The sequence below is a fragment of the Streptomyces sp. WG7 genome, from assembly GCF_049975785.1.
Lineage (GTDB): Bacteria > Actinomycetota > Actinomycetes > Streptomycetales > Streptomycetaceae > Streptomyces.
Map to the genome: position 1 here is coordinate 1 of NZ_JBNGGE010000058.1, position 42,131 is coordinate 42,131.

The following is a 42,131-nucleotide window of genomic DNA, read 5'->3' on the forward strand; positions in this document are numbered from 1 at the left end:
GCCATGGTCATTCCTCGCCCATACCGGCCTGACCATCCACCCACCACACCCACCGAACTTACGAAAAGATCAGTAGTACCACTTCTTCGTGCACGCCCAACTGCCGCCAACACCGTCGTAGTGCTCCACGCAGGGGCGGGTGGCGAGGCTGGCGTTCACCATCGTGGTGTAGGCCGCGTAGTTCGGAGACGCGTTGAACACGTACGGGTTGCCGTTCCTGACTTCCAGCTTGCCCCTCCAGTTGGAGTTCGCAGCGGATTCGAAGCGCGCCCACACGGCGTTGCACTTCTTCGAGTACCGCATCTGAACGGCTGGCCCGCCGCCAGCGGACCGGGCTACCGCACCTGCGGGGGTGACGGCGTCCTTGGCGCAGCCCGTCGCGTTGGGGTTCTTGCCGTTGCAGGACGCCCCCTTGCAGGCGGGCGCTGCCGCGGCCTGTACGGAAGCCTCGGCGGGAACGGCCACGCCCAGCGCCAGGACAGCGAGGGTGCCTGCCAGGAAACGCGGAATCCGGTGGGTAGCCAAGGAGACCCCTTTCGTGCGCTGTGGTGAAGCACAGCGCGTTGCGTTCAAGTTCACGCGGTAGGTGATAGCCAGGGCATCTGCCGTGTAGACCAAGGCGGGGTGGTGATCACCACAAAGAGTGGCCTGTGGCGTGGGGTTGACTTGGCCAAGGGGTGACAGCCGGGGGTGTCGGGTTGTCGGCGGGCCTGCAAGCTGGTCGTGATCTTCATGCCGAGCCATACGGCTGGTCGGGGGGATCCCCGACCAGCCTTGAGCGTGGAAAGTCGGCCCGTCGCCCACCCGTGAGGCAAGGCAGAGTTCTTGCCCATGTCGGGCGGATGTTTCGGGGCACGAGTCCTGCAGCGAGGAGTGGCCGGCGGAGCAGAGGAGCGAAGGACAGGTCGGTGCTGCGCGGCATCGCGCTGGGCCTCCCGCTCACCGGTCGGCCTGACTCTCCCCTCTGTTCGCATCGGCTGCTGAGCGAGTAAATGTGGGTTACCCGTCGGCCATCCGACGCTGCAGTTCCGCGTGGCGGAACTGGTAGACCGCCCCGACCCGGCGCAGAACTCCTCGGTGTTCATGAGCGTCGGCCAGGAAGTGCATGAGCCGCCACGGCAGCCGTCCACGCAGAGCCAGCCAGTAATGCGCGAGGCGGAACGTCCCGCCGGCTGCCTGGGTGAAGGCGATGGCGAGTCCCGAGATGACGCCCATGGCGGCACCGGGAGCAAGGCCGGCAGTGAGCAGCACGGTCGGATCGGTGGCGAGCTGCAGTTCGGTGGTGACGGCCAGGCCCGTCACCAGATCGACGACCGTCCCGATGGCGAGCGCCATGGCAAGGAAAATCAATGCGAAGGTGCGGACGTCTCGACGCAAGACCGCCTTGGGGTCTCCCGCCGCGGTCAGGTCCGTAGGAACTCCAGTGAGCCCGGCGATGACAGTACCGACGGCTCCGGTGACGAGGCCGACCATGACCCCGGCGGCGAGCCCCGCGACGAGTCCGGCCGCCAGAGCGAGCGCGCACCCCACCGCGAGACCGCCAGCCGCGCCGACAGGCGACCAGTGCAACCTCTGTGCCGGCTCGCTCCGTCCCGCGAGCCAGGCCGTGAGCCCGGCCGCCAGGCCGATGCCCACGCCGTTGATAATCCCGGACGGAAGTCCAGAGCCGATACCGGACATGAGGCCAGCTGTGGCGCCGCCGACGGTTCCACCGACCAGGCCGCCTCTCGGGCCGCTGGCGGGCCCGACAGCCAGCCCCACGCCCAGTCCGGCCGCGATGCCTCCTGCCGGTCCAACGGCGAACCCGATGTCCAGCAAGCTCGCCAGCCCTGACAAGAAGCCGCCTATGAGACCTCCAGCCAGGCCACCGGCGAGTCCACTCATGGCGCCCTGGCCAGACCCGCTGACCCGTCGGACCGGCAGCGCGACCGCGAATCCCAGGAGAATGCCACTTCCCAGACCAGCACCGAAGCCGATGCCGATGTCCGCCCCGAAGCCGGCGACAAGCCCACCGACCAGGCCACTCGTGACCCCCATCAGAAGACCGACGAGGGGCCTCGGGGCGGAGTGCCGGAGGTGCCACCACGCGAAGTCGGTGGTTCCCTGCAGCCGCGATTCCAGATGGGTGCTGAGGAAGGCCAGCCAGCGTTGAGCGTCCGCGGCCTGCCAGCGGGGACGCTTCCGGCTATCCGGGTGGGGCCGGTAGGCCGCCGGGACAAAGGCGTCGAAAAGATACTGCTGGATGCTGCTCACCGTGGGGAAGCACGTCGCGTCGCACAGTTCGGTAGGGTTCGGGAGGGAGCCGGTCTGTTCACCGGGCCGGGGGTTGTAGAGGGTGCGGGCCATGAAGAGCATCAGCGGCGTGCTGAGAGCCTGGGCAAGGGCGGTGTCGCCACTGCTGAGGTGGCTTATCACGGGTGCCCAGCGCGCGGCCGCAGCCGTTCCCGCACCGCCTGAATCACGCAACAGGTACTCGGCCGTCACCTCGTGGTGTACCGGCTGAAGTGCCACCCCCGCTGCCCCGGACAACTTCGATGGGACGGACGTGGTGGGGGCCAGCGCCTCCCGGAACTCGTGTTCCCTACTGGACAGGACGATTTTCCCACCCGGTGACAGAGCGGCGTTGATCTGGCTGAGCGCAGCCGGGCGTACGGCTGCTGGGATCTCGTCGAGCCCGTCCAGGACGGGAAGCAGCAGACGGTGCATGATCAGTGCCTGTCCCCAGTTCATACGTTCCAGGGAGCCGTGGACCGGCGCTCGCAGTGCTGTGTAGTCCTGGAGGAGTTGCTCACACATCCAGCTCTCCAAGTCCTGCTCGGACGGATTCCATGTGGAGAGGGAAAAGAGGACCGGTACAGCACCTCCGAGCGGTCTCTGCTCCAGCAACGACAGAACGAGGCGAACTAGCAGGACGGTCTTGCCGGAGCCTGGGGCGCCGAGCACGACCAACCGGCCGGTAGGGACGCTTTCCAGTACGTTGTCGATGGCGCCGTCGGTGCCCGCAAGTGCACTGGGGTCCGATGCCCAGGCGCCTGGGTCGCCGTGCAGCCCGCTGCGCCATGCAGCGGCGGCCGACGTGATGTGCCGCCACTCCTCCACCAATTCCCCGGGCGCCGGCTCCCAGGACACCGGCAACGGGTAGGGATCGTTGAGCCGCCGCACGCGTGTCTCGGTTTCCCACTGACGGCGGACGGCGACAGCCAGCTCGTCGGCGATCTGTTCCAGTCCTCTACTTGTGGCGGCTTCGACGCGGTCGGCCCGGAATGCCGCCCAGGCCAGATAGGTACCGGCAAGCGTCGGAAGAAGACCCGCGGCTGCCGACGCCACTCCCGACCCGGTCACGAAGGCCATCGCCAGCGCCCCACAGACTCCTGCCAGGAACAGCCCAAGAACGATCACACCCGTACGTGATGTCGGCACCTCGAGGCTCCCCTCACCATGGCCGCTAAGGGCCACCGCCAAGTTTGTGATCAGCTACGAGTTTGGGCCCGACGTACGCGAGTCGGAAGGTGTTGCTCGGGAATCAGCCGGAAGTGAACCTTCCCTGGGAGAAGCGTGCCTGCGAGCAGGGTCAGGTCTTCCTGCCAGTACTGCGCGCGGGGCGCAGAAGCAAGCCACGAATGCGCGTGGGCCTGCCGGGTAACAACCGTCAACCGCTGGGTAGGACCGCTGAGACATCCCCGCCCGGGTCATTGGGGGAATCCGTCTCCTCACCTTTCGGGTCGTCGGCAGTCGGGCCTCCTCTTTGTGCGCTACATATTGGCCGCCATCACGGCGATGGCCATCGTCTCCAAGGACAGATTCCCGAGTGCTCGGAAGAGCCACGGAGCGAGGCCATGACACGACTCAGCTCGTGGGGGTCGTCCGTGGCCGAGCTGACCCCCGATGAGCCCTCTGCATGACGCGGCAGGTCAACCCTTCGGGGCAGGCCTGCGGCCGGGCAGGTCGTGCCGCCGGCCCAGGTAGCTGATCATTCCGAGTGAGAGGCCGGTCTCCTCTGCGAGTTCGCGGCAGGTGCGTCCAGCGGCGCGTTGGTCGCGGAGCCAGTCGAGATCGATCTGGCGCCAGCGGGTCGCTTTGCCGTCGCGCTTCATGCCGTATTCGCAGACCAGGACCTTGACGGCGTCGACGTTCACGCCGGCGTGCTCCGCGATCCACTTCAGCGAGCGGTATTCATCGAGGTAGAGGCGTGCGAATTTGTCCCTGGGGAGCGCGGCGCGAGCCCGTCGAACCGTGGCTCCCCTCTCCCACTTCGCGCTCTTCGCCTCTGCGGGAGGGGCTGGCTGTTCCTGCAGGACGAAGCGGACGGCGTCATGGCTGACGCCGAGGTGGCGGGCGGCCTGTGCTGTTGTCAGGCATTCGTCCCTGATGAGCCGGTGCAGCATGCCGGGGTCGATGTCCTCCAGGTCGCAGCCGGACAACGCGAGATCACGGACGATGTCTGTCGGGGGCTGCCAGGACAGAGGTTCGTCGCGGATTCCCTGCCGGGCGAGGAACTCGGTTGCGTGCCTTCGAGTTGGCTCATCAACGCCGGGGTGAGATCTGTTTCGAAGGTCCGCAGCATGGTCCGCAGTTCCGTGGTGCTGGGCGCGTAGGCGGCCGGGGCGAGGGTTGCGGGGAGTCCGCTGAGCCGTTCGAACAGCAGCGCTCGGGCGAACTGGTGGCGCCGTACTCCGCCGGCTTCGAAGTCGATGTCCCGGCAGAGCTGCGTCCAGGTGTCCAGCGGCAGCAGGTTGCGGTAGTCGACCATGCGGCGGCGGGTGTAGTCGATCGGTGATCCTTCCTGGTCAAGGTAGTCCGCCAGCGCGAGCAGGCCGAGGCTGATGCCGTGGAAGTGGCCCCGCTTCGTGAGCCGGAACGTCATGTGAGACCCCAGCCGGTCCTCCACCGGCGCATGCAGGAGGCGGGCCGTCGTGGTGAAGTCTCCTGTGCCTCCGACCAGCAGGAGGTAGCACGACAGGGCCGGGCGGATGGTGCGTGAGAGGGCCCCGTCGAGAGGGCTGAGCCGGGCTGACCAGGCAGGCCAGAGCTGCGTCGGAATCTTGCGGGCCCGCTCGGCGATTCGCGCTGCCGCCGAGCGGCCGGGCTTGCGTGGCAGTCGGCCCGCGGTGCGGTATCGCAGCTGATCAGGGCCTCCCAGACGCGGTGCGAGCGTGGCGAGATGGATCGCGTCGAAGACCGGGCTGGTGTGGGCCCATTGAAGCCCGACCTTGAGCGGAACGCTGCCGTCGGCGTCGCTGATCAGGCAGCGAAGGGCGGCTCCGGCCGCGTGGACGTCGCGCTGCTGGAGGATGTGCAGGGCCGCGGTGACGGCGAGGGCGGCGGTCGCGGCCCGCCGCGGGGCAAGACGTCCCGGACGGGACTCCTCGACAGGGTCGAAGGACCGCCGCTTCTCGGGCAGAGGCTGCTGGTGCAGTGCCAGGATCTCCGGTGGGACAAAGTCCGCCAGCCGGTCGGGGACACGGCGAAGCAGGATGCAGGCCAGCGCCCGGAGGTCTCCGAACAACGCGATGCTGCGCTGGGGATGGTCCTGGTAGACGCCGAAGTCGGCCTGCCCCGAGGAGATCGCCTTCTCGATGAGTTTCTGGGCCGCAATCACGGGCCCCTGCGCGGTGAGCGTGAGGGCGGAAACCTCCTCGAACGGCTGGCCGCATCGCGCCGGCGGGGCGTCGTGCTCTGACGGGTTGTGGCAGCGGCCCAAAGGGAGTGGGTGCCGGGTGGTCGTCGGGAAGTGGCGGGGCATGCGGCTGCAGCGCGGGCAGGCATCCACCAGCAGCAGGCGGTGATCGAGGCAGGCGAAGGACCAGCCGAGTCTCCAGTTCAGCCGCCATCTGCCGCCGCTTGCGGCCAGGCAGGCCGGGCAGTAGGGAGACCCGCGGGCCCGCCCCCAGAGATGCCTCGCCTCCACCCGGCGCCGCTGTGCGTCGATGACGTGGGCCCGTTGGTCGTAGCGGGCCAGGGTCATGGCGTGCGCTTGCGCCGGGGTGGGGCCGGCTGACCATGAGATGGCTGCCGCCTGGTCCGCGTCGAGGAGGGTGACCAGGCGTCTCAGGATCCCCGAGTCCACCGGCCGGGAGGATCCGCGGGGCAGCAGGCCCATCGAGGCCAGGACGTCGCCAGTGGTGGTCCCCAGCCGGTGGGCGATCGCCTCCCACCAGGAATCGAGTGCCTCGCCCGGCCGCGGGGCGAGGCGGATCGGCAGGGTCCGCGCGTGCGTCACCGGAGAGCCGCCTTCTGGCGGGTCCGTCGGGAGCGTTGTCCCTTCAGGAGATTGCGTACGTCGTCCTGGGCCAGGTGGGCCGCCTGGTCGATCTTGACGCGGCTCAGCAGTTCCTCGTCGAGGCGCTCGGTGCCGGTGCGGATGGCTCGCTGGCAGCCGCGGTTGATGAGGGTCATCAGCGAGTCGATGTGGCCGCTGGAGCGGATGAACAGGTACTCGGACAGGTCGTCGGCGAGCATGCCCCGGTAGGTGCCGTGCAGGACCAGGCGCTTTTCCAGGGCCAGCAGCAGCCGGCGCCACTGGCTGCGGCCCTGGTCGGTGGCCAGTTCGAAGGAGCCCATGTCCAGGCGAGTCGTGCGCCGGCCCGTCTGGGCCAGGACGGCGTTGTCGTAGGACTCGCCCTCGGAGAACAGTCCGCCCTTGGCCAGGCCGACCCCGACGAACAGCAAGGTGACCGGGAACTCGTTCGCGATGTACTTGAAGTGGTTGCTCACTTCGACGCCGTCGGCCGCCCGCCAGCGCAGGAAGTGCAGGTCGTCCACGATCAGCAGCTTCACATCGCAGGAGAGCACGCAGTCCAGGGCTCGCTGGGCGAACTGCGCGGTGGTGCCGGTGGTGCGGCCGGGGTGGCCGAAGAACTCCAGCATCGCCCGGTTGAAGTCCTTCATTCCGGTGTTGCCGGTCAGGCCCACCCGGCAGACGGGGAGCCGTTCGTGCCCGCCGGCGGTGAACGCGCCGCCCTCGGCGATCTCCCGACGGTGGAAGTCCCGGGCGAAGGCCAGGACCGCGGTCGTCTTGCCTAGTCCGGGGAAGGCGTCCACCGCGACGGCGCCCTTGGCCTGGTCGCCGTCCTGGACGTTGCTGTCGAGGATGTCCCACAAGTCCTCGTGCAACTCGGCCAGCTGCGGGGTCCGCAGCGGTCCGAGGTTCGCGTGCCAGATCCGCCGGGTGCGGTCGTACTCCATCTTCGCGCGCTCGCCCAGCGCCGTGTACTCGCTGTGCGGCAGCAGTTCGGGCTGGACGCGCGGTGCGGCTTCCGCGAACGCCGCCCAGCCCTCCTTGCGCGAGAGCGTCAGCGCGTCAAGGCGGTGGGAGTCTCCCGGCGTCCAGGTGGCCTCGCTGTTCACGCGTCCTCCAGGGCGTCGGTGTAGAAGTCGCTGTCGTCTTCGAGCTCGACGAATTCGGCCTCGTCAGCCGCGTCGTCGTCGCCCATCTCCTGTGCGGCCTCGGACGCGAGTTGCGGTTCTGCCTCATCCGGCAAGTCCATGAGGCGTCTCACGCTTGGCAGCGTGGCGACGCTGTCCTCGGGCTCGGGAAGGTCCAGGGCCGCCTGTTCCCGGGCGAGCCGCAGTGCCATGCGGCGCTCGACCAGCGTGGTGCCCAGACCGAGGTTCCAGCGTTCGAACAGGTCACGGACCGCGGCCCTGTCGTCCGGGAACCGGTCGCGGGACGCGGCCAGGCGGCGGGCGAACTGCAGAGCCTCCTCGCTCACCGGCATGTCCCGGCCCGGTGCGTGTTCCCAGGCCAGCGCATGCCACCGGCGGTCGGCGGGATCGCGGAAGTAGACCATGTTGATGTCATCCGGGTTCACCGCGACGGGCCACTTGCCGTCCCGCTCGTCGCTGAGCAGACCGCGGTAGGGGTCCAGGGCGGCGCCGTTGTAGCGACGGGCGTCCAGGTCGATGCCGTAGTGCTGGATCTTGCGCCGCTGAACCCGCAGGAACTCAAACGCCAGGTCCGGATCGCGCGGGACCTCGATGTAGCCCGCCCTGTTCAGCCCGTGCTCGAACATCGCCGCTGGCGACATCCGCAGCCCCGGCACCCCCGGATCGACCAGGCTGGTGTGCGGCCGGTGGTGATAGACGCAGGCCACCCACTCACGGATGATCGCCTCCAGCTCGTGGAGGAAGAAGAACGCCTCTCCCTCCGGACGCTCGCCGCGCGAGTGCAGATCGGGGCCCTTGTAGCCGGGCAGGGCCTGCAGCAGATCCTCGCGCAGGGTCCGGAAGAACCTTTCCAGCGGGCCCTTGTCCCGGCCCGTCCGCAGCCGGGCCGGCTGCACCGAGATCCCCAACCGGCAGCAGACGCTGGTCAGATGCTCCGAGACGAACACCTTGCCGTGATCGACCAGCACCGTCTCCGGCACCAGCGCCGGCGACGCCGCCGAACGCATCGGTCCCTCCAACGCCGTGACATCGATCAGTACCGAGCGCGGAATGCCGTGCTCAGGCCAGACGGCGTGCGCCGGCCAGCCCTCCCCCGCGGGGCGGGGGCGGAATGCCTGGTAGAGGGCGACGCTGGCGTCGACGGCCTTCGTCGACACCGGCGTGATCCTGATCCCCAAGACGCAGCGCGTGTACCAGTCCATCGCGACGGTCAGCTCCGCCTGCAGCCACTGCAGAGTGACCGGGTCCAGGGCGAAGACGTCCAGCCGGTTGGTGTCCATCAGCAGGTACTCGCCCGGCCGGGTCGACCGCAGCTTCCCGTAGACCCCGCCGGGCCGGGCGGCGATGTCCCGGTTCCGCTTCGTGCTCAGCCGGAACGTCGGATGACGCCGCTCCAGATCCTCCAGGAGGCGGTAGGACGTCGCCCGGCTGGGCAGGTCCTCCTCGTCGAATCCCCTGGCCAGCAGCCGGGTCCGGGTCCGCTCGATCACCATCTTGCGCGACGGCTTGGACTGGCCCGTGTGCTCGACCATCACCTCCAGCGCCGCCTCCGACCACGGCTCAGCGTTCCGGTGCCCCGAACGTGGCCCGCTGCGGGCCGGCACCAGTCCTGCCTCGCCGTCCTGGCGGAAGGCTGCGACCCACCGCTTGACCGTGCGCGTCGCGACCTCGAGCTCGGCCGCCTTCGCCGCGTACCGACTCTCCATCGGCTCCCCCGCCGCGTAGGCAGCACGACGCTCCCCTTCCATCGGCAACTCCTTGCTGCCGCTGCGGAACCCGGTGAGCACCTCCCTGACATGCGCGGCTCGCTCCAGCACTCGCTCACGCTTGTCGGCGTCCAGCCGGTCCAGCACCACCGCCGCCGTCTCCTGCGGATCGTCGGAGCCCGGCCCCGGTCCGTCCGGGATGATGCGAGCGCGCTCCGACAGCAGCAATTCCTTGACGGCCAGCCGCAGCAGCCGGCCCCGGCCGTCCTTGAGGACCACCTCGCCGCCCGCCTGCGTGCCGGCGAACTCCACCACCTCGACGACCTCGCCGTCGTAGGAGAAGCGACCCGCACCGCGGCCCGACTCACGACGCCGTCCTCAGCACGCTGCCGGCGCTCAGCGGCACGCTCAGGTCGACCGACCACTGCTGCTTCCAGAGCAGGCGCAGGACCCCGGCCCGCACCAGCGGAGCCGGACGACCGGGCAGGCAGTCGAACGCCTCTCCCAGCGAATCCCCGTCCGCAACCCAGTCGCGTACTTCGTCGAGGATGACCGGGTCGAACAGCCGCTCAGGCGGTGCCTCTTCCCCACCGCCAGGTCGGATATCTCCTCGGTCAGGTCCGGCTCGAACAGCCAGTCGCGGCGGTAACCCGCGAGGAACCGGACGTTGGCCAACTCGGCGTCCGGCGGTTCACTCCACACCTCGTAGCGCCAGCCGCGGGACTCGACCGCCTCGCGGGTCCAGGCGAAGGTGAACGCGTGCTCCGGCTTGGCCGCCCGGTGGCGCGGCTTGACGTCAACGACCAGCGGGCCAGCCGTGGTCGCCATCAGGTAGTCCGGGATGTGCCGGCGCAGCACGCCGTCCACCTCGGCCCGCAGCAGAAAGGGCTGGGCCACGATCGCGGTCACATCCCGGTCGAAGTCCGCGTAGAGCAGCCGTGCCAGCTCCAGTCGCGACTCGTAGATCACGTGATCCGACTGGGTACTCGACCAGTACGAACCCGAGTAGTGCTTCTGCCCCATGTACCAGCGGAACGTCCGCCACGGCTCAGCCGCGTACAGCATCTCCAACGGCACCGACTCCCAGGCGAGGCCCTCGGACGCCTCATCCCCGGCAAGCCGGACACACACCTCTACATCCACCGTCCACCCCAGCGCTCGTGTAACCGTCCTTGATCGCAGGACAGTTGCACGGGCACTGGGGTACGAACGATCACACGCACTTTCGATCACCCGAAACGGTGATCATTCCGGGCTGGGAATCTCAAGTCCGCGTCACAAGTGCTATTCACGTCGTGACCAGTTCCCCGTGGGCCTGCCGAACCCTGCGGCGCGCTCGCACCGACACCGACGACCCCGGCACGTCTCGGCCGCGCCTTCAGGCATCAACAGCAGTACCAGCGCGGCGAGTTGTCTTTCCCAAGGTGGCGGTGGATCGTGGGTGCGTTGTGCGGGGCGAAAGGAAGCAGGGACATGGCCGCGGAGTGGCGGAGCGACGTTCTGGGGACCTCGCAGGTGCGGATACGCTCGGTCGACGGAGACGTGGCCGGTGCCGGATTCCTGGTCGCCGCGGACCTGGTGTGCACCTGCGCACACGTCGTCGAAGAGGCCTTCGACCTCCCGGCGCCCGTGAACGAGGCGCCCGGCGGGTCAGTGAACCTCGACTTCCCGCTCCTTTCCGCCCGTCCCTCCGCGCGGGCGAGCGTGGTCTCCTGGCGCCACGGGGGAGCCGATGTCGCCCTGCTGCGGCTCGACCGGCCCGTCGAGGGCGCGAGGCCGGCGGGGCTCGTCGACGGCACCGCGGTCTGGAAGCATCCATTCCGGGTGTTTGGATACCCGAATGGTGCGGATCACGGAGTCTGGGTGCTGGGTACCTTGCGCGCCGGCATGGCCGCAGGGCTCCTGCAGATGGAGGCGCACCTGCCCGGGCCCCGCGTCACGGAAGGGTTCAGCGGGTCCCCGGTGTGGGACGACGCCCGGGGCGGGGTCGTCGGAATGACCATCGCCGCGCACCGAGGGGAGAGCACCGCCTATCTGCTGCCGTCGGCCGATCTGATCGACGAGCACACCATGCCGGCGCGTTGCCCGTTTCAGGGACTGGAGCCCTTCACCGAGGAACAGTCCGAGTTCTTCCACGGCCGTGACGCCGACACCACCCGGGTGATGGCGGCCCTTCAGCAGAGGCCGGTGGTGCTGGTGGTGGGGCCCTCCGGATGCGGGAAGTCCTCCCTGATACGGGCCGGGGTGCTGTCCCGGTTGAGGGACGAAAGTGTCAGCGCCTCCGAATTGCGTCCCGTCCCAGGCACTCGGGCGACCTCCGTCCTCGCCCGCGCCCTGACCGATGTCCTGGAACCGGGGCTCGGCGAAATCGGGTCGCCGGCCCCAAGGGCGGCGCCCCCGGCTCCGAGCTGGTCCACAAGACCCGCGACCACGAGCGCGGGGTGACCTTCTACCGGGCGAAGATGAGCGACTCCACCGAGTCGCCGCGCATCGACCTGCCCAAGGTCTGCCGTGCGCTGGACCTGCCCGAGGACGACTCCTGCGTGTTCGTCCTCATCGACGGCTCGGAGTTCCTGATCAGCGCGTTCGACACCCCGCCACTGTCCGCGATCTTCCCCGCCACCCGCGAGCTGCTCACCCCCGACGCCAAGGGCATGTACGTGTGCGGGTTCACCATCACCGGCCAGCCGGTGAAGACGATGGTGTACCAGCACGACAAGAACGCCGCAGCCCACGGCCTCATCCTGGGCGTCTCCCGCAGCGGCAAGACACAGTTCTTCGCGATCAACATGGCCGCCCAGTCCCTGGACGGCCAGGTGGTGTGGTTGTCCACCGTCCGCAAGGACGAAAAGACCACCGTCCTCGGCAAGTACATCGACCGGCAGGGCTCGAACGCCCTGTGGATGGCCCGCTCGCTGCGGGCGGCGAAGGCACTGTGCGAGATCCGGGCGGAGATGCCCTGGCCGCACGACGGCCAGCCGCACGACTACAAGCCGGGCGACTCGCGCTGCCCCTACCGGCAGCTCAACGTGTACGGCGACGAGTTCATGACCGCCGCCCAGGACGCGGACTTCGGCGAGTTCATCCAGAAGGACGGCGAGGACCTCACCGTCACCGGGCTGAAGTACGGCGTGGGGTTCTACCCGGCGGGCCAGTCGCCGTTCGCGCACAACGGGTTCTCCACCGAGATGAAGGACAACCTGCGGCAGAACAGCCGCCCGATCATCTTCAACATGGGTTCGCCCGGCGCCACTCGCAAGGCGGCGGAGGGCACCATGGAGAACCCGTACGACGTGCCGACCATCCCGGCCCGCTACTCCCGCAGCGAAGGCTCCGCGATCGAGCGGGCCATCAAGGGCGAGGCCGACCCGGAGAACGGCGTCTCCACCGGCGGTGTCGCGGTCATCGTCCTCGACAACGGCCGCGCCGTGCTCATGCGGTCGCTGTACGCCGACTTCGACACCGACCTTGCCGAGCTGTTCCCCGACGAGGTCAACCGGCTCACCGACTACGAGATCAGCGAGCTGGACAAGCGCGGCCTGTGGTTCGACTGGAACGAGCCCGTGAGGCCCGGCGAGTTCTGGCCCGAGCCCGACGAGGACGACGAGGGCGAAGGCCGCTCCCGCCGGCGCGGCGGCGGAGGCGGCGGCAAGGGCGGAAGCGGTCGCGGCTCCAAGAGCGGCGGCCGCCGCTCCGAGCAGGTCGCCTCTCCCCGCCAGGCGCTGGAGGCCATCAAGAGCCTCACCGACGCCTGATAACACCCCATCCATCCCTCAGGGGCCGGCCCGCCCGAGCGCGGCCGGCCCCACCGATTCCCGAAGGAGGACCCACCCGCCGTGGCCCTTTCCATCTCCGCCGCCGTGCTGCTGGGCATCATCGTCGCCGTCCTGGTCAAGGGCGGATACGTCCGCGTCGGCTCCGCCGTGGCCTGCACCCTGTTCGGCTTCACCCTCGCCGCCACCGGCCTCGCCCCGGCCATCAACAGCGGCATCGCCTCGATCGCCGGGCTGCTCGCCAGCCTCTGATCACCAGTTTCGCCAACGCAGCAGTAGAACGCCGGTATCTGACGCATGCTCTTGTCGGGCCCCTCACAGACCCGGGGAAGGACAAGGGCATGGCACACCTGCACTACACCTGCTGGCGCTGCGGCGAAGACTGCGTGGTGCACGGCGTGGGGTGCGACTGCTGCGACCTGGTCGAAGTCCCCGACGAATGGGACTGCTGGAACTGCGGCGCGCTGAACTACACCCCCGACGACTAGCGCCCGCTCCCCTCCCCCGCTGCACGACGCCGAAGGGCGCCGCCGGAGAACGACCCCCGGCGGCGCCCTTCGGCGTCCCCTGCCTGGAGCCCCGATGTCCCAGACCGCGCTCTCCCCCGCCATAGACCACCCCGCCCCGACCACCCAGTCCGTCCCGGCCGCCGCGCAGCCGGTGGAGCTGACCCTCGAGGAGCGCCTCACCCTCGTGAAAGCGGAGATGACCGCGCGCCTGGACGAAGCGGCCGTCGCCTACGAGGTCAACACCGCACACATCCCCACCGACCCTGTGGACCTGGCCGACGTCGTCACCGTCCCGCTGACCCCGACACTCCAGCCGCCGCCGGCCTCCTACCCGACCCCGGTCGCCGCCCTCCTGCAGCGCGCCCACCACCGGCTGCTCACCGGCGGCTGGTGCTCCGGCGCCCTGGTCGACGAGGACGGCGCCCGCTGCATGCTCGGAGCCATCCGAGCCGAGGCCCGCGGCGACAGAGGCCTGGAAGCCGACGCCGCCTCCGTGCTCCTGGACGCGATCCGCAGAAAGTTCGGCGACGACGTCGACTCCGTGCCGTCCTTCAACGACGCCCACGGATCGGCCCGTACCCCGCTCCGCATGGTCGACCAGGCCGCCGGCCTCGCCGACGCCCGCGGCCTCTGAACCGCTCCGGACCACCTGCCTCGTACCCGAACCCTTCGCGGTCGGGTGCGGGCCAGGCCGTCCGGCCTGCGCACCACCGCCCACCACACCCGCCCGAGCGAGGGAGACGCCCCGCCATGCAGTCCGACGACAAGCCCGTCAACGGCCAGCACAACCCAAATTTCCTCGACCTGTTCAACCAGACGCCCCCGCCGCCCGACGCGAAGGACTGGCCCCGCCCGAAGCGCTTCGCCGGGCTGCGCGGCGCGTGGCGGGAGTCCTGGCAGGAGGGCGGCTTCCTCTACCAGCGGTGGGAGGAGCTGTTCCAGGCCCGGAACGCCGGATGGCACGAGATCGCCGTGTGGATCAAAACGGCGGCGCTGTTCGGCGGCCTCAGCCTCATCGTGATGATGGTCGACGCCGCCGGCGATATCGCCTCCGCCGCACTCAAGGGCCTCTCCGGCGTCCAGGCCACCGACGCCGGTGACGGCAGCGGGCTGTGGGGCACGGTCGACTACCCGGTCCGGGCGTTCCTCGCCGACCAGGCCGCGCACCTGTCCGTCGCGCCCGCCGCCCTGTACGCGTTCTGGCAACTGGCCGGACTGCTCGGGCTCATCGGCGGGTTCTTCGGCAACGCCGGCGCCCGCATTGCCTGGACGCTGTGGGGCCTGGCAAGCCTGGCCATGATCTGGTCCGCCGCCCCGGCCGGAGGACGCGCCGCCGCGACCGGGCTCGCCGCCCTGATGTGGGCGCTCGCCAGCGCCTTCGCGCTGCGCGGCCTGACCCTGCGGCCCATCGTCCACAACCACCCGCCGCAGTTCATGCCGCAGTTCAACCCCGAGCTCCACCTCCACGCCACCCTCCCCGCCCCGGCCCCCGCGGGCGACGACTTCGACGACGACAACGTCCACCCGCTCCAGCGCTGACCGCAACGCCACATCCACCCACCAGCTGCGAGCGCCGCGACCAACCAGAGCGCGGCGCCCCGAACACGAACGGAACCCCATGGAGCTGCACACGACCGAGTTCTGGGTCGGCACCTACCACGGCCGCCACGACGGCCGCCCGGCCACGGTCAGTGCCTGTTTCTGAACCCCGTATCAGCAGGTCAGAGCCTGTCAGTCCGAAATAGGACCTTTGGGAAAGCGTTCGGGCAACGGTCGCGGTGACCGTTGCCCGAACGGGAATTCTGCGACTGGGGTGGCGCTGACGGTCGTCAGTACCACCGGGTGGCCGTGGCCTTGATCGATCTCAAGTTGGTCGCGACTAACTTGGTCCAGGCGCCGCTGCTACCAGGCTATCGAACCTGCGTCTTCTGGGGGTCCAGAAACAGGCACTCAGCAAAGCGTCACCCCAGCGGAGTTACCTTGGTAGCCTGCGGCCCTTTGGCACCCTGCTCGATGTCAAAGGACACCCTCTGCCCGGCGTCCAGGGACTTGTAGCCGTACGTCTGTATCGCGCTGTAGTGGACGAAGACCTCCTGCACGGCCTCCGGAATGGGGGCGGGTTTGCCTCGCAGCCTGCTCCACCAGCTCTGATACGGCGGGGGGTTCCAGCCGTCGGGCATGATCCACCCGTACCCCTCCTCAGAATTGAACGACGTGACCGTTCCCTCTGCCATGCCCTGGCTCCTCGTCCGATCGGTTCGTCCGGGCAGTGAGCTGGGCTGCGCGGCCGCCAGGTCCACTCTGATTCCCGCTATGGACAGTGTCAACGCAACGCTGACGTTCGAGGACAGGTCCTGACGACCGTCAGCGCCACCCCAGTCGCAGAGATTTCCGTTCGGGCAACGGTCACCGCGACCGTCGCCCGAACGCTCTCCCAAAGGTCCTATTTCGGACTGACGGGCTCTGACCTGCTGATACGGGGTTCAGAAACAGGCACTCACCGCCACCCGCGACGACACCCGCCCCGAGCCCTACGTCTGGACGTGCACCTGCGGAGCCTCCTGCAGCTTCCCGACGCAGGACGGCGTGGACCGCACCGCCTGGCGGCACACCCACCCGACCCTCTTCGACCAGCTGAAGCAGAAGGCCGCCCGACTGCTCCGCACCCGCTGAAGACCTGACGCCCTGCCCGGTCCTCGCCCGCCCCGCACCCCAGGAGCCGGGCGAGGACGGGACAGGCCGCCTGGCCGAACGCACCACCCGCCGCGCCCCGCCGACACCAGCACCACGTCGACGGGGCGCAGCGCTGCCCACCGACGACTGGAGGAGATCACTCGTGCTCATCCCCCGCCCGCGCCGCCGGATCGGTCGGCCCCGCCCGCAGCGTCCCGGCCCCCGCTACCCGCAGCGCCCCGACCGGCTGCCCGGCGCCTGGGGCCGCTGATGCCACGCCCCAGGAAGAAGCGCCGCCGCGAGAAGAAGGAGCGGATTCCGCGCGGAGCCCAGGGTCTTCCCGAGTACGACCGCGGCGCTGTCCCCGAAGGGTTGGTCACCAAGCGACAGCTCAGCGCCATGGGTCTCAGCCCGGGCGGCAACACCCCGAAAGGCCCGGCCGCGATCTTGCGCTGCAAGGGGTGCGCCTACCGGCCGCAGTGGTCGTGCACCCACCCCACCCGTGGCTTCCTGCTCCGGGTCGACCTGGCCGTGCCCAAGCGCGTCCCGACGCTCGCTCAGGAATGGGCTCTGGACCGGGCCATGGCAGCTCGCCAGACCTGCGGGGACTGCGGGAGGCGGTTCTTTTTCTGCCTCTCGAAGAAGCTCGGCTGTTGCATCGAGTGCTTCGACGGCACGCCCGTGGATCCCAGCAGCTACCTCGAGCCGGCGATGCCCGCCGCTCATCGGCTGGCCGCGTAACGCGGGTCCCGTCCCGGCCGCACAGGCCGGGACGGGACCGCACCGGGTGGCCGCAGCACCGGCAAAAGGCCGGCCGCCCGCTCCCTCACCTTTCGAGATCAGGAGAACCCCGAGCATGCATGCTCACCGTCCCGCCGTCTTCGCCGCCCTGCTCGGACTGACCCGCGCCGCCAGCGCCGCCGGTGACTTCTGGGTGCAGAACGACTTCTGTGCCCGGGTGAAGGGCGCCTCCGACGACCACCCGGTCACCTACGAGGACCCGGCCACGAAGGAGAAGACGACCCACGGCACGGCCGACGGCCGTATGGCCTGCCTGCACCACTGCCTGACCTACACGGCCACGCAGGCGATCGTCGCCGGGGCCGGCGCCCGCGCGCTCGGCATCCGGGTCCACCCGGCCGCCGCCGCGGCCGCGCTCGCCATCTCCTTCACGACCCACTACGCCGCGGACCGACGCGTCCCGGGCAAGGGCCTGCTGGAGCGGATCGCCACCAAGACCGGCAAGGGCAACTTCTACAAGCTCGCCGACTTCGGCATGAACGGCGCCTTCCACCTCGACTCCGCCTGGCACCACGGCTGGGAGACCGTCGCCGCCGTGGTCGCCACCACCAAGGCGACCACCCGATGACCAGCCGCACGCGGCTGGACCGGGTGCGCGCCTCGCTCGGCATCGCCCAGCTCGCCCTCCAGCAGATCGAGGACGACCTGAACGCCGACGACGTCGACGCCCGCGAGCTCGCCGCGATCCTGCGCGAGCTCCAGGAGGACATCGACGTCCCCGGCGGCCTCCTCCCCGCCCTCGCGCAGCTGGTCAGCACCGCCGCACGGCGGGCGGAGCAGCTCGAGCCCGACCGCGACGGCGACGCCTCCTGCCCCCTGCACGAGGCCGCCGCCCTGATCACCGACAACGCCGGGCAGCGCCTGAACTGGGCTGCCCGCTCCCTCGACCCGCAAGGAGACGACGCATGACCTCGGTGCTGTACACGGACCTGCCCGAGAACGGGCTGATCGTCCTGATCGGTGCCTCCGGCTCGGGCAAGTCGACGCTGGCCCGCACCTGGCCGGCCTCCCAAGTCCTCTCCCTCGACGACCTGCGCGGCACGGTCAGCGACGACCCCAGCCGACAGGACGCCACGGCCGATGCCGCCGACGTCCTCAAGCTGATCCTGGAACGCCGGATGGCCCGCAAGCTCAACACGGTCATCGACGCGACCAACGTCGAACAGAGCGTGCGGGTGGAACTGGTGATGGCCGCCAAGCGGCACGGCATGCCGACCGTCGCGGTCATCGTCGCCACGCCGCTGCCGGTCTGCCTGGAGCGCCAGGGCCCGCGCCCGGCCAACCGGCGTGTGCCCGAGGACGTCGTCCGTGCCCAGCACCAGGCCATGGTCGCGTCCCATCAGCGGCTCGCGGCCGAAGGCTTCAACACGGTGGTCTTCGCCGACGCCCTGTACCGGCTGGAGCCGTTCCTGGAGCGGCTCTCGCAGGTGAGGGAGGCCGACCTCGGGCGTGACGGCAGCGAGGGCCTGGGCGACCTGTGGCTGGCCCGCCGCTTCTTCGGCCCGGAGATCCTGCCGCTGTGGCGGTGGCGGCCGGGCTCGGACCTGGTGACCGGCCGGGACCGTATCGCGGAGATCCGCCTCGGACAGCAGTACCTCACCCTCGCGCTGCGCGAGGACGTCGACGGCGAGGGCGACTTCGGCTTCGACATCCTGCTGCCGTGCCCCTTCGACCCGGAGTGCGACGGGCAGGCATGGGCGCCGGCCTACAGCGTCAGCTGCCTGTTCCGGGCGCTGACCGGCGACATGGACAACGACCCGGACCTCGTCTGCACCGTCCACGGCGACGGCGTGGACCAGGAGGCCGACGACCACGACCTCCAGGACGACGACCCCGAGGGCCGCGCCGACCTCGAAGCGCAGTACGCGGACGCGGTCCGCGCGTGAGGCGTACCGCCGTCACGCCGAACAACCACACCCCACAGGGCGCCGGGCACACCCGGCGCCCGCCGCTTTCCCAGGAAGGGCACCCCGTCATGGGCATCACGATCACGAACACGTACGGCACCGCGCACCACGTCAGCGAGGACCACCCGGCCCACGTCACGAGGTGTGACTACTACCGGCTGCCCTTGGTCGCCACCATCGTCCCCGGCAATCCCGGCTACGAGGACATGGTCGAAATGCTGAAGGACAACGGCCACGACACCCGCCCCGAGGGATACGGGCTGATCTTCCTGGAGTCCGAAGAGTTCTCCGCCACCTACTTCGGGTCGATCGAACAGATCGAGCAGTACAAGCGCGAGAACACCGACGGCAAGGCGACCTTCGACGCCTCGCAGGGCGTCCTGTACGCCCAGTGGCCCCACGGCAAGGGCTGGGACGACTTCCTCCCCCGCACCTTCTGGAACGTCAAGGCCCGCGGCGGCATCGCGGACGGCGTCGGCCTCGTCACCGCCTTCGCGCACACCGAGACCCGGCGCGGAGGTCATCGTCTTCGAGTTCGAAGGCAAGTGGCTTCCCGACAGCGAGCCGCAGCAGCTGATCACCTACCACTGCACCGCCTGCCACCTCGACTCCTTCCACGACTGCGGGCACGTCCACGAGAACACCGGCCCCAGCAGCCGCCGCTGGGCTGCCCGGCAGGCCCGCCAGCACATCATCAGCGTCGCTCGGCACGGCGTCGGCGACAAGCACAGCGCCTGCCGTCCCAACAACGGCGAGATGCTGCGCGCTGTGAACGCGGTCGCCCGCGACATGTGGGGCACCACGGGCAACGCCCTCCCGGATACCGACGACGCGTTCTGCGCCACCAAGGGCCCCTGCTCGATCATCCGCGAACTCCGTGCTGGAGTCCGCCCGCCCGTCTACCGCGCCTGACGGACGCTCCGTGCCGCCCCGGCCCCCGTTCGACGGGGGCCGGGGCGGTAGCGGTGGTCCCTCAAGCAGCACAGACCCCGGGACCGGGACCAGAGAGGGGATGGACGTCATGCCGAACCAGGAGGCCCACTGTGAAACCAGCGCGCAGCCGGACCGGAAGGACTGGCAGCTCGCCCAGGAGTACCTGCACCGCGCCCGGTACGCCGACAGCGCCCGCCTCGCCGAACTGTTCACCGACGAGGAAGTCACCCGGGCCACCGCGTACCTGGCCGCCCAGCACCCCGACACGGACCGGCTGACCGCCATCGAGGCCCGGCTGAAGGCCGTTCCCGGCGGCTGGCGACACAGGGGCGGCGACACCGGCGTCATCGAGGACGGCGACGGCCGGCCCGTCGCCGTCCTCGGCACCAGCGGCGACGAACACCTCCCGCTGGGGGAGTTCGTCGCCGCTGCCCCTGGCGACACCGAGTGGCTCACGCAGCAGCTGCGGCGGGCGTGGGCGCAGCTGGACAGGCTGCGGGACCGGATCGACGACGCCGGAAGCCTCATGCACATCCACCACGTCGCCACGGCCATCGACTACGTCCCCGGCTCGAGGGAGACGGAATGAGAGCCCAGCCGCCGCACCCGCACCCGCTCACCCCGGCCGACCTCCCGGCCGGAGACGACTGGTGGCACGGCTGCCCGGACTGCCCGCTGCCCATCCAGGGCGGGGCCGCCGGCCTCGCCGCGCACCGCCGCACCGTCCACACCAGCGCCGGAGACCCCCGGCGCCCCATCACGATCCAGCTCGACTTCTGACAAGGAGGCCCACGATGGCCGTCCAGACCCGGACCGACACCTTCGCCGCGCTCCGTGACTGCTTCGCCGCCGACCTCGCCGCCCTCATCGGCGACCAGGCGCCGCGCGGCACCACCCCGAACGCCTTCATCGACCTGGTCGAAGAGGTCCGCGACGTCCTCGCCGCGTCCAGCATCGGCACCTGGCGGGAGGCCAGCGAGGAACTGGACCGCGCCGTCGGTCACCTCACCGACGCACTGACCAGCACGGACGGCGACCAGGCGTCGCTGCTGGCCTGGGCACGCACCCACCTGCGCGACGGCATCGCGACGGCCAGCTGATCCCCGCCTCTGAGTTGAGCGCACTCTGTGCCGCCCCGGACCCCCGCACCCGCCGGGGGCCGGGGCGGTCGCAGTGGCCCCTCAACCACGAGAGCGAGAGGAGATGGGTCGTCATGCCGCACCGCGAGGTCTATGAGGTCGACGTCCCGATACACCACACCAGCAACCCGGCCCTGCGCGGTCTGCACGTCTTCGCCGGCGAGGCGGACTCCCGCAGTACAGCCCTGCGACGCGCCCACGAGGTGTACGACGCCGCGCTCGCCGCGCAGCAGGCCGGACTCGAGACCGCTGGCCAGCAGCCGGACAGCTGGACCGCGCACGGGCTGCGCCCCGGCTGGGAGCTCGACTGGCTCGCCGCGAAGGCCGGCCCCTGGAAGAGCCCCTACAGCTGGACCACCCGCAGCGACTTCGAGCTGTAGCTACGCCCCGGGACGGACGACACGGCGTCCAAACCAACCGCCCGTCCCGGGCCCACCCAACCCGTACGAGACGAGAGGGAGACCCCCAGTATGGACTCCGTCCTGCGCGTTCAGGGCCGGATCGGCCCGCGCACCCTCCTGATCACCACCGCCGCGCTGCCGCTGACCGGCTGGACCGTGCACGCCGTCGCGCTGCACCGCCGACTCGCGGCGACCCGCAAGGATCCGCTGACCGGCCTGATGCGCCGCGACGCCTACACCGCCCGCGCCCGCCGGCTCCTGGCACGCCACGGCGATAACGTGGCCGTGGTCCTCATCGACCAGGACCACTTCAAGGCCGTGAACGACACCATGGGTCACGCCGCCGGCGACGCCGTCCTGGCCGCGACCGCCGCCCGGCTCACCGCGTGGGCGGGCCCGCGCGCAGCCGTGGGCAGGCTCGGAGGCGATGAGTTCGCCGTCGTCCTGGAGCTGCCCACCGCCCGCCTGGAGCAGCGCCTCGCGCAGCTGATCCGGATGCTGCACACGCCGGTCGTCCTCGAGGACGGGCGCATCGTCGACGTCGCCGCCTCGGTCGGTGCCACGACCCCGTGCGCGGTCGGCTCCCGCGACCTGAGCCTGTTGCAGCGGACCGCCGACGCCGCCCTGTACGACGGTAAGCACTCCGGGCACGCGGTCGTCGCCGACGCCGCGCACGTCGCGGTGCCGTCCGTCAACGGACGCCGGGCCGGCCGTCCGGGCACGGCCGTGTGGGGGCGAGCCGCATGAGCCTCGCGACCCTGCCCGAGGGCGACTGGATCCGCGGCATCAGCATCCGGCAGCCCTACGCGGCCTGCATCCTCGCCGGTGCCAAAACCATCGAGAACCGTCCCGGCCGGTGGCGGACCGGCTGGGTGCTGCTGCACACCAGCAAGACCATCGACCAGCCCGCCCTGCGCACCCCGCTGATCGGCCGCACCATCCGCGGCCGCCAGCTGGTCACGGGAGCGGTCGTCGGCGTCGCCCGGATCACCGACTGCCACCAGGACCCCGAGGGAACGCCGCTTTGCTCGCAGTGGGCCCACCCGGCCGCCTGGCACCTGGTCCTTGACGACGTCCAGGAGCTGCCGCTGCCGGTCCCCGCCCGTGGGCAGGTCGTGCCCTGGAAGCCGTCGCCGGACCTGCTGGAGCGCGTGTTCCAGCAGCTGCCCAACTTCCGGCCGTGACCCGCTAGGGACGCAAGAAGGAGAAGAAGCCGTCGTTCGAGCCGGGACTGATCCCGGCCCCCGGCCACCTTCTCGTCTGGCGCGACAGCCAGCACTTCGACCGCTGGCAGGACCTCCCCTGCACGCTGTGCGGCCAGCCCACGCCCATGCGCTCCCACGCCGGCGAGCACGTGCACAAGGCATGCGCGGAGGACTGGATCACCGCCAACCCCGTTGAGGCCCGCCTCGGCCGGTTCGCCTCCGACCTCACGCCGAAGCCCACCTCAAAGTCGAAGTCCAAGGGCCAAGGCGACCACTCCTGACCTCCACCTGGAGGACCCCATGAGCAGCACCGACCGCGACGTCGACCACGCCCTCGCCTACCCCGAGCCGCCCGCCTCCCCGCTCTGGCACCGCCACGGCGGCGCGACGGCCCGCCCGCTCACCGACGCCCAGAAGCGGCGCAACCGCGAGCTGCTGGACATCGCCCAGCGCACCACCCGACCCCGCTCCCCTCGCCCCACCGAGACCCTGGCGGAGGCCCACTCATGACCACCAAGCACTGCACCGTCGACGGCTGGGTCGACGTGCCGCCCGCCCCCGGCCCGCGCGGCACCGCCACCTTCGACCTGGTCGTCCGACCCGACGACCCGGACACCGTCGCCAAGGACGCCCCCGACACGATCGTGTCCTGCACCAGCGAGGACGCCCGGATCACCCACGAGCTGCTGACCGGCATACAGCCCAGCGACCTGGTCCGTGTCACCGGCACCCTGGTCCAGCCGCCGTCGCCCGGCGAGCCCGCCCGGCTCACCGTCGACGCCCTGGAGGTCCTGGACACCGCGCTGGTCCCGATCCTGCGGGACATGGTGATGGACCGGTACGGCGACTACTGCGTCATCTTCAACGCCGACACCGACGCCGTGCCCGTCTTCACCGCGCACGGGCAGTGGGTCGGCCTGGCGGACAACCCCGACGCCATCGCCACCCTCATCGACATCCACAAGCGCGTGAACGGCGGCGACGCCTGATGACCACCTCCGACACCAGCACCCCGTCCCGGACCGTCCTCGAGCGATTCCCCGCCGGAAGCCCCCGCGGCTCCTGGCCGGCCGAAGAGTACGCCGCCGCCCAGCGCGCCCAGGGCAGGCCGGACGCCCGGGTCGTGATGGACCTGTCCAGCGACCAGTTCCTCGTGGTCACCGACACCACCACCCAGTAGCACCACCCCGAGCGCCGCGCCCCGCCCTTCCCGGCCGGGCGCGGCGCTCCGCACATCCCCGCCCTTCACCCCTCGAGCAGGAGGCACCCTTGCATCCGATCCGCCTGATCTCCTTCGGCTACCTGCACCTGCCCACCGGCCCCGACGGAACCCCCGTCCCGCCCCCCGCCGACCGGATCGAGGACGTCCGCGACCGGCTCCGCGACCCGGCCGCCGCCCGCGACATCCTCGACCTCGACGGCCTCAACCCCCGCGTCCAGGACGTCGTCCTCAACACCCCCGGCGCCCGCGAGCTGCTCGCCAACCTCGCCGACTACGCCGACCTCCCCGCCGGCCCCCGCCGCATCGCCATCGGATGCGCGCGCGGTCTCTAGCCACAAGGGACTGTTGCTGGGATTTCAGTGACTGTGGGTGGCTGTATGTTCACTCGTTGATGATCGATGAACTTGAGGCGGAAGCCGGTCCGTTGGCGCGGTGGCAGGTGCATTGGTGCGACCCGCGGCGGGAGGTGTCGTGGTACGCGGCCGATCCGGTGCTGGCCGGTCTGCCGACGCTGGCGGAGTGGGCGCACGCGCACGGTACGCAGGTGGGACAGCCGGTGCTGCTGCGGGCCGATGGCTGGTCGGTGCCGGAGGTCAACGGGTTCTTCGCCTCGGCGCGGATGCGCAACGCGAGCAAGGGCACGCGGAGGAAGTACGCCTTCGCGGTAGCCGTCTGGCTGGGATTCCTTGATGCGGCGGGGCGGACCTGGCACGACGCCGACGAGGAGGACGTCGCCGGGTTCAAGTTCTGGCGGATGACCGACGAGACCAACGTCCGGCGCGTGGCCGGCGGGACGGTGCTGGACGACCTGATCGCGATCAGCGCGTTCTACCGCTGGGCCGGGGTCCGGTTCGGAGTGAGCGATCCGGTGGCCCGGCGGCAGGTTCCCGGCCCTGACCCGGGCATGGTGACGGAGTCGTTCGAGGCCGGCCCGCACCTCGTACGCGGCAAGGACGTGAAGTGGCTGGACCCGGCCGGCTATGCCCGATGGGTCGACGTGGGGCTGCGCGGACTGGACCTGCACGGTCGGGAGATCGACGGGTGGCGCGGGCGCAACAGCCAGCGTGACTGCGCGTTCGTCGACGGGCTCTACGGCACCGGGCTGCGGCTGAGTGAGTGGGCCAGCGTCCTGCGCCTGGAGCTGCCCGCCGACGACGAGGCCCGCACCTACTACACCTGCCGACTGGCGGAGGCATGCGCCAAGGGTGGGCGTGGGCGCCGGTTCTGGATGCCGCGCAGCGTGCTGGTCGACGTCCTGGCCTACGAGGAAGGCGAACGCGCCGCAGCGGTCCGCCGCGCTCAGCGCGTCGGCCGCTACGAGCGGCTGCCGCAGCTGCTGCTGGTCGAACGCAGGACCCGCAACCGGCGGCTGGAGATGTGCGACTCAGGCGGCCGGCGGATGACCGCGTCGCTGGATTCGCTGGACCCCGGCGCCCGCAAGAGGCTGTTCCGCCGGACCGCGACCGGACTGGAGCCGCTGGTGGTCTGGCTGAACGAGGACGGCATGCCGCGCGAGGCGCATGGCTGGCAGCACACCTTCGACACCGGCAACGAGCGGGTCGCCCGCGCCGGGCTCACCTCGTTCGAGGCGAACGCGCACATGATGCGGCACTCGTTCGCGCTGCGCTGGTACTCGGTCGGCCGACTGCTTTACGAGCGGCAGGTCGCGCACCTGAACGCCGAGGAGGTACGCGACTTCCGCGCCCAGTTCGGCGACACCTGGTATCTGGTCAAGACGCTGCTCGGGCACGCCGACGTGACCACCACCATGGACACCTACCTGGAGCCCTTCCGCGACCTCGACGTCTCGCTGCTGATCGAGCACGCTCACGGTTTCGCGCTGTCGGCGCTGATGGCGTCCATGTTCGCCACGCACCCGCAGGTGCTGTCCGACCCGGTCGCCGGAGAGCCGTCATGACCCGCGCTGCGGGCCGCCCGGCTGCGCTGCCAACACCCGGATACCAGGCGCCGCGACGGTTGTTCCTCGACGACGGCCAGTGCATGGTCCGCTTCTTCCCGGAGCGCGGCGGCCCGGCCGTCGACTACGACTTCGCCGCGTTCCCGGTCGCCCGCGAGCTGGTGGTGTGGATGGCGACCGCGTTCGCAGGGGCGACCGGCCCGGCCGGGCGGCGCCGGACAACCTCCTCGGCCGCGAGCGCCTTCGGCCTGCTGCGCCGATTCGCACACCATCTGGCCTCGCTCAACCGCCCGCCGGCCCATCCGGCGCAGCTTCGAGCCGCGCACCTGGAGAGCTTTCAGATGGCCAGGCTGGGCACGCCGAATCTGAACCGGGAGCTGCCGACGCTGCGGTCGGTGCTGCGGTTCGCCCCCGAAGGCGCCGACGAGGACTTCCTGGCGCGGCTGGCCCGCAAGGGCCTGAAGCGCAACTCCACGCCCGCCGCCAGCTACACCACGGACGAGTTCGACCGCATCACCACCACCGCGCGCACCCAGCTCCGACGGGCCGCCGACCGGATCTTCGCCGGGCGGGAACTGCTGGCCCGCTGGCGAGCCGGCCAGATCGACGCCGAAGCGGACCCGCGAACCTGGCAGCACGGCGAGCTGCTGGACCACGTGGAGCGGCACGGCGACGTCCCGCGCAGGGATAACCGTTGGGGCCGGCAGCCCGACCACCGCGTCGTTCATTTCGGGGCGGGGCGGCTGATGGCGGACCTGCACCTGATCTTCTCCGACATCGGCGCGGCCGGCGTGCTGCTGCTCTGTCTGACCGGGCAGAACTACAGCACGATCTCCACGGCCACTGCGACGCACCACCGCGCCGACGGGCACACCGGGACCACCGCGACTGCGGTGGTGGACCTGGTCAAGCCGCGCCGCGGCCGGGACCGCGCGCACATGCCGACCGCGTTCTCCGGCAGCGCGCCCGGCGGGCCGGGCAGCAGCCCCCACCGGCAGTTCGACCTGCACACACCGTTCGGGGTCTACGCCCTGCTGGTCGACCTGGCCGGCCCGGCACGGGCGCACATCGGAACCGATCTGCTCCTGGCCTTCTTCTGCTCCAAGGGCGTGGAGAGGGCCCGCGGATTCCGCGCCGGCCTACCCAATGCGATCCTGGCGAGCTGGAGCCGCAGCGCGAACCTGCACGCCGACGCCCCGGGCGAGGACGGTCTTCCGATTCCGCTGGTGGTCGACAGCCGACGGTTGCGGATGAGCTGGCTGGAGCGCCACCAGCAGCCGGTCGCGCACACCGAACGGACGCTGGCGAACGAGTATCTGGCGCGCAACCGCGGCAACCTCGCCGAGTACCAGAAGGTCGTCGCGGACGTGCTGGAGGAGCAGCTGGCGGGCGCGAGGGCCGCGCAGGTCATGCAGGTGCTGACGGCCGCCGATGTCGCTGAGGCCCGGCAGAGGCCCGAGGCCGTCGCCCGGCGCCACGGCCTGGACCCGGCCACCCTGAAGAAGCTGTTGGCCGGGGAACTGGACACCGTGCTGGGAGGCTGCACCGACCACCTGGCCAGCCCGCACAGCCCGGCGGGCGAGCCCTGCCGGGCCTCGTTCCTGCTCTGCCTGTCCTGCCCCTGCGCCCGCGCGACCCCGGCACACCTGCCGGTCCTGATCGCCGTCCAGGAAGGACTTCAGGCCCGCAAGCAGGAGATGACGCCTCTGCGCTGGGCCGAACGGTTCTCCGGGCCCGTCGCGCAACTGGCCGACCTGCTCGCCAGCTTCCCCACCGCGACGATCGCCACGACCCGCACCGAGATCACCGCCGAGCAGCGCGCCCTGGTCGAGCGGTTCCTGACCCGAGGACTCGACCTGACATGATCCTCCCGGACACCGCCCCGGCCCCATCCGCGCCCCTGCTGCCCGAGCCCGGCACACTCGTGCTGCTCAACCGGCCGTTGCGCCCCGGAACCGACCCCAGCACCCTGTCCGTCTTCGCCGACCAGCGCTGGCGCCTTTCGCCCGCCGTATTCGAGGGCCACACCACCGCGTTCTCGATCGACTTCAGCCCAATCACCGCGCCGTTCCTGCATACGGTCAAGACGCTCACCTGGTTGCTGCTCAACCACACCAGCGCCGGTGTCTCGACCTTCTACTTCCGTCCGCGCACGTTGGCGATCACCACCATCACCTGCATGTTCCGCAGCCTCCGGCTGTTCACCGACTGGCTCCACGGACGCGGCCGGACATGCTTCGGCGAGGTGTCCCTGGCCGACCTCGACGACTACGCGACGCACGTCAAAGCAGCCGAGACCAGCCATGGTCAGCGCGAAGACCGGCTCTCGATCGTGAACCGGGTGTGGTCCTACCGGGACCTGCTGCCCGAGGCTGACCGGCTGCCGCAGACACCACCCTGGCGCGGCGAGCGCATCCAGGACATCCTCCAGCAGCGGCGAGCCATCCGCGAAGAGAACCGCACGCCGCGCATCCACCCCGAGACGATGTCGGCGCTGCTGGCCTGGGCCCTGCGGTTCGTGGAGACCTTCGCCGAAGACATCACCGCGGCATTCGGCGAGCACCTGGTCCTCAGCGAGCGCGGCGGCCGCGGCCGCGGGGGGGCGGGACATTCCCCCACCGCGGCGCCCGAAGGGTGCGCTGACCGATGACCTACGCGTCCTGCTGAGCGACTACCGGGAGCAGGGACGTCCGCTTCCCGGCCTCCGGGACAGCGACGGCACGCTCCGGGTCAACCTCTCGCATCTGGGAAAGGTGCTCGACACGGCCCGCGGCGCGCTGGACAACCCCAGCAACCGCGCCGTTTTCGCCGAGATGGGACTGCCCGTCATCGAAGGCGCGCCGCTGGACACGCCGGTCACCGGGCGGTTGGACGGCCGGCCCTGGCACGACGGGGCCATCGACTACACCGAGGCCGGCTTTCTGGCCCGGCACCTGAGCACGGCCTGCTTCCTCGTGATCAGCTACCTGTCGGGGATGCGGTCAGGCGAGGTCCTCAGTCTGGAACGTGGCTGCGTCGAACGAGACCATGCCCACGACCTGGTCCTCCTGCGCGGCAGGCACTGGAAAGGGGTCCGCGACGCCGCCGGCGACAAAATGCCCGAGGGCGAGATCCGGGCCGATCCGTGGGTCGTCACCGAGGCCGTCGCCACCGCCGTCGCGGTCCTGGAGCGGCTGCACAACAGCACCTGGCTCTTCCCGGCGACGTTGTTCACCGACGGCCGCGACGGCGCGACCATCCTGCGCAGCCGCGTCGGCGGCTCCCGGTCGGAGACCCGGATCAACCACGACATCGCCGAATTCCTGGCCTGGGTCGAGACCTACTGCAACGAACACGACCGCAGCGATCACATCCCGCCCGACCCGGTCCACCCGGTCATCTATTCCGCTCGCCTGCGCCGCACCCTGGCCTGGTTCATCGTCCGCCGGCCACGGGGCCTGGTTGCCGCCGCCATCCAATACGGACACCTCCGCGTCCAGATGACCCTCGGCTACGCCGGAAACTACGCCTCGGGCTTCCCCGACGACCTCGCCTTCGAGGACTGGCTGGCCCGGCTGGACACCCTCGCCGACGCACACCAGCGCCTGAGTGAAGGCGAACAGGTCAGCGGCCCGGCAGCCGAGACCTACCGGCACCGCGTCCAGGCTGCCACTCGCTTCGCCGGCCGCGTCCTGCGCACCAAGCGGCACGCCACCACCATGCTCGCCAACCCCGACCTCCAGATCTTCCCCGGCAAGGGCATGACCTGCGTCCTCGACCCCAAACGAGCAGCCTGCCGCCTGCGCAGCGAGGAGGACGGCACCCGCCGCACCCCCGACCTCGACGACTGCCGCCCGAACTGCGTCAACATCGCGCGGACCGATCGCGACATCGAACACGTCCTCGTCCAGATCGAGCGGCTCCGACCGCTCGTCGACGACCCGCTGGCTCCGACCTTCCGCCATGCCCGCGAACAGCACGAACTCGACCGCCTGCAACGCATCGTCACCACCCACGACCAAACCGGAGAACCCCACGATGGCCACTGACCACGACGCCGAACGCACGCCATCACCGCAGCAATCCAACGGCTCCTCGACGGTCGTCCAACCCGGTCCACGGGGGCGCTCACCACGCTGCAACTCGCCGCCGAGGCGGGCGTCAAGCGCTGGGTCCTCACGCACAAGCACGTGGACCTCAAGGAAGAATTCGTCCGCCGAAAGTCCGAAGCGAACGGCATCCCACCCGCGTTCCAGCATCTGCACGCTCGCGCAGTGGAAGCCGAAGCCGCCGCCCGGGCCCAGCGGGAGGAGAACGACCGGCTTCGCGAGCGCGTCGCCGTCTATGCCCAGGTCATCCACGAACTCCGCACCGAGCTGGACCGGCGCACCGACAACAACACCCAGCGCAGTTCCGTCCGGAGCCTTCCTACCAGCGTCATCTGACGTGCGTCGACCGGGGCCGGTGCCGGTCTCCCGACCCTGTTGTCACGCGGGAACGGTCACGCAAGGTCTGTGCGTAATTCCCCGCCCCACCGGACCCCGGCGACCGCTCAGACGGCGACACGAATCGGGATAGCGTCCGCGCGTCCATAGGCGAGTACTTGGGCGAGGACTTCGCGGAACAGGACGACGTCCTCGGCCGGTGCTTCGATGACAGCCTCGATCTCGCCATCGTTCAACCGCAGGTCCTCCAGTGCTTCAGGATCGAGCGATACGCGGAGGACGTTGCCCGTTAGAACGGCTTCGCGCACACAGCCGTACGCGGTCCCCTGTCCGGCTGTGACCAGGCAGTGTGTGTCCATGCCCAAGGCGACCTCCTGATCGTCTGGGTCATCCTCGCCCGCCATGAACATCAAGATGAATCCGCTTCCGTCCTCCCCTTCGGCAAGAGCAGCCTCGGTGAAGTAGCCGTCAGGGTCGATCTCTGTTGTGGCGACACGAGCAGTGAACCGGTATGTCATGACGGGGTTCTATCAGGGCGTTCAGCTGAGGGAGGGCTCAGGGGGCGAGGCCAGGTGAACCGCGACTGGTTGACATCGGAAGCAACAGCTCGCAATAGGCGAGAGAACGGGAGGCCGGCACCGTGCCAGCGGTCTCACCGAACTCCTGGCCCAAGCACTTCGGGACCGCGGCCGCCAGGTCGACGTCGAACACCTCCACGTCCATCTGCCGCGCGTCCTCAAGGCGACCGACACCAGCACCGGAGCGAGCGCATGACCACCACCGGCCTGTACGACCTCGTGACCAGCGAGGGCGACGACGGCACCATGCACCCCGCCGAACAGCTCTGGACGCCCGGCGAGGACGCGGCGGAGAACGGCTTCATCGTCCATCGCGGCCTGTACGTCACCGGCATCGACGACCCGACCGAGGACCGCCTCTATCCGATCGGCTTCGTCGTCCTCGGACACCAGCGGTGGGCCGACATCATCGAGGCCGCCGCCGCGTACATGGCCCGCGTCCACGGGTGGCGGAACCTGCACCTCTACCCCGGCGACGACCCGTCGGAGCTCATCCCCCGCATCCCGCGCGCCGTCCTCACGCACGGCGTCTTCTTACGGCACCCCCACGCCGATCACGGGTGTGGCTGCGAGTGGGATGAGACCTGGCGGATGTTCTGGTCGCCCAGCACTGAGCGCGGCGCCATCCCGATCACCGCCCTTCGGTACCCGGCCGCACCCGTGGCCGCCGCCGACATCCCCAACCCCGACGAAGGTGCGCCCGCGACCTGGGCGGCCTGATATCCGCCACCGGCATGACAAAGGGCCGTGCCCACCGCAGATCTGCGATGGGCACGGCCCTTTTTGTGTTTAACGGGCTCTGCGGCGAGCCGCGTACTCCGGCGGGGATCCGTGCCGATGGTGCCGCAGCGAGGTCAGAAATTTCTGACCCCCGTACCGACTCTCAACCGGAAGCGGCTTCGGCCTGCTCCGGCAAGGCGGCGGCAACGGCACGGTTCGCGGCGGTCAGCCGCTTCACCACACGCTGCACCTCGTACTCCAGGCGCTCCAGGTGCTCGCGAGCCGCAGCCGGGTCGGCTTCCAGGGCGGCCTGTACCGCAGCCGGTGCCAGAGGCGCGTAGACACGATCTTTGAGTGAGTCAGCCGCCCGCTCCAAAGCCGTGATCGCGGCCGGTACGGGTGGCGGCGCCGGGAGGTCAGAAATTTCTGACCTCGTCTCCTGTGCAGGGATCGCAGGCGTGGTCAGGTCCTTCGCGATTGAGGCGAGCAGTGAGGCAGTCGGCCGTTTTTTGCCCTGCTCCGCTGCCTGCGTCAACCCTTCCGTCATCACTACCTGAGCCGTCTCCAGGCCCTGGCTGGCGATCACCTCGGCCATCACCTTGCGGGCCGACGCCCGTGTGAGGTGCTGCGCGAGGTCGGGCCCCAGCTCGCTGATGGCCCGAATGCGCGCCGCGTCCTGCAGAAGCTCGAACACGTACTTCGGCTCGACATCGAGCACATCCGCCGCCCACACCGAGAAATTGGTGTGACCGGCCACCAGGTGCAGCTCGCGCTCCTGGGCGACCTCCAGCAGCACCGCCTTGTTCAGGACGGTGAAGTCCTCGGCACGCTTACCGGCGAGGTCGATCTCATGCAGGCGCTCGGTGATGTAGGCGAGCTGTTCCTCAGGGGTGCCGGTGATGTCGTCGGCGCTGAGAACCCGGCCGCGAGCGAAGACGCTAGGCCCGTCGACCGAACCTTGCTTCGCGGCTGACGTCGCCGCGCGCTTCTGTAGCTCAGCCGGAACCGCGGGGTCGACAGACGAGTCCGCAGCCTTCTTCAGGCGGCTGTTGCCCGCCGCGATCAGCTTGTTGCCACTCACGCTTCCACTCCTGATGCGGTGAGAATCCGGTCGTATACGTTAGTGAGCGCCTGTGCCTCCCGGCCCGACGCATCGGTGATCGGCACGCACGCAAATCGGGTCTGTTGGCGCACCGAGTGGCGAGGGATCACCAGGTCGTCCCGATAGAGGGATCCGTAGGTGTCCGCCAGGAACTCCCCTATGGCGTCCTTCAGCGTGCTGCGGCCACCCGGCACTATCGACGGGATGATCCCCACCACCCTCAAGTCCGGGTTCATGCCCAGATCCTTAACGAGCTTGATCGTGCTCAGAGCTTCCGCCGCACCGATGCGGCCGTCCTCGTCCAGCGTCGCCGGGATGAGGACGTCGGTAGCCGCCACGAGAGCAGACGTCACCAGCTTCCCGCCGGCCCGAGGCGGCAGGTCCAGGACGCCGACCATGTCGGGCCCGACTACGCCCTTGAGCCCCAGCCGCAGCCGGAACTCGAGGCCGACGGCCACGTTGTCGGTCTCCCGATTGGCGAGAGCCCGCTCCGCAGCGATGACCTGCACGCCGGACCAGGCCTTCCCTGCTTCAGCGAACGCGTCCACGGCCAGGCCGGTCTCCCCCTGCGGATCCAGCGCCAGCAGGTCGTTCATGGAGAACGCTGGCGCCTCATCGGCAGAAATGCCCAGCTCTGCCGTGAAGGTTCCTCGCGGATCGAGGTCGCCCGCGATGACACCGAGCTTTCGCTTCCGCGCGGCCGCGACTAGTCCTGCGGAGAGGGCACTCTTGCCCACGCCGCCCTTCTCGCTGTACACCGCCAGCACTCTGCTCATGTCAGAACCTTCGGTCGATACGCCCAACTCACGGAGGGAAGAGTATCGGCAGGAAGCCCGGTACCTAGGGGCGGCTGGCATGGAACAGCGCGGGCGAGGGCGGATCGAAAACCGTGGGGGAGACTCTTCCTCGGCCGTCGGTAGCGTTGGCGAAGCCAAGTGGTGAGAAGCACGAGGTACTTGGTGTGTTGTCCGGAGCACTGTCGGCACCCTCCGGAGCACTGTCGGCACCGCAGCATTCGCACGATCCCTGACGGAGCGGCACGCCCACGTAAGGGTGAACGCCACGGCGGGCGGCACGGGAGCCACTACGGTGCGACTCGGCATGACACGAACGCCGCCTCGCCGCTGTCGCAGCGCCCACGCCGCCCGCGACCCAGTCCGGCCAAGGCTCCCCCGGCTTCAGCCGGCACGGGCCCGTGTAGACGTCCCGTCGCCAGACTCGTTCTGCTGCCCCGGGAGGAGCGTGGGTCCCTTGGAGAAGCGCATGACGAAGAATGGTTTCAACAGCCGCAAATCCCGTATCCGCGCCCAGGCCAAGAGCGTGGGCACTACCTACCGCCGGGCTGCCAGAGCCTTGGACGGGCAGCGCGACGAGAGTGAGCTCCTGGCCCAGCGTGCCGCGCGCATGAACCTGGACGAACTCGCGGAGATTCGAGAGGTCTTCGTAAACGCCATGTGGGAAGCCGACCTGCCCGAGATGGTACAAGCCATCCTCTATGTTCTTTCTGGCCGCCTTAGTACTCCAGCAGCGGTTCGTGTCCTGAGCTGCTGCTTGTCGTTGTCCTGGTATGGAGGGCATGACTGAAGTCGGTTGCTGGGCTGATGAGTTGGAGTCGGTGTTCGCCCGGGTGGCGGGCCGGTTCGCTCGGGCGGATCTGCGGTGGCGGATGCGGGACTACGTCCGCGGTCTGCTGGGCCAAGCGGCACGGAAGAACGGTTGGCAGCTCGCGGAATGGGCAGGCCACCGCACGCCGGACGGCTTCCAGCGGCTGTTGAACAGCAGCGTCTGGGACGCGGACGCCCTGCGTGACGACGTCCGTGCCTACATCGGTGAGTCCCTTGGTCTCAATGGAGTGTTGATCATTGACGACACCGGGTTCATCAAGAAGGGCACCACCTCGGCCGGGGTGGGCCGGCAGTACACCGGCACCTCGGGAAAGATCGACAACTGCCAGATCGGGGTGTTCGCCGCCTATGCCACCCGCTCGGGCCGGGCCCTGGTGGACCGGGAGCTCTACCTGCCCAAGGCCTGGACGTCCGACCGCGACCGCTGCCGGGCGGCGAAGATCCCCGACGAACGCGGCTTCGCGACCAAGGGAGAACTGGCCCGGGACATCGTCCGCCGCTGCCTGGCCACCGGCCTGCCCGCCACGTGGGTCACCGCGGACGAGGCCTACGGGCAGGACTGGCACTTCCGCCGCCTGCTCGAACAACTCGACATCGGCTATGTGGTGGCGGTGCCCAAGTCACAGCAGATCAAGTCCCTGGCCGGCATCTGGCGCATCGACCAGCTCATCGAGGACGCCCCTGCCGATGCCTGGCAGAGACTCTCCTGCGGCGACGGCGCCAAGGGCCCGCGCGTCTACGACTGGGCCGCAGCCAAGCTGCCCGCCAACGACGTCTTCGACCCCGACCCGCCGACCCATGACCGCTGGGTCATGGCTCGCCGCAGCCTGTCCGACCCCGGCGAACTCGCCTACTACCTCGCCTACGCCCCCGTCGGTGTCGAGATCGCCGAGCTGGCCCGCATCGCCGGCACCCGCTGGGCGATCGAGGAGTGCTTCCAGGCCGCGAAGAACGAATGCGGCCTCGACCAGTACGAGGTCCGCCGCTATCCCGGCTGGTATCGGCACATCACCCTGGCCATGCTCGCCCACGCGGTCCTGACCGCACTCGCCGCCCAGGCCGGCGGCGAGGCCGCAAAGGGGGCTGCAGAAACGGATCAGCCCTCGTCCCGCTCACCGTGGCAGAGATCCGGCGGCTCCTGGACACTCTCCTGCCCCACCCACGAAGCGACCAAGACCCCGTCGCCCACGCACTGAAGTGGTCGGCCTGGAGAAGACGCCGCCAAGCCGTCGCCCGCCACTGCCACTACCGAAAACGCAGCTCAGGACACGAACCGCTGCTGGAGTATTAGACCGTGTCCTACGTGGTGAGGCGTCGTTGAGCTCGGCATGGGGCGGGGTACGTGGAGTCGGATTGTTCCGGACGGGCTGTGGGAGATCGCGAAGCCGCTGGTCCCGCCGTCGAGAGTGCGGCCACAGGGCGGCGGAACGCAGGACACGCCTGATGAGACGCTGTTCGCGGCCATCATCTACGTCCTGGTCAGCGGCTGCGCCTGGCGCCAACTACCGCCCTGCTTCGGCATATCGAAGTCGACCGCCCACCGCCGGTTCCTGATCTGGTCGAGAGCCGGTGTCTGGGGGCGGCTGCACGAAGCCGTGCTGCACCGACTCGACGACGCCGACCTCATCGATGTCACCCGCGTCGTCCTCGACACCGCCCACGTCCGCGCTAAAAAGGGGGCGAACACACAGGTCCGAGCCCCGTGGACCGAGGCAAGCCGGGTTCCAAGATGCACGTACTGTCGGACGCGAACGGACTGCCCCTCCTCGTCGGCGTCTCGGCCGGCAACACCCACGACAGCGAAGGGCTGAAGCCCATGGTCGAGGGTCACCAAACGAGACACGACCCCCACCGCGGCCGGTACTTCAAGCCCCAGCGCCTCCACGCAGACAAAGCCTACGACCGCGCCGACCTGCGGAAATGGTTACGCGGCAAACGCATCGGAGTACGGATCGCGCGCAAAGGCATCGAGTCCAGCGAACGATTGGGCCGCCGTCGCTGGGTCATCGAGCGGACGATGCCCTGGCTGTCGGGCTACCGACGTCTGAGCCCTCGCTACGAGCGCGATCCCCGCAACTACCTGGCCTTTCTCGGTCTCGCCGCGGCCCTGTGCTGCTACAAGCGACTCGTCCGCCTCACCACGTAGGACACGGTCTTAGTGATCGCTGTACACCTCGACACCCCTTCAACGCGACCCAATACCTTGGCAACATGTTGGACGGAAGGAGGCTCGTCATAGGCCGTGAGCTGGGAAATACTGCGTCAAGTGGTCAATCACGCCCGGCAAGCTGTCCGGCGGGGAGACCTCCACGACCACTGCCTCACCATCAATGTGATGAAGCGGGGACGCCGGATCGTGATCCTCGCTCCAACGACTCCTCACGTGCGCGGAGAGAATTATGATCGCTTGATCGAAAAGGGGAATCAACGCCTGGAGTTCCGGGAAAATGGTCACCTGCTTTCCAGGAGACTTCCCTGAATTTCCGGCCAACGCGTCCGCGCTGACGCGGGAGATTCAGCTGCTGGGCTACCGCGGCGACGTCAACACCGTCCGACGGCACCTGAAGCCCTACCGCAATGGCACAGTGCCGGCCACCGCTCCCTCGCCGCACCTGACCGTCCGCAGGGTCACCGACTGGATCATGCGCCAGCCCGAGCACCTCACCGATGTCGAGCGATTGGGTCTCGACGAACTGTGCGAACGGAACCCCGCGCTGGCGACGACCGCCGAGTATGCCGCCGTCTGGCGCTCATGGTCCGTGATCGCCGCGATGAACACCTGGCACTCGATGTCTGGATCGCCGACGTCAGCCTCGATGGCCAGCGCGAACTCCGGACTCTGGCCAACGGCATGCGACGCGACCGCGCGGCCATCCAGGCCGCCCTCACCACGACCTACACGTCCGGAGGAGTCGAAGGCAACGTCACCAGGATCAAGCTGCTGAAGCGACAGATGTACGGCCGCGCCAACTTCGACCTCCTGCGACGCCGCATCCTGCTCTCACCATGATCAAGAAGGGACTACCCCAAATTAGCGACAGAGCCCAGAAGTTGGGCCAGCCAGAACCCGAGTTCGGGAGGCACTGGGGGTCTTGCCAGGGCAGCATCAGGATGCACCTGGTGAAAGGCCCTGGTCATGCCGCAAATGTCGAGGGCCGAGCTGTACGCGGCGATCCGGCGTGACCATCGCGGCGGCATGTCGGTACACAGGACACGCTCTCACGGCCATCGCCGTGGACATCGAACGCCTCAGCGGCCGGTCAGTGACCGAGGAAACCTCTGCACCGAGACCGCCGACCGCCTTCCAGACCTTCCTGGATCAGAACGACATCCCCAGCCGAAGTCCTGGCGGAACCTCGGAACCTGAGCCGGCCCACCAAGATCCCCGACAAAGTCAAGGTCAGAGGGGGAACGGTTCCACAAGGCACCCGCAACCGCCGCGGACGGCGGTGCGGAAGGGGGACCGCCGGGAAGGCCGTGGATCACATCCTCGTACAGGGCTCCGAACGCGGTCATGTACGTACCCCCCGCCGTGGTGCTGCAGACCAGGACGGGGCGAAGCGCCCGGCCGGCGTGCGGCCGGGCGCTTCGCTTCGGGGGGGGGATCAGTTCATGAACTTCGTGCTCTCGCCCCAGCAGGTGCTCTCCCATGCTTTGACGGGCTTGTGCAGGGCACCCGTGCCGTACGGGTCGGCGGTGAAGGTCTGCACGGCCTGGTGGGCGTTGCCGGCGCAGGTGGCTCCGACGGTTCCGTAGTCGTCGAAGAGGGCGACATCGCTCTTCGCGTCTCCGTTGTAGTCACCAGTCGTCATGAACCTGGCGACTGGTCCTCCCGTGGCCGTCCGTTCCCATTGGGTGGTGACGCCCCTGGCGTTGGCGTCGAGGGTGAACAGGCGGATGTGTCCCGCACCGTAGTCGTAGAGCAGCGCGAGGTCGGCCTTGCCGTCGCCATTGAAGTCGCCGGAGTTCACGGCCTTGGTCCCGGCGCCCCAGCAGGTGCTCTCCCAGATGGTCCTGGGAGCCTGGAGGGTGCCGCTGCCGTCCGGGTCAGCCAGGTGCTGGACGATGGCGACATGGTCCGCGCGGGGGCAGGACGAGTCGGTCTTGCCGTAGCTGTAGAGAGCGGCGACATCGGTTTTGCCGTCCCCGTTGTAGTCCCCCGTGGTCAGGAGCGTGGGATTCGGCCCCGGGGTGGTGCGTTCCCATTGGGTGGTGACGCCCCCGGCGTTGGCGTCGAGGGTAAACAGGCGGATGTGTCCCGCACCGTAGTCGTAGAGCAGCGCGAGGTCGGCCTTGCCGTCGCCATTGAAGTCGCCGGAGTTCACGGCCTTGGTCCCGGCACCCCAGCAGGTGCTCTCCCAGATGGTCCTGGGAGCCTGGAGGGTGCCGCTGCCGTCCGGGTCAGCCAGCTGCTGGACGATGGCGACATGGTCCGCGCGGGGGCAGGACGAGTCGGTATTGCCGTAGCTGTAGAAGGCCGCGGTATCACTCTTCCCGTCGCCGTTGAAATCGCCGGCGGTAACGAACTTCGGGCTCGTCGGCCGGCAGGGGTCATCCCCCCTGGCCACCAGGGTGTCGAGGCCGCCGGAGTGATCCTTCTTGCCGGGAAGGCCGAATGTCGCGGTACGTACCGTGCCGCTCTGCGCGCAGGCCGGCGAGGTGAGCACGCCGTAGTCGTAGACCAGCGAGACGTCGCCGATACCGTCGCCGTCGTGGTCGTTCGTGGTGGGCTTGGCGACGGTGTCGACGAAGCGGGTCCCGCTCGCGGCGTAGCCCCTGACGGCGGCGTCGACCTGCTCTGGGGTCAGCACGCTGGAACTGTCGTAGTAGACCCAGTCGGCCTTCTGCTCCCAGACACGGGCGGCTCCGCCCTCCGCCAGGTCAATGAACCACTCGTTGAAGTTGATGGTCATGGGCTCGCGCGGGGAGAACTTCGCGGCCGGCCTGAAGTACTCCTTGCCGTCCACGTAGAAGACGGTCTGCCCCCTGGAGACGGTCATCTGAAGGGTGTGCCATCCCCTGAGGGTCGTGAGGCCCGCGTCGTAATGGCTCGTCCGGTCCTCGGCGCTGTTGTACCAGGCGGTGGTGAAGAGCGAAGGCGTCGACACCCCCCAGCCGCCCTTGGGCAGGTACTCGAAGTCCAGCTCGCTGTAGAGCGGACTCTCCGGCGAGATCGCGTAAAAGGCCTGGACGGGGTGGTCCCCGCCGGCGGTGCCCGTGGCAGGGGAATCGTCGAAGTGGACGCGGGCGGCGTAGGTACCGCTGTAGAACTTGCGCTGAGTGGTGCTCAGCTGGGCATGGACGGTGCCTGCGGGCGTCCCGTCGGTGCTGGCCCGCAGCTGCGCGACCCGGCCGTCGGTGGCCGTCGGGTCCACGGGGAAGGTCACTGCGCCCGCGGACCAGGTGGCCCCTGCCACCCCGGGGCCGCCGACGCCCGTGCGGGCGCTCCAGCCGTGTGCGGCCAGGGCAGGGTCGTCCACGCCGGTGTAGTGGAAGTCGTCGAACAGGATGCCGCCCGGTACCGCCGGGGGCTCGGCCGCAGAGGCCGGGAGAGCCGTCGGCCCGAACACGGAGGCCGCACACGACAGGAGGACCGTGGTGAGCAGCGCGATATATCTTCGCCTCGTACGAGCACGCCCACGAAAGGGGACATAATCCATTAGATCTCCATACAGAGAAAGAAAACACGGTGTCCGAATCAGCGGCAAACACGGGGATAGTCCCGGCATGTACGCCAGGAGTATCCCTTTTTTATCCTACGAGTTGAAGATCCCTACCGGGTCCCGCGGAGGGCAGGGCGGGCCCGGAAGTGAGCCTGCCTCTTGAGCATGGCCGGTGGCGGAGAGCAGTCCGATCTCGCGCGTGGCCGCAGGAGGTCGATGTCATCGACCTTGACCAGGTCATCTTCCGTCGACAGGTGCTTCCGTCGGCCGTATGACGGAACGGCAATGTCGAAGAAGTGGGCCGGGTCGTATCCAGCTACGCGCCGTCGGAGCTCGGCGACCGTCTCGTTCCACAGGTAGTTGAGCGCCGCGTCGAAGAGTCCGGCGGCCGCCGCAGTGATCATCTTGCTCACGTACACCGACCGGCCGCGATCTTCCATGGACAGTCGCCGGAGAGCGCCTCCGAAGCTCGCGAGTGCCTGCTCGCGTTCCGGCAGCTCGACCCATACTCCGTCAGTCGGGAGCCCGGCCTCGGCGAGCTGATCGAGGAGCATCTCTTCGAAGCGTCCAAGGTCGTCCACAGCAGGCGGCTGCGGGTCCTGTCGGCGTACCCTCAGCCCCTTGGGTATTCCGCGCATCCCAACAGCCGCACGTGCCAGTACCTCGTACGTCTTCGGGAGGGGGTGTGGTTGAGGTGGGCGGTGGCGAGGCCGACCACGGAGCCGGCGTCGGGGTGGCCTCTTGAAGAGCGTCGGCCGCGTCGGCAGTCGTCGCGCCGTGGCGGGGAACGCCCGGATCGAACTCCTCGACGGAGGGCGCCACCAAGGGGTCCTGCTTCGTCAACGATGTGACCGCCATCTGATCACCGCCGACGGCGGGGGTTCCAACGGCTACCGCACCCGCGGCTGAAGACCCACCTGGCCGACCTCGCCGCCGAAACCGGCCTGGAGATCACCCTGTGTCACCTGCCGCCCGGCACCCGATGCCGTTGCCTGAATTAGCGAACTACTGACTTCGGCTCGTCAGGGCGAACTCCGGTGAAGTTCCTCATGGGTCGGGGGTGGTGGCTGTATCCCGTGTGGTGTGAGGTATGCGGATGGGGGCGGGTTGACCGCTGCGGGACGTCGGCGCCGGGAGTCGGTGCGAATGCAGGCGGCCGAGCTGTTCGAGCAGGAGATCAAGCCGACCGAGGTGGCACGGCGTCTGCGGGTGAGCCGGAAGTCGGCCTGTCAGTGGCACCAGTTGCGGCGGGACGGCGGCGTGCAGGCTCTGGCTTCGCGGGTCCGAACGGTTCGCGGTGCCGTCTGTCGCCGCTGCCTGGAGAAGCTCGCCGGGTATCTCGAGCCGGGTCCGGCGGCGCACGGATGGGGGGAGGACCAGGTGTCGACGGCGGCGCGGGTGGCCACGCTGATCGGCAGGAAGTTCCACGTCTCTGTGTGTCCTGAGCATGAGAAGGAGTTGGTTGTATACGGCAGCATCGGCAACCTGACTGAGAGCGTCCGCACAAGACCCGTCGCGTCCACGGAGCCGGCCCACGGGCCATCGAAGAACCGTGGTGGCACCGTAGTGCCGTCGCATCCGGCTGACGGTCAGCAGCAAGCCGCCTCGGTGCGCGGCCCGCGCGTCCGCAGCGAACGGTGGAACTCGGTCAGGCGTGTGCCGGGCATCGGATGGCCGCCCCCTCGGATTCAGTACGGGAACGGCACCGACGGCAGGGCGAAGTTGTTGTCGAAGAGGTGCTCGGGGTCGTAGTACGCCTTGAGCGCGATGAGCCGGTCCAGCACCGGACCGGGAAAGGCATCGTTGAGCTCTCGACGCCCGATGCGCGTTTCGAAACTCAGGTAGAGCCCGTTCAGGTGTGAGTGAAGCTGTTCCCACCGCTCATCGAGGCCGTCGCGCAGGGCAGGTGTGGTGGCGGCCATCAGGGAGAAGTTCTGGGTGCGGTGGGAGTAAGCCATGGCCGTGGGCGGTGTGTCGTTGACCGCTGCTCCGATGGAACGCAGTTGCACCATGCCGGCCGCCCCCATCAGCGCGGCGATGCCCTCGGCGGTGGGCTCGGTGATGTGGTCCACCAGCCCGGAGCGTGACACCGTGAGCGGTTGCTGCGCGTGCTGGGGCCCGTGCCCGGCAGGCAGCAGCCGGTGGTACGGGGTGACGAAGGCATGGTTGCGCAGGACCGGCCCGGCGAGAAGCAGGGGAGCGAGCGCCGCGCCGACTGCCGCGGGGTCCGTGCCCGCGTACACGGTCATCGCCTGGGCGACGGGTCCCCCGCCGGGACCTGTGACGAGTGTCAGGAAGCTGGTGACCGCGCGGGGGGGCGCCCCCCCCGCCGCCCCCCCCCCCGGGGGGGGGGCGGGGGGGGGGGGGGGGGGGGAGAAGGGCAACGCCACGGGGACCACCCGGCCCCGAAAGGGGGGGGCAAAAAAAACCCACGCCACCCCCCCGA

Annotated in this window: 47 protein-coding genes and 2 pseudogenes; 35 read left to right on the plus strand and 14 right to left on the minus strand. The window is 69.6% G+C overall.

What is annotated here, in order from left to right; genetic code table 11:
* Positions 1 to 69: 69 nt before the first annotated feature.
* The 7 genes from ACP4J0_RS34010 to ACP4J0_RS34040 form a co-directional block, all read right to left on the minus strand.
* Complete coding sequence (locus ACP4J0_RS34010) at positions 70 to 579, minus strand: DUF2690 domain-containing protein (protein ID WP_426602633.1); 510 nt, start codon at positions 577 to 579, stop codon at positions 70 to 72.
* A 420-nt stretch (positions 580 to 999) separates the two neighbouring features.
* Positions 1,000 to 3,399 carry an NACHT domain-containing protein gene (locus tag ACP4J0_RS34015; protein WP_426602635.1) on the minus strand — a complete coding sequence of 800 codons (2,400 nt, stop codon included), beginning with the start codon at positions 3,397 to 3,399 and terminating at the stop codon, positions 1,000 to 1,002.
* Positions 3,400 to 3,911: 512 nt separating this feature from the next.
* Complete coding sequence (locus ACP4J0_RS34020; RefSeq protein WP_426602637.1) at positions 3,912 to 4,385, minus strand: hypothetical protein; 474 nt, start codon at positions 4,383 to 4,385, stop codon at positions 3,912 to 3,914.
* Positions 4,352 to 6,220, minus strand: a complete 1,869-nt coding sequence (locus tag ACP4J0_RS34025) for a TniQ family protein (RefSeq protein ID WP_426602639.1) — start codon at positions 6,218 to 6,220, stop codon at positions 4,352 to 4,354. The genes ACP4J0_RS34020 and ACP4J0_RS34025 overlap by 34 nt, the downstream gene beginning before the upstream one ends.
* Positions 6,217 to 7,347 carry an AAA family ATPase gene (locus ACP4J0_RS34030; RefSeq protein ID WP_426602641.1) on the minus strand — a complete coding sequence of 377 codons (1,131 nt, stop codon included), beginning with the start codon at positions 7,345 to 7,347 and terminating at the stop codon, positions 6,217 to 6,219. Before ACP4J0_RS34030 ends, ACP4J0_RS34025 begins: the two co-directional genes overlap by 4 nt.
* Entirely contained in the window at positions 7,344 to 9,407 is a 2,064-nt protein-coding gene (locus ACP4J0_RS34035) for a Mu transposase C-terminal domain-containing protein (RefSeq protein WP_426602643.1), read from the minus strand. The genes ACP4J0_RS34030 and ACP4J0_RS34035 overlap by 4 nt, the downstream gene beginning before the upstream one ends.
* A 93-nt stretch (positions 9,408 to 9,500) precedes the next feature.
* Positions 9,501 to 10,223: a TnsA-like heteromeric transposase endonuclease subunit gene (locus tag ACP4J0_RS34040; RefSeq protein ID WP_426602645.1), complete on the minus strand. Its 723-nt coding sequence runs from the start codon at positions 10,221 to 10,223 to the stop codon at positions 9,501 to 9,503.
* Between the two features lie 342 nt (positions 10,224 to 10,565).
* Between ACP4J0_RS34040 and ACP4J0_RS34045 the strand changes: the two genes are divergently transcribed.
* The 6 genes from ACP4J0_RS34045 to ACP4J0_RS34070 all read left to right on the plus strand — a co-directional run bounded on the left by ACP4J0_RS34045 (position 10,566) and on the right by ACP4J0_RS34070 (position 14,913).
* Complete coding sequence (locus ACP4J0_RS34045) at positions 10,566 to 11,537, plus strand: serine protease (protein ID WP_426602647.1); 972 nt, start codon at positions 10,566 to 10,568, stop codon at positions 11,535 to 11,537.
* 17 nt (positions 11,538 to 11,554) lie between these two features.
* Complete coding sequence (locus tag ACP4J0_RS34050; RefSeq protein WP_426602649.1) at positions 11,555 to 12,847, plus strand: hypothetical protein; 1,293 nt, start codon at positions 11,555 to 11,557, stop codon at positions 12,845 to 12,847.
* Positions 12,848 to 12,928: 81 nt separating this feature from the next.
* Entirely contained in the window at positions 12,929 to 13,117 is a 189-nt protein-coding gene (locus tag ACP4J0_RS34055; RefSeq protein ID WP_426602651.1) for a hypothetical protein, read from the plus strand.
* An 89-nt stretch (positions 13,118 to 13,206) separates the two neighbouring features.
* Positions 13,207 to 13,353: a hypothetical protein gene (locus tag ACP4J0_RS34060; protein WP_158101671.1), complete on the plus strand. Its 147-nt coding sequence runs from the start codon at positions 13,207 to 13,209 to the stop codon at positions 13,351 to 13,353.
* A 94-nt stretch (positions 13,354 to 13,447) separates the two neighbouring features.
* Positions 13,448 to 14,008, plus strand: a complete 561-nt coding sequence (locus ACP4J0_RS34065; protein ID WP_426602653.1) for a DUF6197 family protein — start codon at positions 13,448 to 13,450, stop codon at positions 14,006 to 14,008.
* Positions 14,009 to 14,124: 116 nt separating this feature from the next.
* Entirely contained in the window at positions 14,125 to 14,913 is a 789-nt protein-coding gene (locus ACP4J0_RS34070) for a hypothetical protein (protein WP_426602655.1), read from the plus strand.
* A gap of 422 nt (positions 14,914 to 15,335) precedes the next feature.
* Here the strand turns inward: ACP4J0_RS34070 and ACP4J0_RS34075 are convergent, their stop codons facing one another.
* Positions 15,336 to 15,608, minus strand: a complete 273-nt coding sequence (locus tag ACP4J0_RS34075; protein WP_426602657.1) for a cold-shock protein — start codon at positions 15,606 to 15,608, stop codon at positions 15,336 to 15,338.
* Between the two features lie 709 nt (positions 15,609 to 16,317).
* Here ACP4J0_RS34075 and ACP4J0_RS34080 point away from each other — a divergent pair.
* The 21 genes from ACP4J0_RS34080 (at position 16,318) to ACP4J0_RS34180 (ending at position 29,997) form a co-directional block, all read left to right on the plus strand.
* Positions 16,318 to 16,788 carry an RRQRL motif-containing zinc-binding protein gene (locus ACP4J0_RS34080; protein ID WP_426602659.1) on the plus strand — a complete coding sequence of 157 codons (471 nt, stop codon included), beginning with the start codon at positions 16,318 to 16,320 and terminating at the stop codon, positions 16,786 to 16,788.
* A 115-nt stretch (positions 16,789 to 16,903) separates the two neighbouring features.
* Positions 16,904 to 17,416, plus strand: a complete 513-nt coding sequence (locus ACP4J0_RS34085) for a hypothetical protein (RefSeq protein WP_426602661.1) — start codon at positions 16,904 to 16,906, stop codon at positions 17,414 to 17,416.
* A complete protein-coding gene (locus ACP4J0_RS34090) occupies positions 17,413 to 17,757 on the plus strand; it encodes a hypothetical protein (RefSeq protein ID WP_426602663.1) in 345 nt (114 codons plus the stop codon). The genes ACP4J0_RS34085 and ACP4J0_RS34090 overlap by 4 nt, the downstream gene beginning before the upstream one ends.
* The gene (locus tag ACP4J0_RS34095) at positions 17,754 to 18,734 is read left to right on the plus strand and encodes an AAA family ATPase (protein ID WP_426602665.1); all 981 of its coding nucleotides are present in this window, start codon (positions 17,754 to 17,756) and stop codon (positions 18,732 to 18,734) included. Before ACP4J0_RS34090 ends, ACP4J0_RS34095 begins: the two co-directional genes overlap by 4 nt.
* A gap of 777 nt (positions 18,735 to 19,511) precedes the next feature.
* Entirely contained in the window at positions 19,512 to 19,667 is a 156-nt protein-coding gene (locus ACP4J0_RS34100) for a hypothetical protein (protein ID WP_426602667.1), read from the plus strand.
* Between the two features lie 109 nt (positions 19,668 to 19,776).
* A complete protein-coding gene (locus ACP4J0_RS34105; protein WP_426602669.1) occupies positions 19,777 to 20,277 on the plus strand; it encodes a hypothetical protein in 501 nt (166 codons plus the stop codon).
* Positions 20,274 to 20,468 (plus strand): hypothetical protein, encoded by a 195-nt coding sequence (locus ACP4J0_RS34110; protein WP_333753101.1) that lies wholly within the window; start codon positions 20,274 to 20,276, stop codon positions 20,466 to 20,468. Before ACP4J0_RS34105 ends, ACP4J0_RS34110 begins: the two co-directional genes overlap by 4 nt.
* A gap of 14 nt (positions 20,469 to 20,482) precedes the next feature.
* Positions 20,483 to 20,788 (plus strand): hypothetical protein, encoded by a 306-nt coding sequence (locus tag ACP4J0_RS34115; RefSeq protein ID WP_217144795.1) that lies wholly within the window; start codon positions 20,483 to 20,485, stop codon positions 20,786 to 20,788.
* Positions 20,789 to 20,901: 113 nt separating this feature from the next.
* The gene (locus ACP4J0_RS34120) at positions 20,902 to 21,207 is read left to right on the plus strand and encodes a hypothetical protein (RefSeq protein WP_426602672.1); all 306 of its coding nucleotides are present in this window, start codon (positions 20,902 to 20,904) and stop codon (positions 21,205 to 21,207) included.
* Between the two features lie 90 nt (positions 21,208 to 21,297).
* Complete coding sequence (locus ACP4J0_RS34125; protein ID WP_426602674.1) at positions 21,298 to 21,975, plus strand: GGDEF domain-containing protein; 678 nt, start codon at positions 21,298 to 21,300, stop codon at positions 21,973 to 21,975.
* Entirely contained in the window at positions 21,972 to 22,412 is a 441-nt protein-coding gene (locus ACP4J0_RS34130) for a hypothetical protein (RefSeq protein ID WP_426602676.1), read from the plus strand. Before ACP4J0_RS34125 ends, ACP4J0_RS34130 begins: the two co-directional genes overlap by 4 nt.
* A 146-nt stretch (positions 22,413 to 22,558) precedes the next feature.
* Positions 22,559 to 22,714 carry a hypothetical protein gene (locus tag ACP4J0_RS34135; RefSeq protein WP_426602678.1) on the plus strand — a complete coding sequence of 52 codons (156 nt, stop codon included), beginning with the start codon at positions 22,559 to 22,561 and terminating at the stop codon, positions 22,712 to 22,714.
* Positions 22,715 to 22,733: 19 nt separating this feature from the next.
* Complete coding sequence (locus ACP4J0_RS34140; RefSeq protein ID WP_311579255.1) at positions 22,734 to 22,943, plus strand: hypothetical protein; 210 nt, start codon at positions 22,734 to 22,736, stop codon at positions 22,941 to 22,943.
* The gene (locus ACP4J0_RS34145; protein WP_426602680.1) at positions 22,940 to 23,422 is read left to right on the plus strand and encodes a hypothetical protein; all 483 of its coding nucleotides are present in this window, start codon (positions 22,940 to 22,942) and stop codon (positions 23,420 to 23,422) included. The genes ACP4J0_RS34140 and ACP4J0_RS34145 overlap by 4 nt, the downstream gene beginning before the upstream one ends.
* Complete coding sequence (locus ACP4J0_RS34150; RefSeq protein ID WP_386778638.1) at positions 23,422 to 23,613, plus strand: hypothetical protein; 192 nt, start codon at positions 23,422 to 23,424, stop codon at positions 23,611 to 23,613. The genes ACP4J0_RS34145 and ACP4J0_RS34150 overlap by 1 nt, the downstream gene beginning before the upstream one ends.
* 89 nt (positions 23,614 to 23,702) lie before the next feature.
* Positions 23,703 to 23,987 (plus strand): RapZ C-terminal domain-containing protein, encoded by a 285-nt coding sequence (locus tag ACP4J0_RS34155; protein WP_426602682.1) that lies wholly within the window; start codon positions 23,703 to 23,705, stop codon positions 23,985 to 23,987.
* A gap of 59 nt (positions 23,988 to 24,046) precedes the next feature.
* The gene (locus tag ACP4J0_RS34160) at positions 24,047 to 25,573 is read left to right on the plus strand and encodes a site-specific integrase (protein ID WP_426602684.1); all 1,527 of its coding nucleotides are present in this window, start codon (positions 24,047 to 24,049) and stop codon (positions 25,571 to 25,573) included.
* Complete coding sequence (locus tag ACP4J0_RS34165) at positions 25,570 to 27,438, plus strand: hypothetical protein (protein ID WP_426602686.1); 1,869 nt, start codon at positions 25,570 to 25,572, stop codon at positions 27,436 to 27,438. Before ACP4J0_RS34160 ends, ACP4J0_RS34165 begins: the two co-directional genes overlap by 4 nt.
* Positions 27,435 to 28,223 (plus strand): hypothetical protein, encoded by a 789-nt coding sequence (locus tag ACP4J0_RS34170; protein WP_426602688.1) that lies wholly within the window; start codon positions 27,435 to 27,437, stop codon positions 28,221 to 28,223. Before ACP4J0_RS34165 ends, ACP4J0_RS34170 begins: the two co-directional genes overlap by 4 nt.
* A 103-nt stretch (positions 28,224 to 28,326) precedes the next feature.
* Entirely contained in the window at positions 28,327 to 29,601 is a 1,275-nt protein-coding gene (locus ACP4J0_RS34175) for a hypothetical protein (RefSeq protein ID WP_426602690.1), read from the plus strand.
* Positions 29,602 to 29,742: 141 nt separating this feature from the next.
* A complete protein-coding gene (locus ACP4J0_RS34180) occupies positions 29,743 to 29,997 on the plus strand; it encodes a hypothetical protein (protein WP_426602692.1) in 255 nt (84 codons plus the stop codon).
* 107 nt (positions 29,998 to 30,104) lie between these two features.
* Here ACP4J0_RS34180 and ACP4J0_RS34185 read toward each other — a convergent pair whose 3' ends face one another.
* The gene (locus tag ACP4J0_RS34185; protein ID WP_426602693.1) at positions 30,105 to 30,515 is read right to left on the minus strand and encodes an Imm10 family immunity protein; all 411 of its coding nucleotides are present in this window, start codon (positions 30,513 to 30,515) and stop codon (positions 30,105 to 30,107) included.
* A gap of 252 nt (positions 30,516 to 30,767) precedes the next feature.
* Between ACP4J0_RS34185 and ACP4J0_RS34190 the strand changes: the two genes are divergently transcribed.
* On the plus strand, positions 30,768 to 31,295 hold the full coding sequence (locus tag ACP4J0_RS34190) for a hypothetical protein (RefSeq protein ID WP_426602695.1): 528 nt from the start codon (positions 30,768 to 30,770) through the stop codon (positions 31,293 to 31,295).
* Between the two features lie 163 nt (positions 31,296 to 31,458).
* Here ACP4J0_RS34190 and ACP4J0_RS34195 read toward each other — a convergent pair whose 3' ends face one another.
* Both ACP4J0_RS34195 and ACP4J0_RS34200 read right to left on the minus strand, forming a co-directional pair.
* The gene (locus tag ACP4J0_RS34195; protein ID WP_426602697.1) at positions 31,459 to 32,376 is read right to left on the minus strand and encodes a hypothetical protein; all 918 of its coding nucleotides are present in this window, start codon (positions 32,374 to 32,376) and stop codon (positions 31,459 to 31,461) included.
* The gene (locus tag ACP4J0_RS34200) at positions 32,373 to 33,173 is read right to left on the minus strand and encodes a ParA family protein (protein ID WP_426602699.1); all 801 of its coding nucleotides are present in this window, start codon (positions 33,171 to 33,173) and stop codon (positions 32,373 to 32,375) included. Before ACP4J0_RS34200 ends, ACP4J0_RS34195 begins: the two co-directional genes overlap by 4 nt.
* A gap of 475 nt (positions 33,174 to 33,648) precedes the next feature.
* Here ACP4J0_RS34200 and ACP4J0_RS34205 point away from each other — a divergent pair, with 475 nt between their 5' ends.
* The 5 genes from ACP4J0_RS34205 to ACP4J0_RS34225 all read left to right on the plus strand — a co-directional run bounded on the left by ACP4J0_RS34205 (position 33,649) and on the right by ACP4J0_RS34225 (position 37,032).
* A complete protein-coding gene (locus ACP4J0_RS34205; protein ID WP_426602700.1) occupies positions 33,649 to 33,981 on the plus strand; it encodes a hypothetical protein in 333 nt (110 codons plus the stop codon).
* The gene (locus tag ACP4J0_RS34210) at positions 33,974 to 35,218 is read left to right on the plus strand and encodes an IS701 family transposase (protein WP_426602702.1); all 1,245 of its coding nucleotides are present in this window, start codon (positions 33,974 to 33,976) and stop codon (positions 35,216 to 35,218) included. Before ACP4J0_RS34205 ends, ACP4J0_RS34210 begins: the two co-directional genes overlap by 8 nt.
* A 132-nt stretch (positions 35,219 to 35,350) precedes the next feature.
* Positions 35,351 to 36,168, plus strand: a protein-coding gene (locus tag ACP4J0_RS34215) for an IS5 family transposase (protein WP_426602704.1) whose coding sequence is annotated in 2 segments (ribosomal slippage) — positions 35,351 to 35,693 and positions 35,693 to 36,168 — 819 coding nt in all. Because the reading frame shifts where the segments join, the coding sequence is not laid out codon by codon here.
* Between the two features lie 96 nt (positions 36,169 to 36,264).
* Positions 36,265 to 36,501, plus strand: a complete 237-nt coding sequence (locus tag ACP4J0_RS34220) for a hypothetical protein (protein ID WP_426602706.1) — start codon at positions 36,265 to 36,267, stop codon at positions 36,499 to 36,501.
* Positions 36,502 to 36,774: 273 nt separating this feature from the next.
* Complete coding sequence (locus tag ACP4J0_RS34225; RefSeq protein WP_426602708.1) at positions 36,775 to 37,032, plus strand: transposase; 258 nt, start codon at positions 36,775 to 36,777, stop codon at positions 37,030 to 37,032.
* Between the two features lie 595 nt (positions 37,033 to 37,627).
* Here the strand turns inward: ACP4J0_RS34225 and ACP4J0_RS34230 are convergent.
* A complete protein-coding gene (locus tag ACP4J0_RS34230) occupies positions 37,628 to 39,592 on the minus strand; it encodes an FG-GAP-like repeat-containing protein (RefSeq protein WP_426602710.1) in 1,965 nt (654 codons plus the stop codon).
* A 203-nt stretch (positions 39,593 to 39,795) separates the two neighbouring features.
* Positions 39,796 to 40,239 carry a hypothetical protein gene (locus tag ACP4J0_RS34235; protein WP_426602712.1) on the minus strand — a complete coding sequence of 148 codons (444 nt, stop codon included), beginning with the start codon at positions 40,237 to 40,239 and terminating at the stop codon, positions 39,796 to 39,798.
* Positions 40,240 to 40,537: 298 nt separating this feature from the next.
* On the opposite strand from ACP4J0_RS34235, the pseudogene ACP4J0_RS34240 reads away from it, so the two are divergent.
* Together ACP4J0_RS34240 and ACP4J0_RS34245 are read left to right on the plus strand one after the other, a co-directional pair.
* Positions 40,538 to 40,665: pseudogene (locus ACP4J0_RS34240) on the plus strand (ISAzo13-like element transposase-related protein); the annotation flags it as partial.
* 103 nt (positions 40,666 to 40,768) lie between these two features.
* Positions 40,769 to 41,119: pseudogene (locus ACP4J0_RS34245) on the plus strand (helix-turn-helix domain-containing protein); the annotation flags it as partial.
* Positions 41,120 to 41,373: 254 nt separating this feature from the next.
* On the opposite strand, the gene ACP4J0_RS34250 reads toward ACP4J0_RS34245, so the two are convergent.
* Positions 41,374 to 41,934 carry a hypothetical protein gene (locus ACP4J0_RS34250; protein WP_426602714.1) on the minus strand — a complete coding sequence of 187 codons (561 nt, stop codon included), beginning with the start codon at positions 41,932 to 41,934 and terminating at the stop codon, positions 41,374 to 41,376.
* Between the last annotated feature and the right edge of the window lie 197 nt (positions 41,935 to 42,131).

What these genes read in the sequence shown, in the direction of transcription:
- ACP4J0_RS34185 (WP_426602693.1), bottom strand. Translation starts at nt 30,515, where the DNA reads ATGACATACCGGTTCACTGCTCGTGTCGCCACAACAGAGATCGACCCT.
- ACP4J0_RS34135 (WP_426602678.1), top strand. Translation starts at nt 22,559, where the DNA reads ATGCGCTCCCACGCCGGCGAGCACGTGCACAAGGCATGCGCGGAGGAC.
- ACP4J0_RS34210 (WP_426602702.1), top strand. Translation starts at nt 33,974, where the DNA reads ATGACTGAAGTCGGTTGCTGGGCTGATGAGTTGGAGTCGGTGTTCGCC.
- ACP4J0_RS34065 (WP_426602653.1), top strand. Translation starts at nt 13,448, where the DNA reads ATGTCCCAGACCGCGCTCTCCCCCGCCATAGACCACCCCGCCCCGACC.
- ACP4J0_RS34165 (WP_426602686.1), top strand. Translation starts at nt 25,570, where the DNA reads ATGACCCGCGCTGCGGGCCGCCCGGCTGCGCTGCCAACACCCGGATAC.
- ACP4J0_RS34060 (WP_158101671.1), top strand. Translation starts at nt 13,207, where the DNA reads ATGGCACACCTGCACTACACCTGCTGGCGCTGCGGCGAAGACTGCGTG.
- ACP4J0_RS34145 (WP_426602680.1), top strand. Translation starts at nt 22,940, where the DNA reads ATGACCACCAAGCACTGCACCGTCGACGGCTGGGTCGACGTGCCGCCC.
- ACP4J0_RS34020 (WP_426602637.1), bottom strand. Translation starts at nt 4,385, where the DNA reads ATGCTGCACCGGCTCATCAGGGACGAATGCCTGACAACAGCACAGGCC.
- ACP4J0_RS34160 (WP_426602684.1), top strand. Translation starts at nt 24,047, where the DNA reads ATGATCGATGAACTTGAGGCGGAAGCCGGTCCGTTGGCGCGGTGGCAG.
- ACP4J0_RS34085 (WP_426602661.1), top strand. Translation starts at nt 16,904, where the DNA reads ATGCATGCTCACCGTCCCGCCGTCTTCGCCGCCCTGCTCGGACTGACC.
- ACP4J0_RS34150 (WP_386778638.1), top strand. Translation starts at nt 23,422, where the DNA reads ATGACCACCTCCGACACCAGCACCCCGTCCCGGACCGTCCTCGAGCGA.
- ACP4J0_RS34080 (WP_426602659.1), top strand. Translation starts at nt 16,318, where the DNA reads ATGCCACGCCCCAGGAAGAAGCGCCGCCGCGAGAAGAAGGAGCGGATT.
- ACP4J0_RS34050 (WP_426602649.1), top strand. Translation starts at nt 11,555, where the DNA reads ATGAGCGACTCCACCGAGTCGCCGCGCATCGACCTGCCCAAGGTCTGC.
- ACP4J0_RS34115 (WP_217144795.1), top strand. Translation starts at nt 20,483, where the DNA reads ATGGCCGTCCAGACCCGGACCGACACCTTCGCCGCGCTCCGTGACTGC.
- ACP4J0_RS34090 (WP_426602663.1), top strand. Translation starts at nt 17,413, where the DNA reads ATGACCAGCCGCACGCGGCTGGACCGGGTGCGCGCCTCGCTCGGCATC.
- ACP4J0_RS34190 (WP_426602695.1), top strand. Translation starts at nt 30,768, where the DNA reads ATGACCACCACCGGCCTGTACGACCTCGTGACCAGCGAGGGCGACGAC.
- ACP4J0_RS34095 (WP_426602665.1), top strand. Translation starts at nt 17,754, where the DNA reads ATGACCTCGGTGCTGTACACGGACCTGCCCGAGAACGGGCTGATCGTC.
- ACP4J0_RS34110 (WP_333753101.1), top strand. Translation starts at nt 20,274, where the DNA reads ATGAGAGCCCAGCCGCCGCACCCGCACCCGCTCACCCCGGCCGACCTC.
- ACP4J0_RS34200 (WP_426602699.1), bottom strand. Translation starts at nt 33,173, where the DNA reads ATGAGCAGAGTGCTGGCGGTGTACAGCGAGAAGGGCGGCGTGGGCAAG.
- ACP4J0_RS34125 (WP_426602674.1), top strand. Translation starts at nt 21,298, where the DNA reads ATGGACTCCGTCCTGCGCGTTCAGGGCCGGATCGGCCCGCGCACCCTC.
- ACP4J0_RS34105 (WP_426602669.1), top strand. Translation starts at nt 19,777, where the DNA reads ATGCCGAACCAGGAGGCCCACTGTGAAACCAGCGCGCAGCCGGACCGG.
- ACP4J0_RS34130 (WP_426602676.1), top strand. Translation starts at nt 21,972, where the DNA reads ATGAGCCTCGCGACCCTGCCCGAGGGCGACTGGATCCGCGGCATCAGC.
- ACP4J0_RS34250 (WP_426602714.1), bottom strand. Translation starts at nt 41,934, where the DNA reads ATGACCGTGTACGCGGGCACGGACCCCGCGGCAGTCGGCGCGGCGCTC.
- ACP4J0_RS34070 (WP_426602655.1), top strand. Translation starts at nt 14,125, where the DNA reads ATGCAGTCCGACGACAAGCCCGTCAACGGCCAGCACAACCCAAATTTC.
- ACP4J0_RS34100 (WP_426602667.1), top strand. Translation starts at nt 19,512, where the DNA reads ATGCTGCGCGCTGTGAACGCGGTCGCCCGCGACATGTGGGGCACCACG.
- ACP4J0_RS34045 (WP_426602647.1), top strand. Translation starts at nt 10,566, where the DNA reads ATGGCCGCGGAGTGGCGGAGCGACGTTCTGGGGACCTCGCAGGTGCGG.
- ACP4J0_RS34170 (WP_426602688.1), top strand. Translation starts at nt 27,435, where the DNA reads ATGATCCTCCCGGACACCGCCCCGGCCCCATCCGCGCCCCTGCTGCCC.
- ACP4J0_RS34075 (WP_426602657.1), bottom strand. Translation starts at nt 15,608, where the DNA reads ATGGCAGAGGGAACGGTCACGTCGTTCAATTCTGAGGAGGGGTACGGG.
- ACP4J0_RS34140 (WP_311579255.1), top strand. Translation starts at nt 22,734, where the DNA reads ATGAGCAGCACCGACCGCGACGTCGACCACGCCCTCGCCTACCCCGAG.
- ACP4J0_RS34235 (WP_426602712.1), bottom strand. Translation starts at nt 40,239, where the DNA reads ATGCTCCTCGATCAGCTCGCCGAGGCCGGGCTCCCGACTGACGGAGTA.
- ACP4J0_RS34225 (WP_426602708.1), top strand. Translation starts at nt 36,775, where the DNA reads ATGGTCCGTGATCGCCGCGATGAACACCTGGCACTCGATGTCTGGATC.
- ACP4J0_RS34120 (WP_426602672.1), top strand. Translation starts at nt 20,902, where the DNA reads ATGCCGCACCGCGAGGTCTATGAGGTCGACGTCCCGATACACCACACC.